Source organism: Streptomyces sp. NPDC058664 (assembly GCF_042716635.1).
In the GTDB taxonomy this organism is placed as follows: domain Bacteria; phylum Actinomycetota; class Actinomycetes; order Streptomycetales; family Streptomycetaceae; genus Streptomyces.
On sequence record NZ_JBHXRW010000007.1, the window covers coordinates 165,111 to 213,564 of the forward strand.

Sequence of the window (48,454 nt, forward strand, 5' to 3'; positions counted from 1 at the left end):
GGAGCAAGTTGCTCGGGCGGTGCGGGCTTCTCGGACGGTGCGGGCTTCTCGGACGGTGCGGGCTTCTCGGACGGCTCGTACAGGACGAGCGGCTCGTACGGTACGGACGGCTCCTGCGGCTCGTGCTGTCATCGGAGTTCCTCCAGGGCTCCCCCGAACTCGGCGAGCGCGCGGGCCACGTGGGGAAGGTCCAGGGGGTCCGGGGACCCCAGCGTCTCGGTTCTCTCCTCCTCCGTGTTTCCCAGGAACATGCCGGTGCCGAACCTCACGCGCAGCGCGCCCAGTTCGTCGCCGAAGCGGTGGCCGCCGGTCGCCGGGGCGCCGAGCCGCCCGGTGAGGTGGCTCTCCAGTTCCAGGGAGTCGGTGACGCCCCGGGCGGCGAGCCCCTCCCGCAGCGGTCCGAGATCGGCGTAGAGGTGACGGCCGGACTGCGGAGGCCGGGCGAGGGCGCCGACGGCGAGGACGGCGTGGTGCGCGGCCCCGGCGAGGCGGCCGTGGACGGTGGCCGCGAGCCGGGCCCGTACGGTGACGTCCTCGGGTTCGTCGAGGGCGTGTGCCGCCGCGGGGGCCACGGGGCCGGGGACGACGGCCCCGAGGACGGTGAGCACGTCGAGGACGCGTGCCCGGCGGTCGGCCCAGCGGTCGGCCCTGGACGGATCGGTGGGCGGGAAACGGGCGACGGCGCAGGGCCAGGCGGCCGTGGTGAGCGCGCCGCCGAGGTCGCTGACGACGGTCACGTCGTCCGGGCACATCTCGGCGGGGCTGAGGAACACGGTGTCGTGGGGACGGTGCAGGGTGTCGCGCCAGGTCTCCTCGCTGATGACGTGCAGGCCCTCGGCGACGGCGGCCTCGCAGGCCTCTCGGACGAGTTCGGGCGGGGCGACGGTGCCGGTGGGGTCGTCGGCGACGGAGAGCAGCAGGAGGCGGGGGGCGCCGCCCTCGGCGCGGATCCGGCGGACCGTCTCCAGGAGGGCGTACGGGTCGGGGACGCCGCCGCACTCGGCGGGGGTCGGCACGTGGTAGGCGGGGCGGCCGAGGAGGCGGGCCTGCGGGGTCCAGCGGGCGGGGCAGGGCCGGGGCAGCAGCAGGTCGCCGCCGTGGGCGGCGATGAGGGCGAGCAGCAGAGCGGGGGCACCGGGGGCGGCGACCACGTCCTCGGGGTGGGTGCGCAGGCCGCGGCGCCACCAGTAGCCGGAGGCCGCCTCGCGCAGGACGGGGCCGCCACCGGGCGGCTCGGGGGTGGTCCGTCCGGCGGCGGCCGCGAGGAGCCCGGCGAGGCCCGGCAGGACGGGCAGGCCCGGCAGGCCGGTGTCGGGGTCGGGAGGACCGTAACGCACCGGGCCACGGCCGTCCGGAGCCGTCTGCCGCATGTCCCGTACCTCCTGAGCGCACGGGGGCGCCGGCACGGCACCCCCGTGCCCTTTATACGAAGGTTCGGGGGTTTTCGCCGCTCCAGGAGTCGCTTCAGGTGTCGCTTCAAGCAGTGGGCGGCGGGATCAGGCGACGGTCACGGGGTGCCGTACGACGGCGTTGAAGAGATAGCCCTGGGTGTTGTGGACGGCCCGGTCCGGCTGGGTGTTGCCGGCGGCGTCGGTGGTACGGGAGAGCAGGGCGACCGACCCGGTGCGGTGCGGGCGCCACGGCACGCTCCAGCGGACCCAGCCGTCCCGCCGGGGCGCGTCGAGGAGCCGGGCGGGACGCCAGTGGGCGCCGTCGTCGGTGGACACCTCCACCGTCCGCACGGGCGCGAGGGCGGACCAGGCGCGGCCGGTGAGCCGGTGGAGCCTGCCGGCCTCCAGGGTGGCGCCGAAGGGCAGCTGATAGCCGGACTTGAGGGTCTGGCGGCTTATCGGGGCGCTGCCTCCGGCCGGGTGGGCCGCGCCGAAGAGGCGGTACCAGTCGGTGGACCAGGGCGAGGCGAGCGGCCGGGTGGAGACCTCGATGTCGCCGAGCCACTTGATGGAGGCGATGCCGACCCAGGAGGGCACGACGAGCCGGACGGGGTGGCCGTGGTCGTACGGGAGCGGCTCGCCGTTCATCTCGTACGCGAGGATCACGTCGTCGAAGGCCTTGGCGACCGGCAGCGGGCGGCGGACCCGGCCGAAGTCGACGCCGCCGGAGACGTACGGGTCGTCGAGGCCGCGCGGCTGGAGGTCGACGGCGTCGCGGGCGATCCCGGCGAGCCGGAGCACGTCGGAGAGGCGTGCGCCGCGCCAGCGGGCGGCTCCGACGGCGCCGAGGGTCCAGGCGGTGCCGGTGACCGGCTCGCCCTGCTGGCTCGCGTAGAGGCTGCGGCCGTTCCCCGCGCATTCGATGAGGGCCGTACGGGTGACGGAGGGCAGGTCGCGGAGCTGTCCGTAGGTGAGGTGGAAGGGACCGCGGCCGTGGAGCCCGTCGCCCCAGAGCGTCAGGCGCCAGTCGGCGGCGTCGAGGACGGGGGTGGAGGTGTGGTTGCGGACGAAGAAGCGGTCGGCGGGGGTGAGGAGGCCGGTGTCGGCGAAGCCGTCGAACCGCGCCTCGGCGTTGGTGCCGCGGACGGTGAAGTGCTCGGGCGGAAGGGCCTTGACGATCCCGGGCGCGGTGAGGGCGCCGGTGCGGGCGGGCGTGGCGAGAGCGCCCGTGCCGGTGGGCGTGGCGTACGCGGGGGCGGCGGCGGTGAGCCCGCCGACGGCGGAGGCCGCGGAACCCGCCGCGAGCAGCTTCAGGAGGGAGCGGCGGTCGGGCGTGGACGGGTTCGGCACGGGACTCCTCGGCACGTGGGAGGGACGCGCCACCGGGCGGCGGCGCGCCGATCCTAGGGGCGCGGGGGCGGTTCGGACGGTCCGTTCATCGTGCTGTCACAGAGGCTTCGTCAGGTCGGCGCGCGTGTCCGGGCGCGGCCCCTGCCTCGAGGGCCCGGCCGGGAGTCCGGCCGAGGGCCCGGCGAACCGGGAGGCGGTCGGGCCGGTCGCCGGTCGACAATGCGGGATGCCGATACGTGAAGCGTCTTCCGAGGACGCGGCGGCCGTCGCCGCCGTGCACGTCCTGTCCTGGCGGGCCGCCTACCGCGACCTGCTCCCCGCCCCCTACCTGGACGCCCTGGACGTGGCGGAGCGCACCGCCGTGTGGCGGGCCCGGCTGACGGCCCCCGACCGGCCGACGGTCCTGGTGGCGACGGGTGCCGGCGGGCGGGTGCTCGCCTTCTCCTGTTTCCGGGCCTGGTCGGGCGAGGGGCTCGATCCCGCCACGACGGCCGAGCTGGCCGCCCTCTACGCGCTGCCGGAGGCGTGGGGCACGGGCGTGGGGCGGGCGCTCCTCTCGGCGTCCACGGAGGCGCTCGTGGTGGCCGGTTTCCGTACGGCGGCGCTGTGGGTGCTCGCGGGCAACGCGCGGGGGCGCCGGTTCTACGAGGCGGCGGGCTGGCGGCCGGACGGCGAGGTCGTACGGGAGGAGACGGGAGGCCGCGTCCTGGAAGAACTCCGTTACGGGCGGGACCTGTTCACCTGAGGCCTTGTCCACATTTCAAGACGCAGGTCTCATCATGCGACATCCGCGCGTACGGTGATGACACCCGCCCACACCGAGGGAGTCGCTTCCATGACGCACGCCTCCGCTCCGTCCGCGCACGACGCGGCCCACGAGACCGCCGTCTACACCCACGGCCACCACGAGTCGGTCCTGCGCTCGCACAGCTGGCGGACCGCCGCCAACTCGGCGGCCTACCTGCTGCCCGCGCTGCACGCCGGCCTCGACGTCCTGGACGTGGGCTGCGGGCCCGGCACCATCACCGCCGACCTGGCCGCCCTGGTCGCGCCCGGCCGGGTGACCGCGGTCGACGCGGCCGACGGCGTCCTGTCGAAGGCCCGTGCCGTGGCGGCCGAACGCGGCCTGGACAACGTCGAGTTCACCGTCGCCGACGTCCACGCCCTGGACTTCCCCGACGACTCCTTCGACGTCGTCCACGCCCACCAGGTGCTCCAGCACGTCGGCGACCCGGTCCAGGCGCTGCGCGAGATGCGGCGGGTGTGCCGTCCCGGCGGCGTCGTCGCGGCCCGCGACAGCGACTACGGGGCCTTCGCCTGGTTCCCCGAACGGCCCGTACTGGACGGCTGGCTGGACCTGTACCACCGCGTCGCCCGCGCCAACGGCGGCGAGCCGGACGCGGGACGGCGCCTGGTCTCCTGGGCCCGGCGGGCCGGCTTCACCGACATCACGACGACGGCCACCTCCTGGTGCTTCGCCACCGCCGAGGAGCGTGCCTGGTGGAGCGGCCTGTGGGCGGACCGTACGACCGACTCCTCGTACGCGGACCTGGCCGTGTCCGGCGGCCACGCGACCGCCGCCGAGCTGGCGTCGATCGCGGAGGCCTGGCGGGAGTGGGGCACGCGGGAGGACGCCTGGTTCATGGTCCCGCACGGCGAGATCCTGTGCCGGGTGCCCTGAACGGCGGGCAGCCGGCCGTCTCAGTACAGGTCGTGGTGTACGCCGATGCAGTCCGGGTCCTGACGCGGGCAGCTCGGATGGGGTGTCCGGTCCGGCTCCGGGGGCGGGGCCCGATCCTGGAGGACCGGCGCGGGCGGCGGCATCACGAAGGCGTCGCAGAGGCAGGTGTCGCAGGCCCCCGAGAACCGGGGCGCCCCGTGACGGAAACGCGGATGCCCGCACCGGCACTCCTGCGTCGCCCAGGCCGCCATCTCCGAACCCTCCCCCGCCCTGCCAGGACCGGCGTCCCGTCAGGGCCACCGTCCTTGTCAGGCCGCCGCCCCGTCACCGTCTCCGTACCGTCACCGTCTCCGTACCGCCACGGCCCCCGCCCCGTCCAGGGTAGCGACCAGGCGCCCTCCCCGGCCCGTCCTCAGCTCGGACGCATCCTGAACTCGTAGGCGTACGGGAGGGGTTCGTCGGTGAGGCGGGCCCAGACCTCGCCCAGGATCTCGGCGCCCTCGCGCAGGTCCGCGACCTCGAAGCCGGTGTCGAAGACGGTCCGGGCCTCGTCCTTCCTGCCCTCGGCGAGCAGCAGCCGCGCTTCGAGGAGCCGGAAGGCTCCACCGTCCCGGGCCCGCTCCGGCAGCCGGCCCCAGAGGGTCCTGGCGTGTTCGGGCCGGCCTGCGGCCAGCAGCGCCTCGACCGCCTCACGGCCGAGAGCGGCGGCGACCGCCTCGTGGCCGGCTCCGCGCTCTGTCTCCTGGCCCGCCTCGTGGTCGGCTTCGTGGTCGGCGAAGGCCTCCGTGAAGCGTTCGGCGGCCCGGTCGAGGTGTCCGTCCTCCCGGTCGGCGACGGCCAGGCAGTACAGCAGGGGCCAGCGCACGCCGGCCTCCTTGAGCCCCCGCTCCCAGCTCCGTACCGCCTGGGCGCGGTCACCGGCGTGCCACTGCGCGATGCCGAGGTGGTACTCGGTGGTCGGATCGGCGGGGGCGGTCTCCAGCATGTCCCGCCAGGGCGCGGCGACGAGCGGCGCGCCCGGCACGGCGCTGTCCGCCGGGGGCGGTAGGACGCCGGTCCGGAGCAGTTCCCGCCAGGGCTCCTGGTCGGGGCCGAGCGTCGACTCGGGGAACGGCGTGCCCGGCAGGTCGTGGCGTCCGCGCAGGACTTCGAGGGCTCCCCAGCCGGAGCCGACGGCGAGGACCTCCTCCGGCGCGGTGTCGGCCGCGTCCTCGCGCCAGGCCCGGTACGCCTCGTCGACCGCGTCCCGGGGCAGGGCGCCGGCCAGGCTCCGTTCGGCGTCGGCGCGGGCGGCCGCCCAGTCGTCGCCGAGCGCCGCGGCGGGGTCGGCGGCGAGCGGCCCGTACGCCTCCAGCCAGCTGAACTCGGCACCGCCCGGGAGTTCCAGGTGCTCCAGCTGGGTGCGGGCGAGTCCGGCCTGGATCTCGGCGTAGCCGGGGGTGCCGGGTTCCGTCAGCCACTCCTGCCAGCGCCGGCCGCCGCGCCCGGTGCCCCACAGGAAGAGCTTGCGGCCGCGCAGCCGGTCGGTGGAGGTCTGGACGAGTCCGGTGCCGTCCTCGTCGAGGGCGGCGATCCAGCGGCGCTGTCCCTCGGGCAGGTCGTAGAAGAAGTCGGCGGCGTGGGTGCCGTTCAGGGGGTACGTGCGGTCGGTGCCGTCCTCGGCGACGGGGACGGGCAGGCGGCGCAGGCCGCGCTCGTAGCCGTGGTGCCAGGCCGCGTCGGCGGGCGCGAGGACCCGGCGGTGCTCGGGGACGGCGGTGTTGGACCACCAGTAGACGGGGGCGGTGCGCTCGTGGGGGTTACGGATCCGGACCCCGGCGTACAGGAAGTCGGAGCCGTCCGGGAGCCACAGGTCGACCTGGAAGGGGAGATCGCGCAGCCGCTCCCACTCCCACAGGCGGAGCATCGGTCCGCCGTCGGGCGCGCGGACCGTCGCCGCGTGGAGGGGCGAGCAGGACAGGGTGGTGTGGCCGGTGGCCCCGATGTTCCACTCGATGCCGCCGGAGAACCAGGCGCCGTTGAGCGCGAAGGCGGCGGGCTGGAACACGGGGTTGCGGTAGAGGAGTTCGCGCCCGGTGGGCTTGTGGTGGAGGGAGTGGATCCGGCCGCCGAGGCCGGGCAGCACGGTCACCCGGAGCCGGTCGTTCTCGATCACGATCGTGTCGAGGTCCGTGGGGGTGCGCTCACGGCCGTAGCCGTCGCGCACCGGGGCGGGCAGCAGGCTGCGCAGGGGTGCCCGCCCGATGCCCCGGGCCATGTCGCGCGGGAGTTCCGCGAGGGTCCGCGCGTCGACCGCGTGGGCTCCGGCACCGGCGGGTGTCCGCAGCGCGGGAAGAGGGTTGTCCGGGCCCAACGGGGCCGCGGGCAGCGTGAGTACGGCACGTCGAACGGTCGTCATGGCCCCATGGAACACTCCGCTGGCCGTCCTGACCAGGGGTTCTCCCCGCCGGACGGCGCCAGGTGGCAGGGCCTTCACGGTGCCCGGATATTCCCGGCGGCGCGGGCGGCCCCGCCGTAGTGTGGACGGTCGGCGCGCCGCCCGGCGGCCGGGGAACGACGGTACTGGAGTACGAACGATGGGCACGCAGCACACCTACCGGGTCATCGTGCGCGGCACGTTCGACGGCCTGTCGGAGGAGAGCCGGTCCCGGCTGCTCGCCGAGGCGGACGCGCACGGGCTGACGGCGATGCAGTTCACGGAGGAGGGCTCGCTGTCCTACGACCGGACGCTGAAGCACTTCTCGTACCGCCTGGTCGTCGTCTCCGACGCCGAGGACGGCGACGAGATGGCGGGCGCGCTCGCGGAGTACCGGGTGGAGACCGCGCTGAGGGAGCTCGGCCACGGGTACAAGGCGCTGCGGTCGACCGTGACCGACCTCGACACGATGAAGATCAACCACAAGCGTCGCTGAGCGGCCCGGCCGGGGGCGGGGCCGGGGCTCGGCCATGGGCCAGGGCCAGGGCTCCGGCTCCGGCTCCGGCTCCGGCTCCGGCTCCGGCTCCGGCTCGATGATCGCCCAGCGTTCGTGGTCCCGCCAGGCCCCGTCGACGAAGAGCATCGCGGGGGAGAAGGCCTCCAGGCGGAAGCCCGCGCGGTGGACCAGCGCGCGGGAGGCGGTGTTGCCGGGCTGGATGTTCGCTTCGAGGCGGTGCAGCTCCAGGGGCCCGAAGGCGTACGCGATCAGCAGCCCCAGGGCCTCGGTGAACAGTCCCCGCCCGGCGGCGTGCGCGAAGGCGCCGTACCCGAGCGCCCCGCTGCGGAAGGCGCCCCTGACGATGTTGTTGATGCTGACGAATCCGGCGATCCCGCCGCCCGGGTCACGCTCGCACACCAGGAAGCCGGCGCGCGCCGGGTCCTCGATCAGAGGGGTCGCGTAGGCGTTGTACGCCTCTACCGTGCACGGCGGGAAGAGCCAGGGCCGGTGGAGCTCCCGGCTCTCGCGGGCACGGGCCGTGAACTCCTCGGCGTCGTCGGGGGAGAAGGCACGCGGACCCACGCGGGGCCGATGGCGAGGTACCGGCCACGATCGTCGGACATACGGCCAGGCTATGCCGGACCCGTCGGCGTGCCCCGCGTGCCACGGGACGGCCGTGGCCTGCCGCGGCCGTCAGCGGCGCGCCGTCCGCACCCGGGGCGGGCAGGTCTCGCCCTTCCGTACGACCCCGATCATGACGGTGGTGCGGCGGTCGAGGTCCGTCCCCGCCGCCGGGTACTGCGTGCAGACCTCCCACCTCGGCGGCCACAGCACCCGCCGGTCCCGTCCGCTCACGTCGTGGACGTCGAGGCGGGTGCGGCGGTCCAGGCGGGTGAAGACCTGCCAGAGGCCCCGGCCGAGGAAGTCGGGTACCGGGCGGGTCCTGGCGTCGTCGTCCGGCGCGGCGGTCCCCTCGGCCGAGCTGACGGCGACGGCGGCGAGCGCGAGCACGGCGCCCGCGCCCACGACGGCGCGCCGCTTCACTTCCGTCTCCGGGCGGCCACGTAGAAGCCGCGGGCCGCGCCGAGGATCGCGGTCGCGAGCAGGGCCAGACAGAGCGGCATGGTGACTTCGGGGACCAGGATACGGATCTTGACCTCGCGGGTGTTCTGGAAGATGAAGATCAGGGTGATGGTCGCGAGCGCCGCCATCCCGATGCGGCCGGGGGTGAGGGACTCGGTGAACCGGGACCTCCCCCCGCCCGGTGTCCGTGACGTCTCCTTGGGACTCATGCCCGGCCCTCTCCTCCGTCGCGCCGTCGGTCGTACCCGGCCACCGCCGTGGGACCAGAATGGGGTGAGCGGGGCCTCACCATGACGGCGAGGAGAGCCGTCCGGGTGACTTGTCAGACAACGCGGGCCGACTACCGTAGTGCCGGACACCGACGGAGACACGGTGCCGGTACACCGGCGGGAACGAGACGAGGAGCGGCCGTGGCGGTCAGCGGACAGCGGCGGCGACCGGTCGTGGCGCTCTACGAGCGGATCGCGGACGCGGTCCACGACGGCACGTATCCGCCGGGTTCGACGCTCCCCTCCGAGCCCAAGCTCGCCGCGGAGCTCGGCGTGAGCCGGCCCGCCCTGCGCGAGGCTCTGCTGCTGCTCCAGGAGGACGGCCTGCTCTCCGTGCGGCGCGGGGTGGGGCGGACCGTCAACGACCGCCCGCCCCGGCGCGGCTTCGAGCACGTCCAGCCGCTGGAGGAGCTGATCGGGGCAGGGGCGCCGCTGCGGGTACGGGCGCTGCTGCGGACGGTCGAGGAGCCGACCGACTTCACCACCCAGCACCTGCTCGCTCCGGCCCGTGTCGAGCTGCGATTCTGGGAGTCCGTGCTGGTCGGGGAGGGTACGGCGGCGGCGCTGAGCCACGAGTGGGCCGCGGCCGACGAGCTGCTCGACGAGGTGCACCCCGAGTTCGCACGGGCTCTGCGGGCGACGGATCCGGACGCCCCGGCCGGGGCGGGGAGCCCGGGGCGCGGACCCGCGGTCTCCATGCTCTCGGTCCTCGTCGGGGCCTCGCGCGAGACGGCGCTGAGCGCACACAGCGGGATCACGGCGACGCTGCTCGGGCGGCGGCGCGGGGAGCAGCTGGGACGCCCGGCGGACACCCCCGCCGTGCTGGTCACCCAGGTCGTACGGGTCGGCGAGACCCCGGTCCTCGCGGCCAAGCACATGCTCCCGACGGGCGCTCCCGCCCTGCCGGTGCTCCAGTCCCACTGAGCACCGCCGGCCCCGCCGGGAACCGCCTTCGGGACCCGTGTCGGAACCGTCACAGCGCGCCCCTCCCCGGTGGCGTACACTTCCCCGCCATGCACTTGTCTGACAACCTCGCCACGCCTGCCGTCACCACCGTCTCCGAGTGGATCCGCCGGGCCCCCAAGGCCGTCCTCCACGACCACCTCGACGGCGGGCTGCGCCCCGCGACCATCGTCGAACTGGCGCGGGAGTGCGGCTACACCTCGCTGCCGACCGAGGACCCGGCCGCGCTCGCGGTCTGGTTCCGGGACGCCGCCGACTCCGGCTCCCTTGAGCGCTACCTGGAGACCTTCGCCCACACCTGCGCGGTCATGCAGACCCGTGCGGCGCTCACCCGCGTCGCGGCCGAGTGCGCCGAGGACCTGGCGGCGGACGGCGTCGTCTACGCCGAGATCCGCTACGCCCCCGAGCAGCACCTGGAGGGCGGGCTGAGCCTCGACGAGGTCGTCGAGGCGGTCAACGACGGCTTCCGCGAGGGCGAGCGCAGGACCGGCGGCCGCATCACCGTCCGTACGCTCCTCACCGGCATGCGGCACACCGACCGCTCCCTCGAGATAGCCCGGCTCACGGTCGCGCACCGGGACAACGGCGTGGCCGGCTTCGACATCGCCGGCGGCGAGATCGGCAACCCGCCGGCCCGCCACCTCCCCGCCTTCCAGCACCTGAAGCGGGAGAACTGCCACTTCACGATCCACGCGGGCGAGGCGGTCGGCGCCGAGTCGATCCACGAGGCCGTGCAGGTCTGCGGCACCGAGCGGATCGGCCACGGTGTGCGGATCACGGACGACATCGCCGAGGACGGCACGCTGGGCCGGCTGGCCTCGTACGTCCGGGACAACCGCATCGCCCTGGAGGTCTGCCCGACCTCCAACCTCCAGACGGGCGCGGCGAAGGACTACGCCTCGCACCCGATCGACGAGCTGCGCCGGCTCGGTTTCCGCATCACGCTCAACACGGACAACCGGCTGGTCTCCGGCACCACCATGAGCGAGGAGTTCCAGCACATGGTGGACGCCTTCGGGTACGGCCCCGAGGTCTTCGAGGAGTTCACGGTCGCCGCCCTCGACGCCGCCTTCCTGCCGCTGCCGGAGCGGCAGCGGCTGATCGACGAGGTGGTCCGCCCGGGATACGCGGCACTCTGACCGCCGCCGCGGACCGGCCGACGGCCGGCCGGTCCCGCTGGCGGTGGCTGCTGACGGACCGGGGCGCCGAGCCGGCGCGCCGAGCCGCAGAACGGGGGTACCGGCGCGCGGCTCGGCACAGGGCCGGTGTCCCGGGGTCGGCGCGAGGGCCGGTGTCCCGGGGTCGGCGCGAGGCCGGTACGTCGAGGTCAGCGCAGGGCCGGTACGTCGAGGGTGAGCGTGCCCTCGTCCGCGTCGAGCGTCCCCGGCACCCCGAGCGGCACGGTCAGCGCCGTCGTGCTGTGACCGAAGCCCATCTCCTCCACGACCGGCACGCCGAGCCCGCCGAGCCGGTCGGCGAGCACCGCCCGCACCTCCTCGTACGGACCGCACTCCGCCCAGGAGCCGAGGCCGATTCCGGTGACGCCGTCCAGCCAGCCGGAGCGCAGCAGCTGGGTGAGGACGCGGTCGAGCCGGTACGGCTCCTCCCCCACGTCCTCCAGGAGCAGCAGCCCACCGCGTGCCGAGGGCCGGCCGTACGGGGTGCCCAGGTCGGCGGCGAGGAGGCTGACGCAGCCGCCGAGGGTCACCCCCCGGGCCCGGCCCGGCACCAGGGCCCGTGCCGTCTCCAGGCCGATGCTCCGTACCGACTCGGGCTCGAACAGGGTCGCCCGCAGCGACTCCTGGGTGCGCGGGTCCGAGAGGAAGGTGCCGGCGGCGACCATCGGACCGTGCAGGGTGGCGAAGCCGGTCCGGACGGCGAAGGCCTCGTGCAGGGCGGTGACGTCGCTGTAGCCGACGAACGCCTTGGGCCCGGCCCCCCTGATCGCCCTCCAGTCGACGAGGTCGACCATGCGCTGCGCGCCGAACCCGCCGCGCGCGCAGATGACGGCGGAGACCGACGGGTCGCACCAGGCCTCCGTGAGGTCCCGGGCCCGCCCCCGGTCGGTGCCCGCGAGGTGGCCGAGGGTGGGATGGGTGTCGAGGACGTGCGGGGCGACCACGGGGTCCAGGTCCCAGGCGCGCAGGATGTCGAGGCCCGCCCGCAGACGGTCCTCGGGGACGGGCCCGCTGGGCGCGACGACGGCGACCCGCGCGCCGGGCCGGAGCCGCTCGGGCCGGACGAGCGATCCGGCCCCCGGCCCGACCCTGGCCGCTCGGTCGTCGACGGGGCCGGTCACGTGCGGTACTCCAGAGCGGGCACGTCCGTCCGATGGACGCCGAAGACCCGCGCGTACAGGGAGAGTTCGGCCTCCAGGGCGCGGACCAGGGTCTCGGCCCCGCGGAAGCCGTGGCCCTCCCCCTCGAAGGCGAGATAGGCGTGCGGGACGCCCCGGCCGGCCATGGCCGCGAGGAACCGTTCGGCCTGCACGGGCGGGCAGATGACGTCGTCGAGCCCCTGGAGCAGCAGGAAGGGGACCGTGACGCGGTCGACGTGCTCGATCGGCGAGCGCTCCTCGTACCGGGCGGGCACCTCCTCCAGGGCGCCGATGAGGCCGTACAGGTACTGGGACTCGAAGTCGTGGGTCTCGTCGGTCGCCCAGCCCCGCAGGTCGAGGATGGGGTAGATGATCGTGCCGCAGGCGTACACGTCGGTGGCGACGAGGGAGGCGGCGGTCGTCCAGCCGCCGGCACTGCCGCCGCGCACGGCGAGACGGGCCGGGTCGGCGGTGCCCTCGGCCGCGAGCGCCTCGGCGACGGCCGCGCAGTCCTCGACGTCGACCACGCCCCACTGCTCGCGCAGCCGCTCCCGGTACTCCCGGCCGTAGCCGGTCGAACCGCCGTAGTTGACCTCGGCGACCCCGATGCCCCGCGAGGTGAAGTAGGTGATCTCCAGGTCGAGGACGAGCGGGGCGTGCCCGGTGGGACCGCCGTGGGCCCAGATGACGTAGGGCGGCAGTTCGCCCTCCGGCCCGGTGAACCCCGGGTGGTGGGGCGGGTGGACCTGGGCGTGGATCTCCCGCCCGCCGGGGCCGGTGAAGGTACGGAGAACGGGCTCGGAGTAGTGGCCGGGATCGACGGCGTCGGTGTGCGCGGCGCCGACCACGCGGGTGCGGCCGGTGCGGGTGTCGAGCTCGACGAGCTCGTACGAGCTGTGGGGTCCGGCGGCGACGCCGACCACCCGGGTGCCGTGGGCGGCGAGCGTCGAGGCCCATTCGGTCCGGGGCCCCGTGGCGTCGACGAGTGCGCCGCGCTCGGGGTCGAGGATGCCGAGGGTGGTGGTCCCCCTGCCGTGGACGACGGCGATCAGCCCGTCCTCCAGGGGGGTGAACCAGGTGAGTCCGATCTTCCAGAGCGGTCCGCCGAACTCCTCGGCGCGGGAGCAGAGCGCGACCGGTTCTGTCACCCCGCCGTCCGCGTCGACCTCCGCCCGGTAGAGGTTCCACCAGCCGGTGCGGTCGCTGACGAGGAGCAGCCGTCCCGCCGCGTCCCAGTCGACCTGTGGGATCGACTCGGCGGGCCCGCCCGCGACGGTCCTCGCCCCGTGGAAGGTGCCGTCGGGGGCGAGCTCGGCGATCAGGACCTCGGTGCCGTCCCAGGGCATCCGGGGATGGTCCCAGGCGATCCAGACCACCCGCCGCCCGTCCGGGGAGAGCCGGGGCCCGGTCACGAACCGGTGCCGTCCGTCGGAGAGCTCGCGCACCGCCGCGCGGTCCTCGGCCGCCGATCCGTCCAGGGGTACGGCGGCGAGCACCCGGCGCACGTCGGTCGGCGCGGGTCCGGTGAACTCCTCCAGGACGCACCACACCTCGCCCCGGTCCAGGTGGATCACCGGGTCCACCCAGCGCAGTCCGCCACCGACCCCGGAGACGGGGGTGAGGGGCCAGGGCTGCGCGCCGGGAGCGGCATCGGGTTCGTACGCGTACAACCGCTGGTCGGGGAAGTGGCAGAACACGGCGAACGGCCCGCCCTCGGGGCGTGCCGCCGCGGCCCAGGGCCGGCCGCCGTACTCGATCACCCGGCTGCGCACGTTCCACGGGGCGGGCAGCACGCCCTCCTCGGTGCCGTCGGCGCGCCGCCGGACGAGGGCGCGCCTGCCGCCCTCGGCGGGGCGGGGCGCCGTCCACCACAGTTCGTCGCCGACGGCGCCGAGGTACTCGGGCCGCCCGTCGTGCGCGGCGGCGAGCGCCGCGTCGACGGGTGACGGCCAGCTTCCGTAGGCGGCCGTGCTCTTCATGGGACTTCCCCCCGGTCGGATTCCTGCGCGCGGACGCGCCCGTGACGACTACGCGTCTGCTCGTCTGCTCGGCTACGCGGTCTTCAGATAGTGGTCGAGGACCCGGACACCGAAGTGCAGGGCGTCCACGGGGACCCGTTCGTCGACGCCGTGGAAGAGGGCCCCGTAGTCCAGGTCCGGGGGCAGCCGGAGCGGCGAGAAGCCGTAGCCGGTGATGCCGAGCCGGGAGAACTGCTTGGCGTCGGTGCCGCCGGACATGGTGAACGGCACGACGTGCCCTGCCGGGTCGAAGCGCTCGACGGCGGCCCGCAGCTTGGCGAAGGTCGGTGAGTCGACGGGGGCCTCGAGGGCCACCTCGCGGTGGTGGAACTCCCACTCCACGTCCGGCCCGGTGAGCCGGTCCATGGTCGCGGCGAACTCCTCCTCGGTGCCCGGCAGGGTCCGCCCGTCGATGTAGGCGACGGCCTGGCCGGGGACGACGTTGACCTTGTAACCGGCGTCCAGGATCGTCGGGTTGGTGCTGTTGCGGACGGTCGGTTCGACGAGGGCGGCGGCCGGTCCGAGCTTGTCGAGGAGCAGGTCCGCGTCGAGGTCGGGCGCCTGGGTGTCGATGTCGATGGCGTACAGCGCGGCCAGTTCGGTGAGGGCGGCGCGGACGGTCGCGGTGAGGCGGACGGGCCAGGTGTGCGAGCCGATCCGGGCGACGGCGTCGGCGAGGCGGGTGACGGCGTTGGCCGTGTTCACCTTGGAGCCGTGGCCCGCCCGGCCGTGCGCGGTCAGCTTGAGCCAGGCGGTGCCCCGCTCCCCCGCGGCGATCGGGTAGAGGGTGGTGCCGGGCTGCGGGTGGAAGCTGAACGCCCCGGACTCGCTGATGCCCTCCGTACAGCCTTCGAAGAGGGCGGCGTGCCGGTCGGCGAGGAAGCCGGAGCCGTCCTCGGCGCTGGCCTCCTCGTCGGCGGTGTAGGCGAGGACGATGTCGCGGCGGGGCCGGATGCCCTGCCGGGCCCAGGAGCGGACGACGGCCAGGACCATCGCGTCCATGTTCTTCATGTCGACGGCGCCGCGCCCCCACACGGTCCCGTCGCGGACCTCCCCGGAGAAGGGGTGGGTGGTCCACTCGGCGGGGTCGGCGGGCACCACGTCCAGATGGCCGTGGACGAGGAGCGCCTCGGCCGAGGGGTCTGTGCCGGGGATGCGCGCCACCACGTTGGTGCGGCCGGGAGTCCGCTCCAGGAGGGTGGGTTCGACGCCGGCGGCGGCGAGCCGTTCGGCGACGTACTCGGCGGCGGGCCGCTCACGGCAGTCGCCGCCGCCCCGGTTGGTGGTGTCGATGCGGATGAGCTCGGAGGTGAAGGTGACCACCTCGTCGAGCGCCGTCGTGTCCGCGCCCCGGATCTCCTCAGCCATACTGCTCCTCCACCGCGGCCGAGACGATGGTCGTGACCGCTTTGAACGTGCGAATTGACTCGTACATCGTCTCGCTGGTGTACGCGACGCGCCGCTCGCCGCTCCGCGCCACGCCGGGAACCACCGTGGCGGCGGCGCCCAGGTGCTCGGCGTCGAACTCGAGCTCCACGGTGAAGGGGCCGCCCCGGACCGGCTCGTGGCGGACGGCGAGCGCGGCGCCGGTCTTCGCCGCCGCCCGGATGTCGGCGGCGGTCCTGGCCGGCGTCCGGCACACCGCCGCGTACCGCGAGACGTGGTCCTTGACGGCGACCTTGGGGGCCTCCGGCGCGTACCCGAGGGCGTCCTCGCAGGTGAGGTCGTCGCCGGTGACGAGGACGACGGGGACCCCGTACTCCGCGACCACACGCGCGTTGAGCAGGCCCTCGCTCGCCCGCTCACCGTTGAGCCAGACTCCCGTGATGGAGTTGGCGAGATAGGTGTGGGCGAGGACGCCCTCCGCGCCGGCGCCCGTGTGGTAGCCGACGAAGGCGATGCCGTCGACGACGCCGTGCTGCACGCCCTCGACCATGGAGAGGGACTTGTGCTTCCCGGTGAGCATCTCGGCCCGCTCGTCGAGCCGCTCCAGGAGCAGGTTCCGCATAGACCAGTGCGCCTCGTTGATGAGCACCTCGTCGGCGCCGCCGTCGAAGAAGCCGAGCACGGCGGCGTTCACGTCGGAGGTGAACATCGCGCGGCACCGCTCCCACTGGGGCGTGCCGGGCAGCACGTCGGCGGGCCAGGTCACACCGGTCGCGCCCTCCATGTCGGCGCTGATGAGGATCTTCATGTCTGGCACCGTACGCGCCGCCCGGCGGCCCCACCACCCCTGTGGATAACCGCCGTTGGAGTGGACCACTGACGGTCACCGGGACGGCCGTACGGACCATCGGCGCAGTTCCGGATAGCGCCTGGGGTCGCCCTCGGCCAGTCGGCGCAGGGCCGTGGCGGCCCGTTCCCCGGGAGGGCTCCCGTCGTCGGGCAGGCGCCACAGGAACTGGCGGGGCTCCCCCTCCGCCTGCGGATTCCCGCCGGCGAGCGGCGGGCCGGTGAAGGTGACGACGGTCGTGTCCGGGTCGCGGAAGTCCGTACTGATCCAGCCCTGCCGCAGGCCCCAGCGGGTGAGGAGGTCCGGTCGGTCACGGAGCCCGGCGGTGATCAGCCGGGCGGTGTGCCGGGCCGGCCAGGTCCAGCCGTGGTCGTGCTCCGCGCGCGCGATCTCGGCGTCGTACGCGGCGGCGTCGAAGCGGTACGCGGGAAGGTCCGGCAGCCCGGCCGGTCCGCCCGGCCGCCGCCAGTCGCTCCACACGACGTGCTCGCCCTCGCGGCGCACGGTCACGTACAGCGCGCCGCAGCAGCCCTCGGTGCAGTACGCCTCCGCGAGCCGCACCTCCCGGGCTTCGGGCCCGGCCCGCAGCACGCCGCTGTCGAGGAGTCGCTCGGGGGAATCCCCCGACCCCTGGTCGAAGGCTTCCGGGACGAGAGGGCGTCCGTCGATCAGGAAGCGGGTCTCGACGACGTCCGGGTCGCCGGGGTCGGCGACGGCCACCTCGATCCGGAACCGGGGCGGGTCCCGCGGGACGGCGCGCAGCTGACGTGCGGTACGGCGGATCCAGTCGGCGCGTCGTCGCCCGTCCGGACCGGTCGGGGCCTCCCCCGGCCACGCCGCCGTGTCGAGCAGGACACGGTGGAGCTCCTCGCGCCGGCCGGGCGGCCAGGGCAGGAGGTACGAGGCTCCGCTGTGCAGGTCGAGGGCGAGGGTGAGCAGCCGGGCCCGGTGCTCCACGTCGCGGGGCAGCCGGTACGCGTGGGCGGCCACCGTCTCGTACAGGTCGACGGCGTCCGCGTACCGCACGATCTCGGTCAGGTAGTCCCGGCTGCTGGTCATCCGGGCGAGGAGGCGCACCGCCCGGGCGAGGAGGCCGGGGTGGGCGGGGTCCGCCCGGAGGAGGCCGGCGAGACCGACGGCCTCGGCGACCCGCCGGGCGACCTCGGGCCCCACTCCCCGCGCGTCGGCGGGAAGCCTCAGGAGCCGGTCGTGCACGGCCGCCCGGTCCCCGGTGGCCAGGGCGTCGACGAGGCCGCGCAGTTCCTCGCCCTCGGCCCGGTGGATCAGCCACACCAGGGCGGCGGCCTCCCGGTCCAGGGGCGCGAGGGTTTCGTCGACGGAGTGGCCGAGACCGTCGAGCAGGCCGAGGACGCGCAGGTACGGGACGTCCTCGGGTTCCGCGAGCCGGCCGAGGAGCCCGAGCCCGGCGGACACGCCCAGGACGGTCGTCCCGGTCCGGACGAGCCGGCGGGCGAACGATCGGGCACGCGCGCGTGCGGCGGTTTCGCCGGGCGGTTCGACGGCCGCCGCCGTGCGGAAGACGGCCTGCGCGCGGGCGACACCCGTCGCGGCGAGCGCGCGTTCCGCGTCCGCGACGGTCCGTGCGGGGTCGGGGGCGCCGAGGAGCGGGAGCAGGATGCCGGTGACGGCGGCGCGGGCCTCGCGGTGGCCGAGGCCCGCGCGCCTGCGGCCAGGGGGCCGCGCCGTGCCGGGGAGGGGGTGGCCGCCCCGGGGCGGCGGCCCGTCGGGGGCGCTGTCGCGCAGGCCCTTGGCGTACGCGTACAGGGAGGGTGCGAGCGCCGGGCGCTCGTGCGAGGCGCTCAACGCGCGGGGCGGAGCTCGATTCCGTAGGTCATGCGGGCATCCTGCCCTCTGCCGAGCCCGCACCGCCACCGGTTTACCGAGGGCTTCGAATCGGACGAAACACCGTCAACGGGCGCGTATAGGCTGTCGGCCGCACTTGTCGTTGTCGACCTTCCGGAGAGCCCTCGGTGACCATCGCCTTCACCCCGTCCGAAACGTCCCCCACCGAACCCGAGACCGTCACGGCGGTCTCCGAGCCGGAGTTCTGGGTGCCGTCGGCTCCCGAGCCCCAGGAGGCTGCACAGGAAGTCCAGGACACGGACGACGACGACCACGGCCAGGACGACGACCAGGACCGGGACCACGACCCCGTCGTCGTCCGTGACGCCCTGGACTTCGGGGTGTACGCGCGGACCGGTGGCTGGGCCTTCGCCCTCAAGGTGGCCCGGAGCGTCCGGCCCGGCGGCCAGGCCGCCGAGGGGACGGCCCGGACGAAGGTGTCGGCGAAGGCCTTCGCGGAGCTCGCGGGGTGCTCGCCGGAGCGGGTCATGCGCTACTACAAGGCCTGGGACATGGCGGCCGACGACGGTCTGGTCCCCCAGTTCGAGGTGCTCGTCCCCGGCGAGGACATCGAGCTGCCCGACGCGGACGTCTGGCTCGCGTACTACTCCTCCCGCAACAGCGCCTCGTCGGTGCGCGGCCAGGCGATCAGCGCGGCGGCCGAGGCGGAGGGCATCCGGCCGACGAAGGCCCTGGAGGTCGCGGAGAACCCGACGGCGCTGCGGGCCGCGATCCTGGCCGACCCGGGGACGGCGGAGGCCGCGCGGGGCGCGCTCCTCGACCGGATGAAGGAGGACCCGGCCCTCCAGACCGAGATGGCCCGCGCGATCGCGCGTACCGACGACCTGAAGAAGGCGGTGGCGAGCGAGACGAAGGCGGCCGACCGCATCGGGTACGTACGCCAGATCGTCGAGAACGGCCAGATCAGGACCCCCGCCGGGCAGACCGTGGAGGCGCCGGCCGAGCTGCGGGCCGAGGCGGAGCGGCACCTGTCCCTCCTCGACGAGCTCGACGACTCGGAGGAGGCGGGCGAGTGGGCCGGCGAGGCGTACGACGCGGTGAAGGGCCTGGTCGCGAAGGCGGTCGAGGAGGACCCGGCGCTGCGCGTCCAGGAGCGGCGGACGAAGTTCTACAACAGCCTGCAGAAGGCGACGAAGGTCTTCGAGGAGCTGACCCTGGACGAGGTGATGGAGGAGGACATCTACGAGGCCGACATGCTCCAGCGCCTCGAAGCCCTCCAGGAGGCGATCGGCACCTGCATCAGCGCGCTGCGCAAGGCGACGACCACCCCCTGAGCACAGCCGGTCAGTCCTGGTGGCCGAGCTGGAGGTCGCGCTCGGTGCGGCCCCCGCCGGCCATCTGGAGGACGGTCGCGACGGGCGGGTAGCCGGCGGCGATGACCGTGTACTCGCCGGAGGACAGGTCCACGAAGCGGAAGGTGCCGTCGGCCCCGGTGGTGAGGGTGTCGACGACGTTCCCCGCGGCGTCGAGCAGGGTGACCCGGGCGTCCTCGACGGGGCGCCCGCCGCCGGCCCGTACCGTGCCGCGCAGCACGGCGCCGCCGGCCAGTTCGATGTCCTGGCGGGTCTCGCGGGAGGCCTGGACGCTCACCGGGAGCGCGGCGGGCCGGAAGGCGGGGGCGCTGGCGGCGAGCGTGTACTCGCCCGCGACCAGTTCGGTGATGACGTACCCGCCCTCGCGTCCGCTGCGGGTGGAGGCGACGACCTCGCCCCGTACGTCGGTGAGGGTGACGGCCGCGTCCCGCACGGGCGTCCCGTCGGCGGTGACGACGCTGCCGGCGAGCCGCCCGGCGCCGCCGAGGACGACGTCGAGGTCGATCGGCCGGTCGCCGACGGTGACCGAGACGGCCTGGGGCTGGTGTCCGCCGGCCGCCGCGATCAGGACGTACGCGCCGCCGCCGGGGACGCTCAGCGCGTACCGGCCGTCCTCGCCGCTGGCGCCGCGGCCCACCTGCCGGCCCTGGACGTCGATGAGGGTGAGGGCGGCCCGGGGGACCCGGCTGCCGTCGTGGTGCTGGACGGTGCCGCAGACGGGGACCCCGGAGTGCGGCGGGGCGGCGGACGCGGGGACGTGGGTGGGCGCGGGCGCGGGTGCGGCGTGCCGGGCGTGCGGGACGGCCTGGACGCCGCCGAAGTCGTCGGCCCCGGTGGCCTCGGTGATGGGGCTGTGGTGGGACACCAGCGGTTTCTCCTTGAGGAAGAAGGCGAGGACGAGGCCGAGCACGAGGACCGGCACGAGGTACAGGAAGATGCGGGGCATCGCGTCCGCGTACGCCTGGATGTAGGCGTCGCGGACGGCGGGCGGCAGGGTGTGCACCGTCTGCGGGGTGATCGACTCGGCCGGCGGCAGGGACGTCGGGCCGCCGGAGAGGACGCCGGCGAGCCGGTCGCCGAGGGCGTCGTCGAGCCGGGAGGCGAAGAGGGTGCCGAAGACGGCGGCGCCGACGCTGCCGCCGATCTGCCGGAAGTAGTTGTGGGCGCTGGTGGCGGTGCCGAGGTCGGCGGGGCGTACGGAGTTCTGCACGGCGAGGACGAGGACCGGCATGACGAGGCCGATCCCGGTGCCGAGGACGGCCTGCCAGAGGCTGTGCTGGAGGCGCGGGGTGTCGACGTCCATCCGGGAGAGCAGCCACATGCCGAGGACGGAGACGGCTCCGCCGACCACCGGGTAGATCTTGTAGTGGCCGGTGCGGCTGATGAGCTGGCCCGAGACGACGGAGGCGATGACGATGCCGCCCATGAGGGGCAGCATCAGGAGGCCGGACTCGGTGGCGGTGGCCCCCTCGACCATCTGCAGGAAGCTGGGGAGGTAGCTGGCGGCGCCGAAGAGCGCGATGCCGACGACGGCGCCGACGAGGGCGGTGACGGTGAAGACGGAGTCGCGGAACAGCCGGAGCGGGATGAGGGGTTCGGGCGCGACGTGCTCGACGACCAGGAACAGCAGGGTCGTTCCGGCGGCGCCGCAGGCGAGGGCGAGGACGACCCGGGAGTCCCAGGCGTATTCGGTGCCGCCCCAGCTGGTCAGCAGGACGACGCAGGTGGAGGCCGCGGCGAGGAGCAGCGCGCCGAGGACGTCGAAGCGCGCGCGGGCGGTGGGCCTGGGGAGTTCGAGGACGACGGCGACGACGACGAGGGTGACGAGCCCGAAGGGCACGTTGAAGTAGAAGCACCAGCGCCAGGAGACGTGGTCGGTGAAGAAGCCGCCGAGCAGGGGTCCCGCGACGGAGGCGAGACCGAAGGCGGCGCCGATCAGGCCCATGTACCGGCCGCGTTCCCGGGCCGGGACGATGTCGGCGATGATCGCCTGGACGCCGATCATCAGGCCGCCCGCGCCGGCGCCCTGGAGCGCGCGGAAGGCGATGAGTTCGTCCATGCTGCGGGACCAGCCGGCGAGGCCCGAGCCGATGACGAAGACGACGATGGCGAAGAGGAAGACGCCCTTGCGGCCGAGGAGGTCGCCGAGCTTCCCGTAGATCGGCAGGCCGATGGTGGAGGTCAGCAGGTAGGCGGTGATCGCCCAGGACATCCGGTCGAGGCCCTGGAGCTCGCCGACGATCTTCGGCAGGGCGGTGGCGACGATCATCTGCTCGAGGGCCGCGAGGAGCAGCGCGAGCATGAGGCCGCAGAAGACGAGCCGGACGCGGCGGGGGTCGAGGGCGGCCGGTCCCGGGTCGGACGGCGGCGCGAGGTCGGCGGGCGGGCCGCCCGCCGCGAGGGGCTCCGCGTCCACCGCGCCGGCAGTGCCCTCCGCGTCATCGGCGGCTTTCGCCATCGTGATCGCACCCACGTGCTGCTCCCCTCGTCACGGCGTCTGCGCCGCGCCATTCTTCGCATTGGGCACGAAGGGGGAGCAAGTCGGGCGGTATGGGAGGGCGGTGGCGTCCGGGGTGCCGAACGGCCGGGCACTACGGCGCACTTGGGTCGCTCATCAGCGCCTTTACGAGGAGGCCCGCGCCCCCGTCGCGCACGGGGCGCGGGTAACGGGGGTGCGGGCGATCCACTCGAACCGGTGAACGCTCCGGTCGTTACTTCTCGGCTCGGCGCTCCCCGGCTCGTTACTTCTCGACCTCGTCCGCCAGCTTGGCGAGCAGGGCGTCGTAGATCCGGCCGAGGCCCTTGGGCGCGAAGGTCCGCTCGAAGAACCCTCCGACGCCGCCGGCACCGTCCCAGACGGTGGTGACGACGGCACGGGACTTGCCCTCGCCGGCGGGGGTCACGGTCCAGGTGGTGACCATGGAGGAGTTGCGGTCCTTCTCGACGAGCTGCCCGTCGGTGGGCTCGGTGACCTCCAGGAGGCAGTCGCGGACGCGCTTGCTGGTGGCCTGGAGCTTCCAGTGGACGAGGGTGCCCTCGCCGTCGCCGCCCTCGCGCACCTCGTACTCGCTGAAGTGCTCGGGGAGCACCTTCGCGCGCGTGCCGCTGTAGTCGGCCAGCGCGTCGAACACCGTCTCCGCGTCCGCGGCGATGATTCGTTCCGTCGTGGCCTCGACCTGCGCCATTGACTTCCTCCAGCTCGTGGTTCCTCAGGGGTGTGGGCCAAGCGAACCACGTGGGCTCCGGGGCACGAAATCCGGGTTGCGGCGATCAAGGGAACAGTTGTTCTATTCTGGTCGAACGGCCGACGTGAAGTCGAAGCGGAGCCGGAGCAGAGCCACCGAGGAGGCGTCCGTGCGCTGGGACAATCTGGGCGACACCCCTGCCGCTCCCGCCGACATCGCCCTGTTCGGCGCGGACTCGGTGACCACCCGCACCTTCGACACCCCCGAGTTCCGGGGCATCACCTTCCACGAGGTGCGCGCCCGTTCGATCCTCAACCGGGTGCCGGGCGCCTCCCGCATGCCGTTCGAATGGACGGTCAACCCGTACCGGGGCTGCACGCACGCGTGCGTGTACTGCTTCGCCCGCAAGACCCACAGCTATCTGGACCTCGACACCGGACTCGGCTTCGACTCCCAGATCGTCGTCAAGACCAACGCCCCGGAGGTGCTGGCCCGCCAGCTCGCCTCCGCCCGCTGGCAGGGCGCGCACATAGCGATGGGCACCAATGTGGACTGCTACCAGCGGGCGGAAGGCCGGTACCGCCTGATGCCGGGCATCCTCGCCGCCCTGCGGGACCACGCGAACCCCTTCTCGATCCTCACGAAGGGCACGCTGATCCTGCGCGATCTGGAGCTCCTCACCCAGGCCGCCCGGGTCACCGAGGTCGGCATCTCGGTCTCCGTCGGCTTCACCGACCGGGAGCTCTGGCGCACGGTCGAACCCGGCACCCCCGCCCCGCAGAGCCGCCTCGACGTGGTCCGCACACTGGGCGAGCACGGCATCGACTGCGGGGTCCTGATGGCCCCCGTGGTGCCCTTCCTCGGCGACCGGCCCGAGCAGCTGCGCGACACGGTCCGCGCGATCGCGGAGGCCGGGGCGAGCTCGGTCACCCCGCTCGTGCTGCATCTGCGGCCGGGCGCCCGCGAGTGGTTCATGCAGTGGCTGCGGCGCCACCACCCCGGCCTGGTGCGGCGGTACGAGCGGATGTACGCGGACGGGGCCTACGCGCCGACCTGGTACCAGCGCCGGATCACCCGTCAGGTGCACGAGATGGCCGCCGAGTTCGGCATCGGTCCCGCGGATCGGGGAGCGGCGCGCCGGACACCCGTACCGGAGGAACCGGAGGCGGCGGCGGCCCCGGAGCAGCTGACCCTCCTGTGACCACCACCCCGCCGACCCTCCTGTGACCGCCCCTCCTTCGATTCTTCCGACCATCGGACCGATCACCTGACACGCCGTCGGATTCCCCTCCGTTCGGGTCAACTCTCGCTGAAACAGTTCCCGTCGCGGCCCGTTCGGGACACAAACGTCCTATGACCCCACGCGCAGGAATGCTGATCGCCGCGGGAGCGCTGGTCGCCGGGACGGTCACCGTCCTGCCCGCCGCCCCCGCGGGCGCCGGTGAACCGGCCCCCCGACCGTTCCCCCCGCTCGCCTGGACCGGCTGTGCCACGAAGGCGTACCCGAAGCTCCAGTGCGCCACCCTGAAGGTGCCGCTCAACCACGACGACCCGGTCGGCCGGACCGTCACGCTCGCCCTCACCCGGGTCCCGCACACCGCGAAGACCTTCCAGGGACCGCTGCTCGTGAACCCGGGCGGGCCCGGCGGCAGCGGGCGGACCATGGCCGGGTACGTGGCGGCCTCCCTGCCTTTGAAGGTGGCCGCCGAGTACGACGTCATCGGCTTCGACCCGCGCGGCGTCGGCAAGAGCGAGCCCGCCCTCGACTGCCGGCCCGGCCACTTCGATCCGGTCCGCCCGGACTCGGTGCCGAGCAGCGCCGCGGGTGAACGGGCCGCGATCGAGCGGGCGCAGGCCTTCGCCGCGGCCTGCGGCGAGAAGTACGCGGACGTGCTGCCGTACATCGACACCGTGAGCACCGCACGGGACCTGGACGTCATCCGCCGCGCGCTCGGCGCCCCGAAGATCAACTACCTCGGCTACTCGTACGGGACCTACCTGGGCGCCGTGTACGCGCGGCTCCACCCGGACCGGGTGCGGCGCATGGCGCTCGACTCCGTCGTCAACCCGCACGGCGTCTGGTACGAGGACAACATCGCGCAGGACTACGCCTTCGACACCCGCCACAAGGACTTCATGGCCTGGGTGGCCCGGCAGGACGCCGTGTACAAGCTGGGCACCGACCCGGCGGCGGTCGAGGCGGCCTGGTACCGGATGCGCGACGCGCTGCGCGCGGCCCCGGCCGGCGGGAAGGTCGGCCCGGGCGAACTGGAGGACACCTTCCTGCCCGGCGGGTACTACAACGGCTACTGGCCCCGCCTCGCGAGCGCGTTCTCGGCGTACGTCAACGACGCGGACGCGGGTCCGCTGACGGAGGCGTACGAGCGGTACGGGGAGGCCGACGCCGCCGCCGACAACGGCTACTCGGTCTACACGAGCGTGCAGTGCCGGGACGCGGGCTGGCCCCGTGACTGGAACGTCTGGCGCAAGGACAACTGGGACGTGCACGCCAAGGCGCCCTTCTCGACCTGGAACAACGCCTGGTACAACGCGCCGTGCGCGTTCTGGCCGGTGGAGTCCCTCACCCCGCCGGACGTCACCAACGACCAGGTGCCGCCGGTCCTGATCCTCCAGGCCACGGACGACGCGGCGACGCCGTACGAGGGCGGGGTCGCCCTGCACCGGCTGATGCGCGGCTCCAGCCTGGTGGTCGAGGAGGGCGGCGAGAACCACGGGGTGACGCTCGGCGGCAACGACTGCATGGACGGGCACCTGGTGGAGTACCTCGCCACGGGCAAGGTCCCGCGCGCCGAGGGCGACGCGGAGGTGGACGCGGTCTGCGCCGCGCTTCCGGAGCCGGAGCCGGACCCCGTCGCCCCGGCCGGACCGAAGACAGGGCAGAAGACGGGACAGCAGGCCGGGCAGAAGGCGGGGCAGAAGTCCGGCAACCGGGCCGGCGCCCTGCGTACGGAGAGGACCGGCGCCACCCTGCACGGGCTCCTCGGCCACGTGCGCTGACGTCGCGGTGGACCCACCGGCGGTGTCCGTGCCCCCGGGGAGGCGGGCACCGCCGGTGGATCCGGCCGACGACCCCGGGGCGGGGCCGCGTCCGCTCCGTCGACGCGCCGCCCGCCCGTCCGCCGGCCTACTCGGCGGCCGGGGCGAGCCGGATCAGGGACCGCTCGGCCGCCGCGCCGAGCCGGGGGTGCGGGAGCGCCGCCTCCAGGGCGGGGCGGGCCCGGGGGTCGCCGAGGGCTCCGAGGCCCTCGACGCAGGCGAGGCCGACCCGCCAGTGGGGGTCGTCGGCGGGAAGACGCCGTTCGAGGACGGTGATCAGGGCCGGTACGGACTCGGGGGCGCCGAGCGCGGCGAGCAGCCGGACCGGCAGCAGCGCGTAGGCGACGCGGAGTTCGTTGGTGGCGAGGGCGGCGGCGGCGCGGGCGGTGCGCGGGTCGCCGAGCCGGGTCAGGGCGTGCGCGGCGGTGACGCAGCGCTCGGGGTCGCGGTGGTTGAGGAGGAGGACGAGCGCTTCGAAGGCGCGCGGGTCGCCCGCGACACCGAGGACGTAGGCGGCGATCTCGCGGGCCCAGAGGGGTTGCGCGGGTGCGGTGAGGGCGCCGTGCAGCTCTTCCGGATCGGCGGTTCGCGCGAGGTGTTCGAATGCGGCGGGGATCTCTCCGGTCTCATTCTCGATCTCGTCCCGCAATCGATCGATCATCGAGCAGAATTCCGGATCCTCGGCGTATTCCATGAATCCGAGCCTATCCGCGATCCAGATCACATTTTCCTCAACTTCCCGGGACTGGCGCGCTCGTTACCGGCCGGTTAGTCTCAGGTGAGCGGGACACCCACCCGCACTTCTCACAACGGCCTGGTGACGCAGCCGTTGCGAGCGTTTCGTCGGTTCGGCAGTTTCGACGCGGCTCCGGGACAGAGTCCGTCGCCCCTTTCACCGGGCACCGCCCTTTCTTCGGGCCTTCTCCCGCGCGACTTCTCCTCGCGCAATTCAGCGGCACCACCCGCGCGTATCGCCTTCGCACGCACTGCCCTCAGTCGTCACTCTTCCTCTCAGGAGTCCCCTGATGGACACCCCTCTCTCCACCATCGCCGTCGTCGGTCTCGGCACCATGGGCACCGGTATCGCCGATGTCCTGGCCCGCGCCGGCCGCGAGGTCATCGGCATCGACATCAGCGACACCGCCGCGGCCCAGGCCGTCGCCGCCCTGGAGGCCTCCACCGCCCGCGCGGTGGCCCGTGAGCGGATCACCGAGGAGGAGCGGCAGGACGTCCTGGCCCGCTTCCGTACCTTCTCCGACCTCCAGGCGGCCGCCGACGCCGACCTCGTGATCGAGGTCGTGCCCGAGTCGTACGAGGCGAAGCAGGAGGTCTTCCGGGCCCTCGACGGCATCGTCAGGCCCGACGCCGTCCTGGCCACCGGTACCAACGCGCTCTCCGTGACCCGGCTCGCCGCCGACTCGGCGCACCCCGAGCGGGTCCTCGGGCTGCACTTCTTCACCCCGGTCCAGGCCATGAAGCTGGTCGAGGTGGTCTCCTCGGTGCTGACCGACCCGCGGGCCGTCGACGCCGTCACCCGGTTGGCCCAGGACCTCGGCAAAGAGCCGGTGGCGGTCGGCGACCGGGCCGGTTTCATCGCGGACGGGCTGCTCTTCGGCTACCTGAACCAGGCCGCCGCCATGTACGAGGCCAAGTACGCCTCCCGCGAGGACATCGACGCGGCGATGAGGCTCGGCTGCGGCCTGCCGATGGGTCCGCTTGCGCTGCTCGACCTGATCGGCGTCGACACGGCCCGTACGGTCCTGGAGGCCATGTACGCGGACTCGCACGACCGGCTGCACGCCCCGGCCCCGATTCTCAAGCAGCTCAGCGAGGCCGGTCTGACCGGCCGCAAGTCGGGCCGCGGTTTCTACACGTACGAGGCGCCGGGCTCCGGCGAGGTGGTGCGGGACGCGCTGACCCCGCTCGGCTCCGCGGAGGCCGCCGGTGGCCGCGAGGTCCGTTCGGTCGGCGTCGCCGGCTCGGGCACCATGGCCTCCGGCATCGCCGAGGTCTTCGCCAAGGCCGGTTACGAGGTCGTGCTCGCCGCCCGCTCGCAGGAGAAGGCGGACACGGCCAAGGCCCGTATCGCCAAGTCGCTGGCCCGTTCGGTCGACAAGGGCCGGATGACGGCCGAGGCGCGCGACACGACGCTCGCCCTGATCACCGCGGCGGGCACGCTGGACGCCTTCGCCGAGGTCGACCTGGCCGTCGAGGCGGTCGCCGAGGACCTGGGGATCAAGCAGGAGCTGTTCGCCCGGCTCGACAAGATCTGCAAGCCGGGCGCGGTGCTCGCCACCACGACCTCCTCGCTGCCGGTCGTGGCCTGTGCCCGCGCCACCTCGCGCCCGCAGGACGTCATCGGGATGCACTTCTTCAACCCGGCGCCCGCGATGAAGCTGGTCGAGATCGTCCGTACGGTCCTGACCGGCGACGACGTCCACGCGACCGTGCGCGAGGTCACCACGAAGATCCGCAAGCACCCGGTGGACTGCGGCGACCGGGCCGGCTTCATCGTGAACGCGCTGCTGTTCCCGTACCTGAACAACGCGATCAAGATGGTCCAGGAGCACTACGCGACCCTGGACGACATCGACGCGGCGATGAAGCTGGGCGGCGGCTACCCGATGGGCCCGTTCGAGCTCCTCGACGTGGTCGGCCTGGACGTCTCGCTCGCGATCGAGCAGGTGCTGCACCGCGAGTTCCGCGACCCGGGCCTCGCCCCGGCCCCGCTCCTGGAGCACCTGGTGGCGGCGGGCTGCCTGGGCCGCAAGACGGGGCGCGGCTTCCGCGAATATGCCCGACGCTGAGCCCGGAGGGGTCGGCTGGGGCGGTCTGCTGAGCCCCCCGGGCACCGTCGGTGTCCCGGGGGCCTCCCCGCCCCCACCTGGGCACACTCTCCCTCCGATGCAGTACGTTCGGACCATGCCCAAGGCCGCGAAGACACCCCGTGCCACCTCCCCGTCCGATGCTCCGGAGAGCGCGGCCGGCACTCGTGCCGCCGCCCAGCGGCTCAAGATGCGCCGGGAGCTCGCCGCCGCCGCGATGGAGCTCTTCGCGACCAAGGGGTACGAGGCCACGACGGTCGACGAGATCGCGGCCACGGCCGGGGTCGCGCGGCGGACCTTCTTCCGTCACTTCCGCTCCAAGGAAGAGGCGATCTTCCCGGACCACGACGACACGCTGGTGCGCGCGGAGGCGGTGCTGAACGCGGCCCCGCCGCACGAGCACCCGCTCGACACGGTGTGCCGGGGCATCAAGGAGGTCATGAAGATGTACGCGGGGTCCCCCGCCGTCTCCGTGGAGCGGTACCGGCTCACCCGTGAGGTGCCGACGCTGCGGGAGCGGGAGATCGCCTCGGTGGCCCGCTACGAGCGCCTGTTCACGCGCTATCTCCTCGGGCACTTCGACGAGCGGGACCACCACGACGGCAACGACGACCCGCTGCTCGCGGAGGTGGCCGCCTCGGCGGTCGTCACGGCCCACAACCACGTCCTGCGCCGCTGGCTGCGGGCGGGCGGGCAGGGCGACGTGGAGGCCCAGCTGGACCACGCCTTCGCGATCGTCCGGGAGACCTTCGGCTCGGGCATAGGCGCCCGGCCCGCCACTTCTCCGCAGCCGGCCTCCCCGGGGCCCGCCGCCGTGGCCTCCACGGAGGGCGACGTGGTGGTCGCCGTGGCCCGGACGGACGCGCCGCTGGACGAGGTCATGCGCACGATCCAGCAGGCCCTGCGGAAGAGCTGAACCCGAGCAGACCGAGAAACGAAGGCCGCCCCCTGGGAAGGGGGCGGCCTTCGTCCGTTTTCGCCTCTTCTTCGATCGATCATCGCTCACATGTGACCGGCAGATTGCATATGAGTGAAATTGTTGGCACGCAGTGCCTTGTCACGTGACACGGCGTGCCATACGTTGATGTTGTCCGGGCGGCCGGCGCGCAGAGGTCTCCTCGTGCGCCGGCTGTCCCCGCAAGCGATCGTGATTGTGCGCCCGGACGCCTGCGTCACAGGCACCTGCCCCTCGCGGGGCACCCACCGCGCCCACCGGCGCAGCCACCGCTCCACCCGCCGAACCGACGGCACACCTCCACAGCAGCACTCCAAGACGTAACCCTCAGCGCGTCCGCCCCAGGACGCCGCACCGCCGGAGGCAACCCCGTGAAGGACATCCTGGCCGCGATCCAGTCCTCGGACTCCTCGTCCGCCGACTTCGCGAACATCCCGCTCCCCGAGTCGTACCGGGCGGTCACCGTCCACAAGGACGAGGCGGAGATGTTCGCCGGGCTCGCCAGCCGTGACAAGGACCCGCGCAAGTCGCTGCACCTCGACGACGTGCCGCTGCCCGAGCTCGGCCCGGGCGAGGCCCTGGTCGCGGTCATGGCCAGTTCCGTCAACTACAACTCGGTCTGGACCTCGATCTTCGAGCCGGTGTCGACGTTCGGCTTCCTGGAGCGCTACGGCCGGCTCAGCGACCTCAGCAAGCGCCACGACCTGCCGTACCACGTCATCGGCTCCGACCTCGCGGGCGTCGTGCTGCGCACCGGCCCGGGCGTGAACTCGTGGAAGCCCGGCGACGAGGTCGTCGCGCACTGCCTCTCGGTCGAGCTGGAGTCCTCGGACGGCCACAACGACACGATGCTCGACCCCGAGCAGCGCATCTGGGGCTTCGAGACCAACTTCGGCGGCCTGGCCGAGATCGCCCTGGTCAAGTCGAACCAGCTGATGCCGAAGCCCGGCCACCTGAGCTGGGAGGAGGCGGCCTCCCCCGGTCTCGTCAACTCCACCGCGTACCGCCAGCTGGTCTCCCGCAACGGCGCCGGGATGAAGCAGGGCGACAACGTCCTGATCTGGGGCGCGAGCGGCGGGCTCGGCTCGTACGCCACCCAGTTCGCCCTGGCCGGCGGCGCCAACCCGATCTGTGTCGTCTCCTCCCCGGAGAAGGCCGACATCTGCCGGGCGATGGGCGCCGACGCGGTCATCGACCGCAACGCCGAGGGCTACAAGTTCTGGAAGGACGAGCACACCCAGGACCCGAAGGAGTGGAAGCGCTTCGGCTCGAAGATCCGCGAGCTGACCGGCGGCGAGGACATCGACATCGTCTTCGAGCACCCCGGCCGCGAGACCTTCGGCGCCTCCGTGTACGTCACCCGCAAGGGCGGCACGATCACCACCTGCGCCTCGACCTCGGGCTACATGCACGAGTACGACAACCGCTACCTGTGGATGTCGCTGAAGCGGATCATCGGCTCGCACTTCGCGAACTACCGCGAGGCGTGGGAGGCCAACCGCCTCATCGCCAAGGGCAAGATCCACCCGACCCTGTCGAAGGTCTACTCCCTGGAGGAGACCGGCCAGGCCGCCTACGACGTGCACCGCAACCTCCACCAGGGCAAGGTCGGCGTCCTCGCGCTCGCGCCCCAGGAGGGCCTGGGCGTGCGCGACCCGGAGATGCGCGAGAAGCACATCGACGCCATCAACCGCTTCCGCAACATCTGACCCCGGGACCACAGATGACTGAGCGCCAGAAGGACCGGCCGTGGCTCATGCGGACGTACGCCGGTCACTCGACCGCCGAGGCGTCCAACGAGCTGTACCGGCGCAACCTCGCCAAGGGTCAGACCGGCCTCTCGGTCGCGTTCGACCTGCCGACGCAGACCGGATACGACCCCGACCACATCCTCGCCCGCGGCGAGGTCGGCCGGGTCGGGGTCCCTGTCTCGCACCTCGGTGACATGCGGCGGCTGTTCCAGGACATCCCCCTGGACCAGATGAACACCTCGATGACCATCAACGCCACGGCGATGTGGCTCCTGGCGCTCTACCAGGTGGTCGCGGAGGAGCAGGGCGCGGACGTCACCCGGCTCCAGGGCACCACCCAGAACGACATCGTGAAGGAGTACCTGTCGCGCGGGACGCACGTCTTCCCGCCCGGCCCCTCCCTCCGCCTCACGACGGACATGATCACCTACACGGTGAACAACATCCCGAAGTGGAACCCGATCAACATCTGCAGCTACCACCTGCAGGAGGCGGGCGCCACCCCGGTCCAGGAGATCTCGTACGCGATGTCCACCGCGATCGCGGTGCTCGACGCGGTACGGGACTCCGGGCAGGTCCCGGCGGACCGTTTCGGCGAAGTGGTCGCCCGCATCTCGTTCTTCGTGAACGCGGGCGTCCGCTTCATCGAGGAGATGTGCAAGATGCGCGCCTTCGGCCGCATCTGGGACAAGGTCACCCGCGAGCGGTACGGCATCGAGAACGAGAAGCAGCGCCGGTTCCGCTACGGCGTGCAGGTCAACTCGCTCGGTCTGACCGAGGCCCAGCCGGAGAACAACGTCCAGCGGATCGTCCTCGAGATGCTGGCCGTGACGCTCTCCAAGGACGCACGCGCGCGTGCCGTCCAGCTGCCCGCCTGGAACGAGGCCCTCGGGCTGCCCCGGCCCTGGGACCAGCAGTGGTCGCTCCGCATCCAGCAGGTCCTCGCCCACGAGTCCGACCTCCTGGAGTACGAGGACATCTTCGCCGGCTCGCACGTCATCGAGGCCAAGGTCGACTCGCTCGTCGAGGAGTGCCTGGCCGAGATCGAGCGGATCCAGGAGATGGGCGGCGCGATGGCCGCCGTCGAGTCCGGCTACCTCAAGTCGCAGCTCGTCTCCTCGCACGCCGAGCGGCGCGCCCGGATCGAGGCCGGCGACGAGAAGATCATCGGCGTCAACATCTTCCAGGCGACCGAGGAGAACCCCCTCACCGCCGACCTGGACACCGCCATCATGACGGTGGACCCGGCGAACGAGGCGCGGGTGGTCGCGGCCCTCCACGAGTGGCGCGACAACCGCGACGAGACCCGCGCCCAGGAATCCCTGGCGAAGCTGAAGGCGACGGCTGCCGGCGACGGCAACCTCTTCGCCGCCACCCTGGAGTGCGCGCGTGCGGGCGTCACGACCGGGGAGTGGTCCTGGGCGCTGCGGGACGTCTTCGGTGAGTTCCGCGCCCCGACGGGCGTGTCGTCGGCCCCGGTCGCGGTGACGGCCGAGGCGGGCACGCCGCTGGCTCTCGTACGGGAGAAGGTGGCGCGGACCGCCGAGGAGATGGGCGTCGGGCGGCTGCGGCTGCTCGTCGGCAAGCCGGGTCTTGACGGGCACTCCAACGGGGCGGAGCAGATCGCCGTACGCGCGCGTGACGCCGGTTTCGAGGTGGTCTACCAGGGCATCCGGCTGACCCCCGAGCAGATCGTGAACGCGGCCCTCGCCGAGGACGTGCACTGCGTCGGTCTCTCGATCCTCTCCGGCTCGCACGCCGAGCTGGTCCCGGACGTCCTGGAGCGCCTCCGCGAGGCGGGCGCGACCGACGTTCCGGTCATCGTCGGCGGGATCATCCCGAACGCCGACGCCGCAGAACTGAAGCGGGCGGGTGTCGCCGCCGTCTTCACACCGAAGGACTTCGGTATCACGGAGATCATCGGCCGTATCGTCGACGAGATCCGGACAGCGAACAAGCTCGACCCCCTGGAGGTCCCCGCATGACCAGCCCCGCGTCCCCCGTGAACCGGCTGCGCCCCCGCCGCTCCTGCCTGGCGGTCCCCGGCTCCAACCCGCGCTTCCTGGAGAAGGCCCAGGGCCTCGCCGCCGACCAGGTCTTCCTGGACCTGGAGGACGCGTGCGCCCCGCTGGCCAAGCCCGAGGCCCGGCACACCATCGTGAAGTTCCTCAACGAGGGCGACTGGACCGGCAAGACCCGCGTGGTCCGCGTCAACGACTGGACCACCCACTGGACCTACCGTGACGTCGTCACGGTCGTCGAGGGCGCCGGCCAGAACCTCGACTGCATCATGCTGCCGAAGGTCCAGGACGCCCAGCAGATCGTGGCGCTCGACCTGCTGCTCACGCAGATCGAGAAGACGATGGGCTTCGAGGTCGGCAAGATCGGCATCGAGGCGCAGATCGAGAACGCCCAGGGACTGAACAACGTCAACGCGATCGCGCAGGCCTCCCAGCGCGTCGAGACGATCATCTTCGGCCCGGCCGACTTCATGGCCTCCATCAACATGAAGTCCCTGGTCGTGGGCGAGCAGCCGCCCGGCTACCCGGCGGACGCCTACCACCACATCCTGATGAGCATCCTGATGGCCGCCCGCGCCAACAACCTCCAGGCGATCGACGGCCCCTACCTGCAGATCCGCAACCAGGAGGGCTACAAGGCGGTCGCCCGGCGCGCCGCCGCCCTGGGCTTCGACGGCAAGTGGGTGCTGCACCCGGACCAGGTCGCCGCCGCGAACGAGATCTTCTCGCCCTCGCAGGAGGACTACGACCACGCCGAGCTGATCCTCGACGCGTACGACTACTACACGTCCGAGGCCGGCGGGAAGAAGGGCTCCGCGATGCTCGGCGACGAGATGATCGACGAGGCCTCCCGCAAGATGGCCCTGGTCATCTCCGGCAAGGGCCGCGCCGCCGGCATGCAGCGCACCAGCAAGTTCGAGATCCCGGAGGCCTGAGTCCGATGCAGTTCGGCCGTACCTACGAAGAGTTCGAAGTCGGTGCCGTCTACAAGCACTGGCCCGGAAAGACGGTCACCGAGTACGACGACCACCTCTTCTGTCTGCTGACGATGAACCACCATCCGCTGCACATGGACGTGAACTACGCGGAGAACACGACCGACTTCAAGCGGAACGTGGTCGTCGGCAACTACATCTACTCGCTGCTGCTCGGCATGTCCGTCCCGGACGTCTCCGGCAAGGCCATCGCCAACCTGGAGATCGAGTCGCTCCGGCACGTGGCGCCGACCTTCCACGGCGACACGCTCTACGGCGAGACCACCGTCCTCGACAAGACCCCGTCGAAGTCGAAGACCGACCGCGGCATCGTCTACGTCGAGACCAAGGGCTACAAGCAGGACGGCACCCTCGTCTGCGTCTTCCGCCGCAAGGTGATGGTCCCGACCGCCGAGTACATCGAAGCGCGCGGCGGCGAGCAGCCCGGCCGCCCGGAGCTCAAGGAACAGGGGAAGTAGCCATGGCGCGCCTCGCCCAGACCCACGGTCTGACCGATGTCCAGCAGGAGATCCTCGCCACCGTCCGGGACTTCGTCGACAAGGAGATCATCCCGGTCGCGACGGAGCTCGAACACCGCGACGAGTACCCGCAGCAGATCGTCGACGGGCTCAAGGAGCTCGGCGTCTTCGGTCTGATGATCCCGGAGGAGTACGGGGGTCTGGGTGAGTCGCTGCTCACCTACGCGCTGTGCGTGGAGGAGATCGCCCGTGGCTGGATGTCGGTCTCCGGCATCATCAACACGCACTTCATCGTGGCGTACATGCTGAAGCAGCACGGCACGCAGGAGCAGAAGGAGTACTTCCTTCCGCGGATGGCGGCCGGCGAGACGCGTGGCGCGTTCTCGATGTCGGAGCCGGCTCTCGGCTCGGATGTGTCGGCCATCACGTCCAAGGCGGTCAAGGACGGCGACGAGTACGTCCTCAACGGCCAGAAGATGTGGCTGACGAACGGCGGAACGTCGAACCTGGTCGCCGTTCTCGTCCGGAGTGACGAAGGACACCCGGAGGGCACCGCCCCCCACAAGTCGATGACGACCTTCCTCGTCGAGAAGGAGCCCGGCTTCGGAGAGGTCCGCCCCGGCCTCACCATCCCCGGGAAGATCGACAAGATGGGTTACAAGGGCGTCGACACGACCGAACTCATCATGGACGGACTGCGCATTCCGGCCAATCGGGTCCTCGGCGGCACCACCGGTCGAGGGTTTTACCAAATGATGGACGGCGTGGAGGTCGGCCGCGTCAACGTGGCGGCGCGTGGCTGCGGCGTCGCTCAGCGTGCGTTCGAACTGGGCGTCTCGTACGCCCAGCAACGTCACACTTTCGGCAAGGCGATCGCCGAACACCAGGCGATTCAGTTCAAGCTCGCCGAGATGGCTACCAAGGTCGAGGCCGCCCATGCCATGATGGTGAACGCAGCACGCAAAAAGGACTCCGGGGAACGAAACGACCTCGAAGCAGGGATGGCGAAGTACCTCGCCTCCGAATACTGCAAGGAGGTCGTCGAGGACGCGTTCCGCATTCACGGCGGCTACGGGTTCTCGAAGGAGTACGAGATCGAGCGTCTCTACCGCGAGGCGCCGATGCTGCTCATCGGCGAAGGTACCGCCGAGATCCAGAAAATGATCATTGGTCGTCGGCTGCTCGAGGAGTACCGATTCCAGGGTTGATTGTCGGATTTGGGTCGATACGGCCGCGAAGAAGATCACACCCTGTGTTCGTCTTCCGGCCGTCGACTCGGTTCCTGGCTTACCCAGTTGCGCCCCGCAACCGATAGCATCGCGGGAAAGCCGCCGTCCCCGTTGCCAGTGCGGCATCATCCGCTACGAAGGTCATCCATGCCCCACAGCCAAACCTCTGCACACCGCGACAGCCTCTCCGGCGTACGCCTCGCGCGCGGAGCATCGCCGTGGCTTCTGCCGACCGTCGCCACCGCGGCGCTCAGCCTCGTGCGCGCGCGCAAGTCGAGGCGGGCCGCGGCCATCGCCGTGCCGACCACCGCTCTCGCGGCCGGCATGCTGTGGTTCTTCCGCGATCCCGAGCGTGAGATCGCTCAGGGCCGGGTCATCTCCCCCGCCGACGGTGTGGTGCAGAGCATCATGCCGTGGAAGGACGGACGCACCCGGGTCGCCATCTTCATGAGCCCGCTGAACGTCCACGTCAACCGGGCGCCGCTGGCCGGCACCGTGACGTCCGTGGAGCACGTTCCCGGTGGGTTCGTCCCGGCGTTCAACAAGGAGAGCGAGAACAACGAGCGCGTTGTCTGGCACTTCGACACCGAGCTCGGTGACATCGAGATGGTGCAGATCGCGGGTGCCGTCGCCCGGCGCATCGTGCCGTACATCCCGCAGGGGACGAAGGTCGAGCAGGGCGACCGCATCGGTCTGATCCGCTTCGGCTCCCGCGTCGACATCTACCTCCCCGAGGGTGTCGAGGTCGACGTCGAGGTCGGCCAGGTCACCACGGCGGGGGTGACTCGCATTGACCGTGATTGATCCCGACACACGGGCCGCCGACTGGGTCGCCGGCACCGATGCGGAGGCGGCCGACGAGGCCGAGGAGATGCCGCTGTCGCTGAGGCTGTCCATAGCGGACGCCCTCACTCTCGGTAACGCCACCTGTGGATTCATGGCGGTGTACTTCACCACCACGGGCATCCTCATCCCGCACCTCACGGGCAGCACCGAGACCGGCATGGCGCGCAACAGCGCCGCCACCGCCGTGATCCTGATGCTCGCCGCGGCGATCTTCGACCTCTTCGACGGAATCGTGGCGCGCAAGCTCCGCTCGTCCCCGATGGGCGCAGAGCTGGACAACCTGTCGGACCTGATCAGCTTCGGTCTGGCCCCGGCCTACTTCGTCCTCGTGTACGGCATGGTCACGCCCGGCGCGCAGCAGAAGGTCTCGGCGGTGGCCGCGATCGTGGTGCTGCTCGCGGTGGTGCTGCGGCTCGCGAGATTCTCCTGCGTGACGATGAAGGACGGCATGTTCCAGGGCATGCCGAGCCCCTTCGGCGCGCTGACGGTGGTCTCGATCGTGCTCCTGGAGCTGCCGTTCGTCCCGACGCTGCTCGCGATCATCGGTGTCGCCTGGCTGATGGTGAGCCGGGTCGAGTACCCGAAGCCGCGGGGTGTCCTCGCGGTGGCGATGCTCAGCTGGATCGTCGGAGCGATGGGCATGCTGGCGGCCTGGGCGTTCGACGCCCCGGGCGGCGCGTTCCTGCTCCAGGCCGGCTGCGCGCTCCAGGTCGTGATGGGCGCCGTGATCCCCCTCTTCGCGACGGCCCGTCGGGTGAACACCTTCCGCGGCAACCGGCGTGAGAGCCGGGAGGCGCGGGCGGCACAGCTGCCGTAGCGGACGACGACGACGTACGAGAAGGGCCCCGGAGGCGTAAAGCCCCGGGGCCCTTTCGCGTGCCCGGGGGCTACCCGAGTCGCTTGTAGTACAGCGTGGTGGGGCGCAGGACGCCGGCCGGGTCGGCGGCGAAGTCGGGGATCGTCCCGGCGGCCGTCCAGCCCGCCCCGCGGTAGAGACGCTCGGCCGGGCTGTCGGTCTGGGTGTCCAGGACGAGCAGCCGGAGCCCGGTGGCGGCGGCGTGGGCCTCGGCCGCGGCGAGCAGGCGCCGCCCGAGGCCCCCGCCCCGGGCCGCGCGGTGCACCAGGAGCCGGGCGATCTCGCCGCGGTGCCGGCCGTTGGCGGTGGAGGCGCGGACGAGGGTGACGGCACCGGTCAGGCGCCCGTCGGGGGCGTGGGCCGCCCAGACGTCCCGTACGCCCTCCGCGACCTCCTCGGCGGCCCCGGCCCACCAGGCGGCCGCCTCCGCGCTCTCCAGGGGCGCCAGGAAGCCGACGGAGGCCCCGCCGTCCACGGCGTCGACGAGGAGCGCGGCGAGCCCGTCGGGGGCGTGGGCGCGCACCTGGTCGGCGGTGAGGCGTACGACGCGGTCGGCGGCCGCGAGGGGCTTCTCCAGGCAGACGAGGCCGGGCCGCTCGTCCCAGGAGGCGACGGTCCGGAAGCCGAGGTTCCGGTAGAGGGTCAGCGGCTCCTCCCGCCAGTCCCAGACCGTGAGGCGCACGACGGAGGCGCCGGAGGCCGACGCCCGGCGCAGGGCCTCGCCCATGAGCGCCTTCGCGATCCCCTTGCGGCGGGCCTCGGGCGCCACCCAGAGCCGCTTGATCTCGGGCGCCCGGCCCTCGTGCGGGGCCTTGAGGACGACACAGCCGGCCGGGAGGTCCTCGCCGGGCGGGGTGGCGAGCAGGACCGTGTCGGCGGTGAAGGCGGCGGCCGGGTCCTCGGCCTCGGCACGGTATACGGCCGGGAGCTCGGTGACCGCCGCCACGGGCGTCCCCTTCTCGGCCTGGTTGAGCAGGTGGTACGCGGCCAGCAGGTCAGGGAGGCGCGGGTGGGAGCGGTTCTCCTCGATCATCACGTTCATGGGCCGAGCTTCACATCGTGTTGTTTCACGCGTGTGAAGCCCGGCCCACGGGGTGGAGCGGGGTCGGTCAGGGGGTGTAGGCCTTCGCGGCGTCCGAGACGAAGGGCTCACGGACCGTGCGCATGCCGCCGGGGACCGCCTTGTCCGGCTGGATGATGACGGACTCGCGGGACGACGGGGCCTTCGGGTCGCCCAGGTCGTGGCTCAGACCGAAGCCGGCGTCGTGGGCCGTCAGCGTGAGGAGCGCCTTGCCGACGCCGTCACGGGTGAGGTCCTTGTCCGCGCAGGCCTTCTTCAGTGCCTCGCCGAAGACGCTCGCGGCGGTCCAGCCGGCGACGATGCCGTTGTCGAGGGCGTCGCTCGGGTAGGCGGCCTTGTAGTCGGCGACCAGCTTCTTCGCGGCCGGGGTGTCCGCGCCGATGGGGAGGCTCGGGGAGGCGAACCAGTACATCTTCTCCAGGGCGGGTCCGGCCTGGGTGCCGAGGAGCTGCGGGGCGAAGGCCGAGTTGTTGCCGATGACCGGGACCTTGAGGCCGGTGGCGGCGGCGACACCCACGAGGGAGGCGGCCTGGCGCGGGCCCGCGCTGATGACGATGGCCTTGGCCCCGGCCTGCTTGAGCGCCGCGACCTGCGCCGACATGTCGTTGTCGGTCGGCTTGATCTTCTGCTCGACGACGGTGAGGCCCGCCTTCTCCGCCGCGTACTTCGAGCCCTTGAGGGCGTTCTCGCCGTAGTCGCCCTCGAAGTAGACGTGGCCGAGCTTGTCGCCCGACTTCAGGCCCTTCTCCTTCACCAGGAAGTCGACGGCGTTGATCGTCTCGATGTCGTACGTGGAGCCCAGGACGCGGATGTACGGGGATCCGAGCAGTGAGGCCGACCACGCCTGCGGGAGGACGAGGCCCTTGTCCTGGCCGTCCACCCGGGACTTGACGGCGGCGACGAACGGGGAGCCGATGAACTGGGGGTAGCCGACGACCTTCGGCTCCAGCTCGGTGTAGGCGGCGAGCGCCTTCTGCGGGTCGTAGCCGTGGTCGCGGACCGTCAGTTCCAGCTGCCGGCCGCAGATCCCGCCGGCGGCGTTGACCTGCTTCACGTACAGCTGCTGGGCCTGGGTGACGCTCTTGCCGAGGGTGGCGTACACGCCGGTCATGTCGGTGAGCGCGCCGAGCGAGATCGTCTTGTCGGTGACGCCCTCGCCGGTCTTCACCCCGCCCGCGCCGGTCTGCTTGCCGTCGTCGGTCTTCGCCTTGGAGCTGCATCCGGCGGCGGTGAGGGCGACCAGTGCGGCGAGCGCGGCGGCCAGGCCCCGCGCGGCCTGTCGTCTGTGGGTCATCGTGGCTCCCCTGAGGGTTCGGTGGAAGAGGTGTCGGGCGGAGTGGAGGTGGTGGATGCGGGCGTGTCGGGTGTGGGGTTCTCGGGTTTGCCGGGCCTCCGGGCCGCGAGCCGGGCCAGGCCTCCGGGCAGGAACAGCACCACCGCGACGACGGCGGCGCCGTACAGGTAGCGGGCTGCCTCGCCCGGGGCGATGCCGCCGGTTCCCGGGGCGGATACCAGCGGGAGCGCCTCGCTGTACCGGTTGAGGAACTGCGGCAGGAGGGAGACGAAGACGCCTCCGGCCACCGCCCCGGCGACCGAGCCGAGACCGCCGATGACGATCATGGCCAGGTATTCGAGGGAGAGCGCCATGCCGAAGTACTCGGGCACCGTGCGCTGGAAGACCAGGGCGAGCAGGACGCCCGCCAGGCCCGCGTACATGGAGGACAGGACGAAGACGGCGGCGCGGTAGCGGGCCACCGGGATGCCCATCACCCCGGCGGCGATCCGGTGGTCCCGGATGGCGTTCATGGCGCGGCCCGGGCGGCCCCTGAGCACCCCGCGGGCGAAGACCACCCCGGCGACGAGCAGCACCAGACCGAGGTACCAGAGCTTCTCCACCGCGCCGAACGGCACCTGTGCGACGAGGAGTTCGCTGTCGTCGAAGGTGAGGCCGAAGAGGCTGAGCGGCGGGACCGCGCGGCCGTTGTAGCCGCCCGTGAGGTCATGGGCGTTGAAGAGCACGTGCTGTCCGATGAAGATCAGCGCGAGGGTGGCGATGCCGAGGTACGCACCGCGCAGCCGGCCGGCGATGGGGCTGAACACCCCGCCCGCCAGGCCCGAGAGGGCGACCGCGAGGACGGCGGCGAGCCAGCCGGGCAGGCCGAGTCCGGCGAGCCCGTCGGCGCCGTCACCGGCGAAGAGGCAGTAGCCGTAGGCGCCGACGGCGAGGAAGAAGGCGTGCCCCATGGAGAGCTGGCCGGTGGCGCCGGTCAGCAGGTTGATGCCGATCGCGCCGAGGGCGGCGACCATCGCGAACAGGCCCGCCTGGAGCCAGAAGCGGTCCAGGTAGAACGGCAGGACGACGAGGACCAGGGCGGCGGCGGCCCACCCGTACACCGCGGGGGTACGGACCCGCAGGCCGCTCCGGGCGAGGGTCTCAGACACGGGCCAGCTCCTTCGTGCCGAAGAGTCCGGCCGGGCGGATCAGGAGCACCGCGACCATGACGAGGTAGGGGGCCAGGTCGCCGATCCCGCGGCCGAGGAACGCCAGGTCGCCCTGGTAGCCGGTGGCGAGGGACTCGGTGACGCCGACGAGGAGACCGCCGACGAGGGCGCCCGTCGTGGAGTCGAGGCCGCCGAGGATGGCGGCGGGGAAGGCCTTGAGCGCGGCGAGCGAGGTGGCCCGCTCCAGGCCCGGTGTCGGGAAGACGGTGAGGAAGAGCGCGGCGACGGCCGCGAGACCGCCGGCGACCGCCCAGGCACCGAGCGAGACCCGGCCGAGCCGGATGCCCATCAGGGCGGCGGTCTCCTGGTTCTCGGCGGCCGCCCGCATGGCGACGCCCCAGGACGTGTACCGGAAGGCGAGCAGGAAGGCGGTGATGAGGAGGGCCGCGGCGAGCAGGGCGGCGATCCGGGTCTCCGCGATCGTGACCGGGCCGACGGTGACGACGGCGTCGCCCCAGGGGTCGCCGAGGGAGAGGATGTCGGTGCCGATCCTGCGGGTCAGCTCGGTGGCGAGCAGGATGTCGACGCCGATGGTGACGATGGCGAGGACGCTGTGGTCGCCGCCCCGGTGGCGGCGCATGACGAAGAACTCGACGGCCGCGCCGACCACCGCCGCGCCCGCGATGCCCGCGAGCAGGGCGGGCCAGAAGCCGATCTCCTCGTGGAGCACGGCGGTGACGTAGCCGCCGGCCAGGAGCAGGGAGGCGTGGGCGAAGTTGACGACCTCGGTGGCGCGGAAGATGACCACGAAGCCGAGGGCGATGAGGGCGTAGATCGAGCCCAGTGAGATGCCGTTGATCAGGAACTCGGCGAACGTGCTCACGCGGCGGACTCCTCTCCGAGGTAGGCGCGGACGACCGCGGGGTCGTTCTGGACGTCGGCCGGTGCCCCGTCGGCGATCCGGCGGCCGAAGTCGAGGACGGTGACGGAGTCGGCGAGCCGCATCACCAGGCCCATGTCGTGCTCGACGAGCAGCACCGAGATGCCGAGGCTGTCGCGGACACCGGCGATGACGGCGGCGGTACGGACCCGCTCGTCGGCGGTCATGCCGGCGACGGGCTCGTCGAGCAGCAGCAGCTTCGGCTCCATGCAGAGGGCGCGGGCGAGTTCGGCGAGCTTCTGCTGTCCGTACGGAAGGGAGCCCGCGGGCTGCGCGAGCTGCTTCTCCAGGCCGACGAAGGCGGCGATCTCCCGGACCCTGGCGCGGTGGCGCGCCTCCTCGCGGGCGGCGGACGGGAGCCGGAGGCCGGCGGCGACGAAGCCGGTACGGGTCAGCCGGTGGCGGCCCAGCATCAGGCTGTCCTCGACGGTGGCGCGGGGCGGCAGGGCCAGGTTCTGGAAGATCCGGCCGACGCCGAGGTCCGCGATCCGGTGCGGGGGCAGCTCGGTCAGCTCGTGCGACCCGAGGCGGACGGAGCCCTCGGTGGCCCGGTAGACGCCGGAGAGCACGTTGAAACAGGTCGACTTGCCGGCGCCGTTGGGCCCGATGAGCGCGTGCACGGTGCCGGGCCGGACGGTGAACCCGACGCCGTCGAGGGCGGTGAGCCCGGCGAAGCGGACGGTCAGGCCCTCGACGACGAGGGCGGGGACGCCGGGGGCGGCCGCGGGGGTCGCTGGTGCGTCGGTCATCGGCTCTCCTCCCAGCGGGACAGGACCGGGTGGGCGGCGCGGGCGCGGGCCGCGTCGGCGGCGGCGTCCTCGTCGACCACGCCCAGATAGCGGCGGCGCACCTCGTCGGACGCGGCGAGTTCGGCGGCCGGACCGGACAGGGTGACCTCGCCGACCTCCAGGACGTACGCGCGGGAGGCGAGCCGCAGCGCGAGCGCCGCGTTCTGCTCGACGAGGAGCACCGCCGTGCCCTGGGCGTTGATCTCGCGGATCGCGTCCGCGATCCGGGCCGCCATCAGCGGGGCCAGGCCGAGGGACGGCTCGTCCAGGAGGAGCAGGCCCGGCGCGGCCATCAGCGCGCGGCCGACGGCCAGCATCTGCTGCTCGCCGCCGGAGAGCAGCCCGGCCTGCTGGCGGGCGCGCTCGGCGAGGACCGGGAACAGCTCGTGGACCCGGCGGAGGGCGTCGGCCTTCGCCACCCGGCCGCCGCGCCTGCCGAGCGCGCCGGCCCGCAGGTTGTCCTCGACCGTCATCCGGGCGAAGACCTGCCGCCCCTCGGGCACCTGGGAGACGCCGGCCGCGACGACGCGGTCGGGCGGCAGCCCGTCGAGCGGTCGGCCGTCCCGGCTCACCGTTCCGGAGACCACGGCGCCGCCGTGGAACCGCAGGGTGCGCGAGACGGCCCGCAGCAGTGTGGACTTGCCCGCTCCGTTGCCGCCCAGGACGGTGACGACCTCGCCCGCCGGCACGGTCAGTGACACCCGGCGCAGCGCGCGCACCGGTCCGTATCCCGCCGTCAGGTCCGTCACCTGGAGAGCGGGTGCGGTACCTCCCATGGTTCCCCTTTCCCCGGCCGTTCTTGTTACTCGGCCGTTCAATGGCGCTCACCCCAACACCGCGCCCGGCCGCGCGTCCACGTCCCGCGGCCGAAACGCTGCCGGTGACCAGCGGGGAATGGGGCGGACTGTGCATGCGCACAACAGTGCGCGTCAGGGCTGTGCGGAGGGGGCCGGGGCGGTGGATCCTCCCGGCATGGGACGGCGCAGAAGGCGGACCGGTGACGACTGGAAGATGCTCGCGCAGGCGTGCACGGCGCTTCTGGAGCGGGTGCCGGAGCTGGTGGACGAGCATCTGAGGGAACTTCACGCGTACGAGCCCGCCTACGGGCGGATCATTCCGTACGACCAGCACTGGCAGGAGGCCCAGGAGGCGATACGGATCGGGATCGAGATGATCTCGGCCCCCCGGAACTCGCCCCGCCGGGACCTGGAGCACGCGAACGAGATGGGCCGGCGGCGAGCCGCGCAGGGCATGCCGCTGGAACTGGTCGTGCACGCGTACCGGCACGCCGGGCACCTGGTGTGGGACGCGCTGATCGAGGGCGCGGGGTCGGACACGGCGCAGCTGGCGGCCCTGATGCAGTCGGCGACGACGGTGTGGTCCGCGGTGGACGCGCAGGCGGACACGGCGTCGGAGGCGTACCGGGAGACGGAGCTGGAGCTGCGCCGCCGGACCGACGAGCAGCTCCAGGCGCTCCTGGACGCGCTGCTGCAGGGCCGGCGGTCGCCCGAGCTGGTGTCGCGGGCGGCGGCGGGCCTCGACCTGCCGGAGCAGGGCCGGTACGCGGTGGTGGTGCTGCGCTACGACCGGCGGGAGGAGCGGGAGCCGTTCCACCGGCAGGTGCAGGGCGAGGGGGTGCGGTTCCTGTGGCGGATGGGCGCGGACTGCGAGCTGGGGGTGGTGGCGCTGGCCGGTGACACCGGTCTCGACGCGCTGTCGGAGCTCCTCGACGGGCGGTGCCCGGGGCCCGGCGGGATCAGTCCGGTGGTGGTGGGCCTCACCGAGCTGGGCCGGGCGCGGCGGCTCGCGGAGCTGGCCCTGCGGACCTGCCCGCCGGGCAGCCGTCAGATCGTGCGGCTCGACCGCCGGATGGCGGGTGCGCTGGTGGTGGGCCAGCCGGAGATGGCGAGCCTGCTGGTCTCGGACGTCCTGGGAGGCCTGCTCGAGCTGGACCCGGCGGACCGGGCGGTGCTCCTGGAGACGCTGGACGCGTGGCTGGACTGCGAGGGATCGGCGGGCCGGGCGGCGGGACGCCTCTACTGCCACCGGAACACGGTCTTCAACCGGCTGCGGCGGCTCGAACAGTTGACGTCACGGTCGCTGTCCCGGCCGCGGGACCTGACGGAGATGACGCTGGCCCTGGACGCGTTCCGCCTGACGGCGTCGGGGGGTTCCGTCTGACGGTCGCGGACCGTTCGGCCGTCGGAACGGCTCCGACGGCCGAACGGGGCTGCGAGGATGACCCCGTGACGATCACTGTGGACATATGTACGGACCGCCCCCGGCAGAGGGCCGTCGGGCGGGTGCTGTCGGCCGGAGCGGTGGCGGCGGGAGTCGCCTGCCTGGTCGGCCCCCGGGTCGCCGAGTCGATGGGGCTGCTGGTCCTGGTCAGCGCCTTCGAGTACCGCTGGCCGAGCTTCCTCGTGGCGGTCCTGCTGCTCGGCACGGCGGTGCGGCTGCTGACGGAGCGGGCGGCGATCCGGAGGCGGGTGCTCGCGGTGTGCGCGGCGGCGGTCATCGGCACCGTGTGGTTCCTGATGGTCGTCTTCCCGATGTCCAGCGGCGGTTTCGAGGAGACGGACAGGAAGGCCGCGCCGGGAGGCGCGGACCGGTACCTCGTGGTGGAGCAGGGATCCGCCATGATCGACCTGATCTGGCGGGTGTCGGTCGTCGACGGGTCGGGGCTCGGGGCGCACCACTGGCGGGCCGGTTCCTTCGACGAGGCCCGTGGGCTGGTGGACGTCGTCTGGGCGGGCCCGGACGCCCTCCGTTTCACGACCGTCGACGGCACCGTGACGACCGTGGGCCTCGATCCGCGCACCGGGAAGCCGGAGCGGGAGCTGCCCGCGCCGTAGGGAACGGGCGCGCCGTACCCGGCCGGGTACGGCGCTCGGCGTCCCGCCTCAGGTGCTACGACAGGAAGTCGCGGGCGATCGACGCCGCCACGTCCTCCAGGAGCGGGCCCGCGTTCGCCATGGACTTGGCCGGGTCGGATTCCAGGGCCGTGAGGGGGTAGGCGCGGCGGATGCCGGCCGTGCCCAGGGCCTCGGGCGGCAGGGCCAGGCGGCCGCAGACCGCGACGACCTCCTTGCCGGCGGCGCGGGCCGCAGCGGCGACGCCCGCCGGGGCCTTGCCGTGCAGGGTCTGCTCGTCGAGGGAGCCCTCGCCGGTGATGACCAGGGTGGCGCGCTCCAGGGCGGGGGCGAAGCCGAGGACCTCCAGCATCAGCTCGATGCCGGGGCGGAAGCTCGCGCCGAGGATGAGCGCGCCGTAGCCGATGCCGCCCGCGCCGCCCGCGCCGGGGGCGACGGCCGCCTCGGCGGCCTTGGGGCCGACGGCCTTCTCCAGGACGGTGGCGAAGTGGGCGAGGGCCGCGTCCAGGGTGCGGACGTCGTCCGGGGTGGCGCCCTTCTGCGGGCCGTAGACGGCGGGGGCGCCCTTGGGGCCGGTGAGCGGGTTGTCGACGTCGCTCGCGAGGATCAGGTCGACCGAGGCGAAGCGGGGGTCGAGGCCGGTGAGGTCGGCCGTGGCCAGGTCGGCGAGGGGCGCTCCGCCGGGGCCCACGGGGGCCCCGGAGGCGTCGAGGAAGCGGGCGCCGAGCGCGGCGAGCATGCCGGCGCCGCCGTCGGTGGTGGCGCTGCCGCCGACGCCGAAGACGATGGTGGTCGCGCCCGCGTCGAGGGCCGCGCGGAGCAGTTCGCCGGAGCCGTACGTGGTCGCGGTCAGCGGGGCGAACACGCCGGGCGGGAGGAGCTGGAGGCCGGAGGCCTCCGCCATCTCGACGACCGCGGTGGTGTCGCGCAGCGCGAAGGCGGCGGTGACCGGTTCACCGAGCGGTCCCGTCACCTGGACCTCGCGGCGATCGAATCCGGCCGCGACGGCTGCCGCGACGGTGCCGTCGCCGCCGTCCGCGACGGGCAGAGTCTCCACCGTGAGCTCGGGGACTACCCGTCGCAGTCCCGCCGTGACCCGCTCCGCGACCTGTACGGCCGTGAGCGAACCCTTGAACTTGTCGGCCGCCACGAGTACGTGAGCGACCTGAGTTGCTGCTCCGTCCGTCACCTTGCATCCCTTGCTTTCGAACGTGCAGTCGCGCCGAGGCCGACCCTATCCGTACCCCCGGACGGCGTGCCACCCCCGGATAAGCCGATATTCCGCACCATAGGGGGGTCACATGAGCACGGAAAAGATCGTTTCCGACGGCGAGCCCGATGTGAAGGTCATCGGAATCGGGAGCGCGGCCGTCGTCGCGGCCGTCGGCTGGGCCGCCCTGGGCGAGGACTCCTTCAGCAGCGCGTCGGACACGGCTCTCCGGTGGGTGCTGTCCAACTTCGCCTGGCTCTTCGTGGTCGCCGCGGACACCTTCCTCGTCCTGTGCGTGGTGATCGCCCTGAGCCGTTTCGGCCGGATCAGGCTGGGAGCGGACGACTCGGAGCCGGAGTTCACCCCTCTGGCGTGGATCGCGATGATGTTCAGCGCCGGCATGGGCATCGGTCTGATGTTCTACGGGGTCGGGGAGCCGCTCACCCACTTCCTGCGATCGGCACGGTCACCTCGGTCATCGCGATGCTCCTGGTGATGACGTACTTCGTCACGAGCGCGGACTCGGCCTCGCTGGTGATGGGTTCGCTGACGAGCGGCGGCTCGCTGCACCCGCCGACCTGGCTGGTGGTGACCTGGGGCGTCCTGATGTCCGCCGTGGCGGCGGTCCTCCTCGTGGTGGGCGGTCTCGAGTCGCTCCAGACGGCGACGATCCTGGTGGCGCTGCCGTTCGTGGTGGTGATGCCGGCGCTGTGCTGGGCGCTCCTGAAGGGGCTGCGGGAGAACCCGGGAGCGGGCCCGGCCCGGCACCACGCGCTGCACGGGCTCGGGGACGCGGTGCGGGCCCTGGTCGGCGAGGCGATCACCGAGCAGGGCGGGACGCGCCACCACCGGCTGCGCCGGGCGGCGAAGGCGCGCACGGACGCGGAGCCTCCCGAGGACGAGGACTGACACGGGCCGAGCGGACCTTGCGGCTGGCTACGCTGCCGCCATGACCACCACCGACTACGCCACGTACATCGCCGGTCTCCCCCGCGTCCTGGCCGCCGCCGCCGCGCTCTTCCGGGACGCCGGGGGGCGCGTCCTCGTGGTGGAGCCCAACTACCGTGAGGGCTGGGCGCTGCCCGGCGGCACGATCGAGTCCGACGCCGGCGAGACTCCCCGGCAGGCCGCCCGCCGGGAGACGGCCGAGGAGATCGGCCTGGATACGGCCCTGGGTCCGCTGCTCGCGGTGGACTGGTCGCACGGCTCGGCCCGGCCGCCGATCGTGGCGTACGTGTACGACGGCGGGGTGCTGGCCGAGGAGCGGTTCGCGGAGATCCGGCTCCAGGAGGAGGAACTGCTCTCCTGGAAGCTGATCGAGCGCGAGGAGGTCACCGCCCACCTTCCGGGCAGCCTGGGCCTGCGGGTCCTCGCCTCGCTGGACGTCCTGGCGACGGGCACGGGACCGGTGGAGCTGGAGAACGGTCACCCGGCCTGATCCGAAGGACAGGCCCTGGGGCCTGTCCTTCGGATCAGGCCGGATCAGGGAGCGGCGTCTGGTGCGTGCGATCGCAAGGCGGAGGAG

General features: G+C 73.0%; 40 protein-coding genes and 2 pseudogenes. 21 read left to right on the forward strand and 21 right to left on the reverse strand.

Annotation, left to right across the window (positions count from 1 at the left end; translation table 11 throughout):
* Positions 1-128: 128 nt before the first annotated feature.
* Positions 129-1,370, reverse strand: a complete 1,242-nt coding sequence (locus ACFWUY_RS08710) for an aminotransferase class I/II-fold pyridoxal phosphate-dependent enzyme (protein WP_384103873.1) — start codon at positions 1,368-1,370, stop codon at positions 129-131.
* Between the two features lie 126 nt (positions 1,371-1,496).
* Entirely contained in the window at positions 1,497-2,741 is a 1,245-nt protein-coding gene (locus tag ACFWUY_RS08715; RefSeq protein ID WP_384103875.1) for a sulfite oxidase, read from the reverse strand.
* A 226-nt stretch (positions 2,742-2,967) separates the two neighbouring features.
* On the opposite strand from ACFWUY_RS08715, the gene ACFWUY_RS08720 reads away from it, so the two are divergent.
* Positions 2,968-3,486, forward strand: coding sequence for a GNAT family N-acetyltransferase (locus tag ACFWUY_RS08720; protein WP_384103878.1), 519 nt, complete (start codon positions 2,968-2,970; stop codon positions 3,484-3,486).
* 90 nt (positions 3,487-3,576) lie between these two features.
* Positions 3,577-4,422, forward strand: a complete 846-nt coding sequence (locus ACFWUY_RS08725; RefSeq protein ID WP_384103880.1) for a methyltransferase domain-containing protein — start codon at positions 3,577-3,579, stop codon at positions 4,420-4,422.
* A 412-nt stretch (positions 4,423-4,834) separates the two neighbouring features.
* On the opposite strand, the gene ACFWUY_RS08730 is transcribed toward ACFWUY_RS08725, so the two are convergent.
* A complete protein-coding gene (locus tag ACFWUY_RS08730; RefSeq protein ID WP_384103882.1) occupies positions 4,835-6,820 on the reverse strand; it encodes a DUF5107 domain-containing protein in 1,986 nt (661 codons plus the stop codon).
* Between the two features lie 178 nt (positions 6,821-6,998).
* Between ACFWUY_RS08730 and ACFWUY_RS08735 the strand changes: the two genes are divergently transcribed.
* On the forward strand, positions 6,999-7,334 hold the full coding sequence (locus tag ACFWUY_RS08735; RefSeq protein WP_384103885.1) for a DUF6204 family protein: 336 nt from the start codon (positions 6,999-7,001) through the stop codon (positions 7,332-7,334).
* Between the two features lie 99 nt (positions 7,335-7,433).
* Here the strand turns inward: ACFWUY_RS08735 and ACFWUY_RS08740 are convergent.
* The 3 genes and pseudogenes from ACFWUY_RS08740 to ACFWUY_RS08750 all read right to left on the reverse strand — a co-directional run.
* Positions 7,434-7,973, reverse strand: a pseudogene (locus ACFWUY_RS08740) (GNAT family N-acetyltransferase); the annotation flags it as partial.
* Positions 7,974-8,030: 57 nt separating this feature from the next.
* Complete coding sequence (locus ACFWUY_RS08745; protein WP_384103889.1) at positions 8,031-8,381, reverse strand: hypothetical protein; 351 nt, start codon at positions 8,379-8,381, stop codon at positions 8,031-8,033.
* A complete protein-coding gene (locus ACFWUY_RS08750) occupies positions 8,378-8,629 on the reverse strand; it encodes a DUF1049 domain-containing protein (protein WP_384103892.1) in 252 nt (83 codons plus the stop codon). The genes ACFWUY_RS08745 and ACFWUY_RS08750 overlap by 4 nt, the downstream gene beginning before the upstream one ends.
* Positions 8,630-8,830: 201 nt before the next feature.
* On the opposite strand from ACFWUY_RS08750, the gene ACFWUY_RS08755 reads away from it, so the two are divergent.
* Positions 8,831-9,613: a GntR family transcriptional regulator gene (locus tag ACFWUY_RS08755; RefSeq protein ID WP_384103895.1), complete on the forward strand. Its 783-nt coding sequence runs from the start codon at positions 8,831-8,833 to the stop codon at positions 9,611-9,613.
* Positions 9,614-9,702: 89 nt separating this feature from the next.
* Positions 9,703-10,791, forward strand: coding sequence for an adenosine deaminase (locus tag ACFWUY_RS08760; protein WP_384103898.1), 1,089 nt, complete (start codon positions 9,703-9,705; stop codon positions 10,789-10,791).
* Between the two features lie 188 nt (positions 10,792-10,979).
* Here the strand turns inward: ACFWUY_RS08760 and ACFWUY_RS08765 are convergent, their stop codons facing one another.
* The 5 genes from ACFWUY_RS08765 to ACFWUY_RS08785 all read right to left on the reverse strand — a co-directional run bounded on the left by ACFWUY_RS08765 (position 10,980) and on the right by ACFWUY_RS08785 (position 18,044).
* The gene (locus tag ACFWUY_RS08765; RefSeq protein WP_384103901.1) at positions 10,980-11,951 is read right to left on the reverse strand and encodes an LD-carboxypeptidase; all 972 of its coding nucleotides are present in this window, start codon (positions 11,949-11,951) and stop codon (positions 10,980-10,982) included.
* On the reverse strand, positions 11,948-13,948 hold the full coding sequence (locus ACFWUY_RS08770; RefSeq protein WP_384103904.1) for a prolyl oligopeptidase family serine peptidase: 2,001 nt from the start codon (positions 13,946-13,948) through the stop codon (positions 11,948-11,950). Before ACFWUY_RS08770 ends, ACFWUY_RS08765 begins: the two co-directional genes overlap by 4 nt.
* Before the next feature lie 72 nt (positions 13,949-14,020).
* Positions 14,021-15,355 (reverse strand): M20/M25/M40 family metallo-hydrolase, encoded by a 1,335-nt coding sequence (locus tag ACFWUY_RS08775; protein ID WP_384103907.1) that lies wholly within the window; start codon positions 15,353-15,355, stop codon positions 14,021-14,023.
* Entirely contained in the window at positions 15,348-16,181 is an 834-nt protein-coding gene (locus ACFWUY_RS08780) for a M55 family metallopeptidase (RefSeq protein ID WP_384103910.1), read from the reverse strand. The genes ACFWUY_RS08775 and ACFWUY_RS08780 overlap by 8 nt, the downstream gene beginning before the upstream one ends.
* A 75-nt stretch (positions 16,182-16,256) precedes the next feature.
* The gene (locus ACFWUY_RS08785) at positions 16,257-18,044 is read right to left on the reverse strand and encodes a hypothetical protein (RefSeq protein WP_384103913.1); all 1,788 of its coding nucleotides are present in this window, start codon (positions 18,042-18,044) and stop codon (positions 16,257-16,259) included.
* A 167-nt stretch (positions 18,045-18,211) separates the two neighbouring features.
* Here ACFWUY_RS08785 and ACFWUY_RS08790 point away from each other — a divergent pair, with 167 nt between their 5' ends.
* Positions 18,212-19,378, forward strand: a complete 1,167-nt coding sequence (locus ACFWUY_RS08790) for a hypothetical protein (protein ID WP_384103916.1) — start codon at positions 18,212-18,214, stop codon at positions 19,376-19,378.
* Between the two features lie 10 nt (positions 19,379-19,388).
* Here the strand turns inward: ACFWUY_RS08790 and ACFWUY_RS08795 are convergent, their stop codons facing one another.
* A complete protein-coding gene (locus ACFWUY_RS08795; RefSeq protein ID WP_384103920.1) occupies positions 19,389-21,890 on the reverse strand; it encodes an MFS transporter in 2,502 nt (833 codons plus the stop codon).
* 268 nt (positions 21,891-22,158) lie between these two features.
* Positions 22,159-22,602, reverse strand: a complete 444-nt coding sequence (locus ACFWUY_RS08800) for an SRPBCC family protein (protein ID WP_365780064.1) — start codon at positions 22,600-22,602, stop codon at positions 22,159-22,161.
* A 169-nt stretch (positions 22,603-22,771) separates the two neighbouring features.
* Between ACFWUY_RS08800 and ACFWUY_RS08805 the strand changes: the two genes are divergently transcribed.
* Positions 22,772-23,803, forward strand: a complete 1,032-nt coding sequence (locus ACFWUY_RS08805) for an Rv2578c family radical SAM protein (protein ID WP_384103924.1) — start codon at positions 22,772-22,774, stop codon at positions 23,801-23,803.
* Between the two features lie 152 nt (positions 23,804-23,955).
* A complete protein-coding gene (locus ACFWUY_RS08810) occupies positions 23,956-25,620 on the forward strand; it encodes an alpha/beta fold hydrolase (protein WP_384103926.1) in 1,665 nt (554 codons plus the stop codon).
* 127 nt (positions 25,621-25,747) lie between these two features.
* Here the strand turns inward: ACFWUY_RS08810 and ACFWUY_RS08815 are convergent, their stop codons facing one another.
* Positions 25,748-26,353, reverse strand: a complete 606-nt coding sequence (locus ACFWUY_RS08815; RefSeq protein WP_384103930.1) for a HEAT repeat domain-containing protein — start codon at positions 26,351-26,353, stop codon at positions 25,748-25,750.
* 331 nt (positions 26,354-26,684) lie between these two features.
* Between ACFWUY_RS08815 and ACFWUY_RS08820 the strand changes: the two genes are divergently transcribed.
* From ACFWUY_RS08820 to pssA, 9 genes are all read left to right on the forward strand, one after another.
* Positions 26,685-28,466, forward strand: coding sequence for a 3-hydroxyacyl-CoA dehydrogenase family protein (locus ACFWUY_RS08820; protein ID WP_384103932.1), 1,782 nt, complete (start codon positions 26,685-26,687; stop codon positions 28,464-28,466).
* A gap of 97 nt (positions 28,467-28,563) precedes the next feature.
* Positions 28,564-29,400: a TetR family transcriptional regulator gene (locus tag ACFWUY_RS08825; protein WP_384103935.1), complete on the forward strand. Its 837-nt coding sequence runs from the start codon at positions 28,564-28,566 to the stop codon at positions 29,398-29,400.
* A gap of 410 nt (positions 29,401-29,810) precedes the next feature.
* Positions 29,811-31,148 (forward strand): crotonyl-CoA carboxylase/reductase, encoded by a 1,338-nt coding sequence (gene ccrA, locus ACFWUY_RS08830; RefSeq protein ID WP_384103938.1) that lies wholly within the window; start codon positions 29,811-29,813, stop codon positions 31,146-31,148.
* A gap of 14 nt (positions 31,149-31,162) precedes the next feature.
* Entirely contained in the window at positions 31,163-33,175 is a 2,013-nt protein-coding gene (locus ACFWUY_RS08835) for a protein meaA (protein ID WP_384103940.1), read from the forward strand.
* Positions 33,172-34,146: an HpcH/HpaI aldolase/citrate lyase family protein gene (locus ACFWUY_RS08840; RefSeq protein ID WP_384103943.1), complete on the forward strand. Its 975-nt coding sequence runs from the start codon at positions 33,172-33,174 to the stop codon at positions 34,144-34,146. The genes ACFWUY_RS08835 and ACFWUY_RS08840 overlap by 4 nt, the downstream gene beginning before the upstream one ends.
* A gap of 5 nt (positions 34,147-34,151) precedes the next feature.
* On the forward strand, positions 34,152-34,664 hold the full coding sequence (locus ACFWUY_RS08845) for a MaoC family dehydratase (protein ID WP_384103946.1): 513 nt from the start codon (positions 34,152-34,154) through the stop codon (positions 34,662-34,664).
* A gap of 2 nt (positions 34,665-34,666) precedes the next feature.
* On the forward strand, positions 34,667-35,872 hold the full coding sequence (locus tag ACFWUY_RS08850) for an acyl-CoA dehydrogenase family protein (RefSeq protein WP_384103948.1): 1,206 nt from the start codon (positions 34,667-34,669) through the stop codon (positions 35,870-35,872).
* Between the two features lie 168 nt (positions 35,873-36,040).
* Positions 36,041-36,697 (forward strand): phosphatidylserine decarboxylase, encoded by a 657-nt coding sequence (locus ACFWUY_RS08855; protein WP_384103953.1) that lies wholly within the window; start codon positions 36,041-36,043, stop codon positions 36,695-36,697.
* A complete protein-coding gene (gene pssA, locus ACFWUY_RS08860; protein ID WP_384104002.1) occupies positions 36,690-37,556 on the forward strand; it encodes a CDP-diacylglycerol--serine O-phosphatidyltransferase in 867 nt (288 codons plus the stop codon). Before ACFWUY_RS08855 ends, pssA begins: the two co-directional genes overlap by 8 nt.
* Positions 37,557-37,626: 70 nt before the next feature.
* On the opposite strand, the gene ACFWUY_RS08865 is transcribed toward pssA, so the two are convergent.
* From ACFWUY_RS08865 to ACFWUY_RS08890, 6 genes are all read right to left on the reverse strand, one after another.
* Positions 37,627-38,637 (reverse strand): GNAT family N-acetyltransferase, encoded by a 1,011-nt coding sequence (locus ACFWUY_RS08865; RefSeq protein ID WP_384103956.1) that lies wholly within the window; start codon positions 38,635-38,637, stop codon positions 37,627-37,629.
* 67 nt (positions 38,638-38,704) lie between these two features.
* Positions 38,705-39,970, reverse strand: a complete 1,266-nt coding sequence (locus ACFWUY_RS08870; RefSeq protein WP_384103959.1) for an ABC transporter substrate-binding protein — start codon at positions 39,968-39,970, stop codon at positions 38,705-38,707.
* Positions 39,967-41,118 carry a branched-chain amino acid ABC transporter permease gene (locus tag ACFWUY_RS08875; RefSeq protein WP_384103961.1) on the reverse strand — a complete coding sequence of 384 codons (1,152 nt, stop codon included), beginning with the start codon at positions 41,116-41,118 and terminating at the stop codon, positions 39,967-39,969. Before ACFWUY_RS08875 ends, ACFWUY_RS08870 begins: the two co-directional genes overlap by 4 nt.
* Positions 41,111-42,001, reverse strand: coding sequence for a branched-chain amino acid ABC transporter permease (locus ACFWUY_RS08880; RefSeq protein WP_384103964.1), 891 nt, complete (start codon positions 41,999-42,001; stop codon positions 41,111-41,113). Before ACFWUY_RS08880 ends, ACFWUY_RS08875 begins: the two co-directional genes overlap by 8 nt.
* Entirely contained in the window at positions 41,998-42,807 is an 810-nt protein-coding gene (locus tag ACFWUY_RS08885) for an ABC transporter ATP-binding protein (protein ID WP_384103967.1), read from the reverse strand. Before ACFWUY_RS08885 ends, ACFWUY_RS08880 begins: the two co-directional genes overlap by 4 nt.
* Positions 42,804-43,622 (reverse strand): ABC transporter ATP-binding protein, encoded by an 819-nt coding sequence (locus ACFWUY_RS08890; protein WP_384103970.1) that lies wholly within the window; start codon positions 43,620-43,622, stop codon positions 42,804-42,806. The genes ACFWUY_RS08885 and ACFWUY_RS08890 overlap by 4 nt, the downstream gene beginning before the upstream one ends.
* 196 nt (positions 43,623-43,818) lie before the next feature.
* Between ACFWUY_RS08890 and ACFWUY_RS08895 the strand changes: the two genes are divergently transcribed.
* Together ACFWUY_RS08895 and ACFWUY_RS08900 are read left to right on the forward strand one after the other, a co-directional pair.
* Positions 43,819-45,027, forward strand: a complete 1,209-nt coding sequence (locus ACFWUY_RS08895; protein ID WP_384103973.1) for a PucR family transcriptional regulator — start codon at positions 43,819-43,821, stop codon at positions 45,025-45,027.
* A 65-nt stretch (positions 45,028-45,092) separates the two neighbouring features.
* Positions 45,093-45,701, forward strand: coding sequence for a hypothetical protein (locus tag ACFWUY_RS08900; protein WP_384103976.1), 609 nt, complete (start codon positions 45,093-45,095; stop codon positions 45,699-45,701).
* Between the two features lie 55 nt (positions 45,702-45,756).
* Here ACFWUY_RS08900 and ACFWUY_RS08905 read toward each other — a convergent pair whose 3' ends face one another.
* Positions 45,757-46,908, reverse strand: coding sequence for a glycerate kinase (locus tag ACFWUY_RS08905; RefSeq protein ID WP_384103978.1), 1,152 nt, complete (start codon positions 46,906-46,908; stop codon positions 45,757-45,759).
* Between the two features lie 112 nt (positions 46,909-47,020).
* Here ACFWUY_RS08905 and ACFWUY_RS08910 point away from each other — a divergent pair.
* Both ACFWUY_RS08910 and ACFWUY_RS08915 read left to right on the forward strand, forming a co-directional pair.
* A pseudogene (locus tag ACFWUY_RS08910) lies at positions 47,021-47,838 on the forward strand (BCCT family transporter).
* A 40-nt stretch (positions 47,839-47,878) separates the two neighbouring features.
* Positions 47,879-48,367 carry an NUDIX domain-containing protein gene (locus tag ACFWUY_RS08915; protein WP_384103981.1) on the forward strand — a complete coding sequence of 163 codons (489 nt, stop codon included), beginning with the start codon at positions 47,879-47,881 and terminating at the stop codon, positions 48,365-48,367.
* The last annotated feature ends 87 nt before the right edge of the window (positions 48,368-48,454 follow it).

Coding starts and splice junctions, on each gene's coding strand:
- ACFWUY_RS08840 (WP_384103943.1), top strand. CDS start 33,172: ATGACCAGCCCCGCGTCCCCCGTGAACCGGCTGCGCCCCCGCCGCTCC.
- ACFWUY_RS08810 (WP_384103926.1), top strand. CDS start 23,956: ATGACCCCACGCGCAGGAATGCTGATCGCCGCGGGAGCGCTGGTCGCC.
- ACFWUY_RS08760 (WP_384103898.1), top strand. CDS start 9,703: ATGCACTTGTCTGACAACCTCGCCACGCCTGCCGTCACCACCGTCTCC.
- ACFWUY_RS08865 (WP_384103956.1), bottom strand. CDS start 38,637: ATGAACGTGATGATCGAGGAGAACCGCTCCCACCCGCGCCTCCCTGAC.
- ACFWUY_RS08825 (WP_384103935.1), top strand. CDS start 28,564: ATGCAGTACGTTCGGACCATGCCCAAGGCCGCGAAGACACCCCGTGCC.
- ACFWUY_RS08855 (WP_384103953.1), top strand. CDS start 36,041: ATGCCCCACAGCCAAACCTCTGCACACCGCGACAGCCTCTCCGGCGTA.
- ACFWUY_RS08770 (WP_384103904.1), bottom strand. CDS start 13,948: ATGAAGAGCACGGCCGCCTACGGAAGCTGGCCGTCACCCGTCGACGCG.
- ACFWUY_RS08870 (WP_384103959.1), bottom strand. CDS start 39,970: ATGACCCACAGACGACAGGCCGCGCGGGGCCTGGCCGCCGCGCTCGCC.
- ACFWUY_RS08750 (WP_384103892.1), bottom strand. CDS start 8,629: ATGAGTCCCAAGGAGACGTCACGGACACCGGGCGGGGGGAGGTCCCGG.
- ACFWUY_RS08800 (WP_365780064.1), bottom strand. CDS start 22,602: ATGGCGCAGGTCGAGGCCACGACGGAACGAATCATCGCCGCGGACGCG.
- ACFWUY_RS08815 (WP_384103930.1), bottom strand. CDS start 26,353: ATGGAATACGCCGAGGATCCGGAATTCTGCTCGATGATCGATCGATTG.
- ACFWUY_RS08850 (WP_384103948.1), top strand. CDS start 34,667: ATGGCGCGCCTCGCCCAGACCCACGGTCTGACCGATGTCCAGCAGGAG.
- ACFWUY_RS08730 (WP_384103882.1), bottom strand. CDS start 6,820: ATGACGACCGTTCGACGTGCCGTACTCACGCTGCCCGCGGCCCCGTTG.
- ACFWUY_RS08835 (WP_384103940.1), top strand. CDS start 31,163: ATGACTGAGCGCCAGAAGGACCGGCCGTGGCTCATGCGGACGTACGCC.
- ACFWUY_RS08735 (WP_384103885.1), top strand. CDS start 6,999: ATGGGCACGCAGCACACCTACCGGGTCATCGTGCGCGGCACGTTCGAC.
- ACFWUY_RS08820 (WP_384103932.1), top strand. CDS start 26,685: ATGGACACCCCTCTCTCCACCATCGCCGTCGTCGGTCTCGGCACCATG.
- ACFWUY_RS08845 (WP_384103946.1), top strand. CDS start 34,152: ATGCAGTTCGGCCGTACCTACGAAGAGTTCGAAGTCGGTGCCGTCTAC.
- ACFWUY_RS08890 (WP_384103970.1), bottom strand. CDS start 43,622: ATGGGAGGTACCGCACCCGCTCTCCAGGTGACGGACCTGACGGCGGGA.
- ACFWUY_RS08720 (WP_384103878.1), top strand. CDS start 2,968: ATGCCGATACGTGAAGCGTCTTCCGAGGACGCGGCGGCCGTCGCCGCC.
- ACFWUY_RS08915 (WP_384103981.1), top strand. CDS start 47,879: ATGACCACCACCGACTACGCCACGTACATCGCCGGTCTCCCCCGCGTC.
- ACFWUY_RS08885 (WP_384103967.1), bottom strand. CDS start 42,807: ATGACCGACGCACCAGCGACCCCCGCGGCCGCCCCCGGCGTCCCCGCC.
- ACFWUY_RS08710 (WP_384103873.1), bottom strand. CDS start 1,370: ATGCGGCAGACGGCTCCGGACGGCCGTGGCCCGGTGCGTTACGGTCCT.
- ACFWUY_RS08780 (WP_384103910.1), bottom strand. CDS start 16,181: ATGAAGATCCTCATCAGCGCCGACATGGAGGGCGCGACCGGTGTGACC.
- ACFWUY_RS08725 (WP_384103880.1), top strand. CDS start 3,577: ATGACGCACGCCTCCGCTCCGTCCGCGCACGACGCGGCCCACGAGACC.
- ACFWUY_RS08895 (WP_384103973.1), top strand. CDS start 43,819: ATGGGACGGCGCAGAAGGCGGACCGGTGACGACTGGAAGATGCTCGCG.
- ACFWUY_RS08775 (WP_384103907.1), bottom strand. CDS start 15,355: ATGGCTGAGGAGATCCGGGGCGCGGACACGACGGCGCTCGACGAGGTG.